A 57,671-nucleotide genomic window follows, 5' to 3' on the forward strand; every position below is an offset into this window, starting at 1 on the left:
CGGCGGTCCAACCTGCAGCTCACTTGGGCTGGGCTGACCGGGCTTGCCCGGGCGGTGCGGGTGGCGCGGGTGGCGCGAAACGCGGAGGTGTACCACCATAGGCGTCATGTGGATGGGAGTCATTGAATTCGACCTGCTGCTGGGGGACGTGCATTCGCTGAAGGGGAAGCGCTCCGTTATCCGCCCGATCATTGCCGAGGTGCGGCGCAAATTCGACGTGTCTGTTGCGGAGACCGGCCAGCCTGACCTGCACCGGCGGGCCGAAATCGGCGTGGGGCTGGTGTCAGCCTCCGGTGCGCACATCACCGAAGTGCTTGACGCCGTCGAACGGCTGGTCGCGGCCCGTCCGGAGATGGAGTTGCTCAGCACCCGCCGCCGGGTTTTCAACGCTGACGACTGGTGATGGCCAGCCGGCCGGCAGCCGGAGAAGAAGGCAGCCCACGGCCACGCCCCAGAGGGTGAGGGAGTCAAAAGCGAGACGTTCGGCCGCGCCGAGGCCCAGAACCGGCTCCTTGCCGCCGCCCACGCCGCTGAGGAAGAGGATGAAACCTCCGACCGAGACCAGCAGGGCAAGTGCCGTGGCCCGACTGACTGCTGCGAGTCTGGATCCCCTGCCCAGCGCGAGGATCAGGACCACCATTCCCGCCCATTGGCAGAACGCCTGCAGGAGGGCGGCAGTCTCGTGGGCGGCCGGGTAGAGGTCCCACGGCAGAAGGCCAACAGCTGACACCAGCAGGCCGCCCACCAGCAGGAGAGCCATGGCCCACTGGCCCTGCCTGCGGTTGGGCCAGGCAGACCACAGGAGTGCCGAACCCGCAGCAAGGAGCAGCCCGTTGGCCACGGTGGAACCGTTCGCCAGCAGGTGCCACGGCGAACAAATCAAACGTTCAACCCCTGTTCCCGGGTTGTACAGGCCGCAGGCGGTGACTCCGAGGTCGCTGATGAGGTTCGAGGACCAGGAGTACTTCTGCGGCCACTGCAGGGCGGCGAGGACCTGCGCCGGAAAAGCCAGGACGCACAGTATCCAGCACCAGGCGGCCCAGCGGATTCTCGTCATGCGCCGAGCCTACGACAAGGTTGGACGGCTGCTTCACATGTGTCCGACAGGCGGGCCGGCGGAGGAAATCCGGCCGGCATCCGCGCGGAACAGGTGTTACCGCAAAACTAGAACTGTGATTCAGCTCATATGCACGCTAGGGTGCACATCACGGCAGGAAACCAGTGATGGTGCCGGCAAGCGTCGGCGCTGAATCCACCGGCACTGAAAGCGCCGGCCCTGAGCACAACGTCACCGGATACACCGTCACTGAGCACCGCAACACGTGAACACGCTGAACCCGCCGAATACAACGCTGAACCGAAGACAACAAGGAGACTTTCAATGGCGAAACCGGTACCTCCCCGCAAATACACGGCCCGGGACACCACGGTGGATTTGCTGGTGATCGGTTCGGGCACAGGCCTGTCCGCAGCACTTGCGGCTGCGGAGCTGGGAACATCAGTTCTGGTGGTGGAGAAAACCGGGTTTGTCGGCGGTTCCACCGCCCGGTCCGGCGGCGCCTTCTGGATCCCCAACAATCCCGTGCTGAAGGAATCAGGTGCCGCTGACACGCCTGCACGGGCGGAGGCGTACCTGGACGCCGTGGTCGGCGGCACCTCGCCGCAGGACCGGTGGCAGACCTTCCTGGCCAATGGAACTGCCACGGTGGAGATGCTGCGGCGCACTACCCCCATGCGTTTCCTCTGGGACAAGGAGTACTCCGACTATCACCCCGAGAAGCCCGGCGGGTCGGCCATGGGCCGCAGTTGCGAATGCCGCCCGTTTGACGCCAATACCCTCGGCGACGAGCGCAGCCGGCTACGGGGCGGAACCATGGAAGCCGGCCTGCCGATGCCCATTACGGGCAAGGACTACCGGTGGCTGAACCTGATGTCCAAGGTGCCGGTCAAGGGGCTGCCCACGGCCGTGAGGCGCCTTGCTCAAGGTGTGGCGGGCCGTGCCCTGGGCCGGGACTACGTCGCCGGCGGACAAGCTCTGGCCGCCGGGCTGTTCGCCGGAGTACTGCGCGCCGGTATCCCGATCTGGACCGAAACTTCGCTGGTGCGGCTCATCACCGAGAGTGGGCGGGTCACCGGAGCGGTGCTGCAGCAGGACGGGCGGGAAGTCACTGTTACTGCCCGGCAGGGTGTGGTGCTGGCAGCCGGCGGCTTTGACCATGACATGGCCATGCGCCACGAGCATCAGTCCCCGGCGCTGGAAGCATGGAGTTTCGGCGCCGAGGGAAACACCGGCGACGCCATCAAGGCTGCAGTCGAAGCAGGAGCCGGCACGGATCTGATGGACCAGTCCTGGTGGTTCCCTGCTGTCGCACCCCTTCCGGGCCGGGCTCCGTCGGTCATGCTGGCCGAGCGCTCCCTGCCGGGATCCTTCATTGTGGACGGCGGCGGGGAACGGTTCGTCAACGAAGCCCAGGACTACATGTCCTTCGGCCAGCGGGTGCTCGAGCGGGAGCGGGATGGCAACCCGGTCGGCAGCATGTGGATGGTCTTTGACCAGGAATACCGCAACAGTTACATTTTGGCCGGCGGCCTCTTTCCGCGGATGCCGCTGCCGGACAAGTGGTACGAGGCCGGTATTGCAGCCAAGGCGGACAGCCTGGGCGAACTTGCGCGCAGCATCGGGGTCCCTGAGGATGCCTTTACAGCTACGGCGGCACGGTCCAACGAATTGGCCGGCGCCGGCGTCGACCAGGATTTCCAGCGCGGTTCCAGTGCCTACGACCGCTACTACGGCGACCCAACCGTGAAGCCGAATCCGAATCTTCGGCCGCTCGGCGGAAAGACGTACTACGCCGTCAAGGTTGTCCTCAGCGATCTGGGTACCTGTGGCGGCGTGACCGCCGATGCCCGGGGCCGGGTGCTGGATGGAAAGGGATCCGCTATCGGAGGGCTGTATGCCATCGGAAACACGGCTGCCAACGTGTTCGGCAAGAGTTATCCCGGTGCCGGCGCCACGATCGGGCAGGGACTGGTCTACGGCTACGTGGTGGCCCACGATGCCGCGGAGCAAACCTCAGAGGCGCCCGGCGCCAGCCAGGACGCCGTCGACGTCTCCTGATTTCACGAACTCCTGCTCCCGGGCCGACCTGCGGCTAGGGAGCAGGGGTCGGTGCCGACTGCTGAAGTTCCCGTGAACGCAGAGCACCCTGGGTGATCAGCAGGGCCGCCGCGGATGCCAGCCCGGTCAGCAGTGCCGCGGGTGCTATGGACGCGAGATTCTGCAGTTGTACGGTCAGCGGTGGCAGGTCAGGTTTGACGGGCATGCCGGTCTCCGGATCCACGTTGGGCGCCCAGCCTGGAACCGGTACGGCCTCGAAGGCTCCGCCCATCCACAGGAGTCCGATTCCGATGAGGATTCCGGTGAGAATCCATGCGGCCCGAAAGGGTTTACGCCGGGGCTGCGGCCGGAGCGGATCGGCCACTCGGGCGTTGTCCTCCAGGGGGCTGCCGGCCTCTCCTCCCGCAGGGTCACGCACTTCGCGGATGTACACGCCGTCGCTCCGCTCCTGCCAGGAGCCGGTTCTTTCACTGTTATCCATGTCGGCACCCTAGCCCGGCGCCCGAATCCAGCGGTACACCGACCCGCCCGGCAGGATGGAAAGCTCCAAGGTCTTGTAATGCCTCTCGATTATCGATAGCTTTCTTCTGTTAATCAATCGAAGGAGGCCCGTCATGGGAAAGTTCACGTCATGGGAAAGCTGACTATTCTGGCGCTGCGCATAGTGCTGGCGGTGGTGCTGGCCGGAACCCTGTTTGTGCAGGCCTTCATGGTGCCGCTGCTGGCACGTGACCTGGCTGAAGCGGGACCGGACGTTGATGCCGTGCGGCTTCCGGTGGTTGTCATTGTCGTCCTCGGGATCATTGCCGTGCAGGTCATTCTTGTCTGTGTTTGGTGCCTGCTCACCATGGCGCGGCGGGGAACTGTCTTTTCACCGGCAGCTTTCCGCTACGTCGACGTCGTGATTGGGGCCGTGGCCGCCGGTGCCCTGCTCCTGTTCGGTCTTGGTGCAGTCCTGGCGCCGGGCGAAGGGGTCGCTCCCGGCGTCGTCCTGCTGATTGGAGGCGTGGGCGTGGCCGTCGCCGGGGTGGCATTGATTGTCCTGGTGCTGAGGGCCCTGCTGGCACAGGCCGTGGCCATCGACGCAGAAGCCACCCACTTGCGCACCGAGCTGAACGAGGTGATCTGATGCCGATTATCGTGGACATCGACGTCATGCTGGCCAAACGCAAGATGCCGGTGGGCGTGCTGGCCGAACGGATCGGGATTACTCCGGCAAACCTGGCCGTCCTGAAGAACGGCCGTGCCAAAGCCGTTCGCTTCACCACGCTGGCTGCCCTTTGCGAGGTCTTGGAGTGCCAGCCGGGAGACTTGCTGCGCTGGGAACCGGGCGACGGCTCCGACACCGATGACGACGGCGGGAGAGTCAGCGGCGGGGAGGTTAGCGGCGGGAGAGTCAGCGGCGGGAGAGCCAGCGGCGGGGTCGACGGCGGGAGAGTCAGCGGCGGGGAGGTTAGCGGCGGGAGAGTCGACGGCGGGAGAGTCAGCGGCGGGGCCGGCGGCGGGAGAGTCAGCGGCAGGATCAGCGACGCCGTGGGTACGTCCGTAGTTGACCGGACCCACGGGCGGTAGGGAACAATGGCCGGGTGAGTCTTCCCCCGGTACAGCCCCCGAAATCAAAGCCCGAGCCCAAGTCTTCCCTGAAAGCCGCCAACCCGGCCACCGACCGCGTCTGCGCTTTGATCGCCGCAGAACTAGGAGTGGCGGCGTGGCAGGTGCGTGCCGCCGTCGACCTGCTGGACGGCGGCGCAACAGTGCCCTTCATTGCCCGCTACCGCAAGGAAGCCACCGGAACCCTCGACGATACGCAGCTGCGTGAGCTCGATGAGCGGCTGCGGTATCTGCGTGAGCTGGAGGACCGCCGGCAGGCGGTCCGGGAAGCCATCGACAGCCAGGGCAAACTGACGCCGCAGCTGAGTGCGGCAATAAACGATGCGGATACCAAGTCCCGGCTCGAGGACATTTACCTGCCGTACAAGACCAAACGCCGGACAAAGGCCCAGATTGCCCGTGAGGCAGGACTGGAACCACTCGCTGACGCGCTGCTGCAGAACCCGCTGCTGGCTCCGGAACAGGCCGCAGCCGGTTACCTGTTCGACGCCGTTCCGGACGCAGCCGAGGCACTCGCCGGAGCGCGGGCAATCCTGATTGAACGGGCGGGACAGGACGCGGACCTGCTCACCGAACAGCGCGAGCGGCTGTGGAAACAAGGGCGGATGCGCTCGCAGGTTAAGGCGGGCATGGAAGCCGAAGGCCAGAAATTTGCCGACTACTTCGACTTTGCCCAGTCACCCTCGGGCATGCCCTCGCACCGGGTTCTGGCACTGCTGCGCGGCGAAAAGGAAGGCATCCTGGACCTGGGCCTGGCGGAGGCCGACCCCGCGGACGCAGCAGCGCTCGACGCCGCCCGCCGGAAGTACGAGCGGGCCGTGGCTGCCAGTCTCGGGGTTGCCGACCGCGGGCGGCCGGCGGACGCGTGGCTGGTCCAGACAGTGCAGTTGGCCTGGCGCCGGATCCTGGCCAAGCTCTCCGTTGACCTGCGCGTACGGCTTTTCGCCTCGGCCGAAGAGGAGGCAGTCCGGGTCTTCGCGGCGAACCTGCGAGATGTCCTGCTGGCCGCTCCGGCGGGAAACCGGGCCACACTGGGGCTGGACCCGGGCCTGCGCACCGGTGTGAAAGTAGCCGTGGTGGACGGTACCGGGCAGGCCGTTGCCACCGACACCGTGTATCCGCATGCGCCGGCCCGCAAATGGGATGACGCGCTGGCCCGCCTGACTAACCTGGTGCAGAAATACGGCGTGGAGCTGGTCGCTATCGGCAACGGCACCGCGTCCCGCGAAACCGACAAGCTGGCCACAGAGCTGATCCGGCTGCTGCCGCAGGCCGGGCTGCAGAAGCTGGTGGTTTCCGAGGCCGGCGCGTCGGTCTATTCGGCGTCGGCCCTGGCCTCGGCAGAGCTGCCGGGGATGGACGTTTCGCTGCGCGGGGCAGTGTCCATTGCGCGCAGGCTGCAAGATCCGCTGGCCGAGCTGGTGAAAATTGATCCGAAGTCGATCGGGGTGGGCCAGTACCAGCACGACGTCGGAGCGGCCAAGCTGGAACGGTCGCTGAACGCGGTGATTGAGGACTGCGTCAATGCCGTCGGCGTCGACGTGAACACGGCGTCGCCGGCCCTGCTGACCCGGGTGGCCGGCGTCGGGCCGCTGCTGAGCGAGAACATTGTGGCTTTCCGCAATGAGAACGGTCCGTTCGCCAGGCGGGCAGATCTGAAAAAGGTGCCGCGGCTGGGCGCAAAGGCGTTTGAGCAGTGCGCCGGCTTCCTGCGCGTGACCGCCGGAACAGAGCCGCTTGACGCCTCGAGCGTTCATCCGGAGTCCTACGGCATTGCGCGCCGGATCCTGGCTGCGGCCGGGACAAAAATGAGTCCGGCCGGTGCGGCCCTGGAAAACCTGGATCCGTCTGCGTTTGTGGACGAGTCCGCGGGACTGCCAACAATCCTGGACATTGTGGCCGAGCTGCGCAAACCCGGCCGCGACCCGCGTCCGGCCTTCCGCACGGCCACCTTCTCCGAAGGAGTCGAAAAGATCACTGACCTCCGGGCCGGCATGGTGCTGGACGGCGTGGTCACCAACGTGGCTGCCTTTGGTGCCTTCGTGGACGTGGGCGTGCACCAGGACGGGCTGGTCCACATTTCCGCCATGTCCAGCACGTTCATCTCCGATCCGCGCGACGTCGTGAAGTCCGGACAGGTGGTCAAGGTGAAGGTGCTGGAGGCTGACCCGGAGCGCAAGCGCATCTCTTTGACGCTTCGTTTGGACGACGACGCCGCCGGTCCGCGGGGTGCGCGGCCGCAGCGGACCGGCCCTGCTGGGGACGCCGGGAATAAGGGCGACAGGAACAGGGACGCCGGGAATAGGGACGCCGGGAACAGGACCGCTGGGAACAGGGGAGCCGCGGGCAGAGATCCGGGACCAAAGGAGACCGCTGCAAAGGACGCGGGCAAGGGTGCAGCGCCCCAGCGCGGCAATAAGGCGGGCACCCCGGCGCGGGGCACCAGCCGCCGTCGTCCGCCTGCTGCCGCTCCGGCTGCTGCCGTTCCTCAGGGGCCGATGGCCGAGGCGCTGCGCCGCGCAGGACTGGCCTAGACAGGACTGGCCTAGATACGACCGGCCACAGGAGGGGCTTGCCTCAGGCAGGTCAGCCGTCGGCGGATTCAGGGTCTTTCAGGGCGTCCTCGGGCGCTGAACCGCTGTCCTCCCCGGGGCCGGAGCCGTCCGAGTCGCCGGAATGACCGGCGGGAACTGTGCCGCCCGGAGCGGTGCCCTGATCGTCACGGATGTTGTCGGCGCTGTGCTCGGAAGAGCCGGGCCGGCGCGGGTCTCCGGTGGGTTCGGGCTGCGGGGCGCTGGGCCCCAGCGGATCCTCGTCATTATTGGCAGGGCCGGTGGGTTCAGTGGTCACGTAGTGTCCTCTCTCTGCGGGAATTGTCGAGACTACCACTGGCATGCACCGTCAGCCCGGCCGCACCGGAGTGGCCGGTTCCGCGGCAGAGGGCATCAGGTTCCAGGTCTGGAGCCTTCCGCACATCCCGTACACGGGCTCCGCGGAGGTGGGCGAGGCGGAACGGACGACGGCGTTGTGCAGGTGGCTGCCGTCGGCGCGGCTTAGCTGCTCCAAGTGCTCCAGACTCTGCCGGGCCTGTGCCAGGGGACCGTTGCGGACAAGGGCGCTCCAGGTGCCGACCTTGTCCTGAACGAGTGCTGCCGCCTGCCGGTAAAGATGCTCCAGCGCCTGCGGTCCCTCGGCCTCCACCCGGGAACGCAGGGCCAGGAAACCTTCCATTGCAAGGTCCCGGCGGGCAACTACTGCGGCTTCCCGGGCTTCCACCGTGCCGTCGCCGGGCAGCGTGGCGGCCAGGCGGTACCTTTCCGGATCGTCAAGGTACGGTTCCGGAAAGGTGAGAACGGCGTCGCCGTTTTCGGGCAGCCCCGAATTGCCCATGACTGCGACGATTTCCAGGGCTCCGTCGTCGTTGACTAACCGGTGCACCGTTCCGGGAGTGAACCACAGAACCGTTCCGGGCGTGAGCGGATGCTCATCGAATCCGGTGGAGCTCAGCGTCTGAACCCGGCCGCGGCCCGCCACCACCACGTAACTTTCTGTGGTGGCGGTATGAAGGTGCGGACTGCCGCCGCACTGGCCGTCCACTGCGTCCCAGGTGTACACGTTGATGCGCGTGACGCCGGTGCCGCCGGGAAAACCTGCCGGTGTACCGCCGGGCGCGGACAGCATCAGCGGCCCGCTGCCGCGGACGAGCCCAGCAGGTGCAGGCTGGCAGCGGCCAATTCCGCCGAGCCCTCCAGACCCCGGTCCTCATCCGCAATGACCACGGCATATTCATAGGACAGGCTGGTGCCCGGTTCGAAAGTCAGCTCCGTGGAGTAATACGGGGAGGGGCTGACGACGGCGAAGATACCGGTGCGGACAAACCACTCCGTGTTCTCCCCGCCGGGATAGGAGTTGTTCGGGGAATCCACGAACACCAGGGTGGAGGCGCCGCCCTCTCCGTCATGCCGGCCGCTGAACGCCATCCAGGGGGAGCGGATTCCATTGAGGTCATCTCCGCCTTCACGCCCGGGCACATAAACGGAGCCGCCCGTGAAGGACCGCGGGCCGCGCCAGAACAGCCCGCCGTAGCCGGCGTTTTCGCGGCCTTTCGTAGTGGGACTCCCCATCACTATCTCCGCCCCGGAGACGTTCGTGAAGCGGGTGGAATAGGTCAGTGTCCAGGCGCCCTGCTCCCCGCTGTCGAGCACCTCGACTCCAAACCGACGCTCTTCACGGACCCACAGTTCTCCGCCCTGGGTGACCCACTCCAGGTTTTCCACTACGGAGATGCGCTCGGGACCCACCTCCAGGGAGGTGAACTCCACGTGGTTGGTGGAGCCGTTGTTTTCCAGCTGCTCGTAACCGCGGCCGCGGTTGTACGTGGGGCCGCCCCAGAAGTTCTCCGTACCGACGTTGGGAAGGGACCACGCCATTCCCTTGTGCCACAGGTGGTCATGGGGACGGTAGGTGCTGACTTCCCTGCCGCCCAGGGTCGTCAGGGGGTGGAAATAGGGGCGGGGGGACTCAAACTGGGGGTCCCACGGGCCGTAGACATACCGGAAGATCTCCGTGCCGTCGAAAGCCACCCGCAGGCTTCGGCCGTGCTCGTGATCCAGGGACAGCCCCGGGCGGCCCGGTTCGGTGAGGGTGGAGTGGGGCTGGGACATTAGTGGCTCTCTTTCACGTCGGCCCACGGCGCGGCATTGCCGTCCATGGTGCCGTAGAAGGGGGAGGTTGAATCTATCTGGCCGCGCACCACGGGTTTGCGCGTGAACGCAGAGGCATAAATGGCAGCCACCAGCTCCATGGTCAGCCGGGAGTCGGTGCTGCTGACCGGAGGCACGCTGCCGGTCTCGAGGGCGTCAAAAATGGCGGCAAACTGCGAGGAATGTCCTGAGGGCCGGCCCGTCAACCCCTCTTTCCACTGGCGTTCCAGGTCTTCGTGGCCGGGGGCCGGGGTGAGAGCCCAGCTGTCATCCGAGTATCCGTACAGGTGCTCGAGCTCAACGGTGGCACCGCTGAAATCGAAGCGCAGGTAGCTGGTTTCGTTCGGGGCCAGGAGGCTGTTGATGACGGTGGCAACGGCGCCGTTCTCGAAGCTGACAATCGCGGCGGAGAAGTCCTCGGTATTGGTGGGAAGTGCCTGGCGGGCAGCGACGGCCGTAACTTCGCTCCAGTTTCCCAAAATTGAAAGCAGGAGATCGAACTGATGGATGCCGTGGCCCATAGTGGGTCCGCCGCCTTCCACCAGCCACTGCCCCCGCCACGGCAGGTCGAAATAGCTGTCGGGCCGGTACCAGAGGGTGTTGCAGATCGCAGCCAGGGGGCGGCCCAGATCCTCCCCGCCCATCAGCCGCTTCAGATTCTCCGCCCCGGATCCAAAGCGGTGCTGGAAGACCGTGGCGAAAAAGGCCTCGGACGCGGACTCGGCCTCAGCGATTTCGTCCATGTCCGCCAGAGTCAGTGCAGGAGGCTTTTCAGACAGTACATTCACGTTGCTGCGGAGCGCTTCAACGGCCTGGCCCTTGTGGAAACCCGGCGGCGTGCACAGATGGACCAGGTCCAGCTCCTCGGCCGCCAGCAGCTCCGTCAGGGAGGAATACCGGTTTGGGATGTCCCACTTATCGCAGAACTCCGCGAGCCTCGCGGGATCGATGTCGACGGCGGCCACCACCTGTGCCCTGTCGCTCAGGGTCGACATGCTCTGGGCATGTGCGTGGGCGATGCCGCCGGTGCCAACGATGGCTGTGCGGAAGAGGGGACGTGTCATGTGCGAAGGCTCCAGGGATAGGCAGAAAACATAGAGGCAACAGACCGCCAAGAAAGGCCTGCCAGGGCCTTGGAAAGCGGCTTCCGATGGGCCTACCCTTGTACAGAATTGTGGTGGTGTCAATCACATGTGAGCAGGCCCTGCGGCACCTGGGGGTCCTGGAAGGGGCCCTTGGGGGTTCAGGAAGGTTAGGGAAAAGGTTAAGGAAAAGGGCCGGAGACACTGTGTGTCCCCGGCCCTGTGCACGGCCTGTGTACGGCACGGCCCCGGCTCTGTGCACGTCCCGGCCCCGGCCCTGTGCACGTCCCGGCCCCGCGACCCTGTGCACGTCCGCTGTTCGTCCGTGAACGGCAGAGGCGCGGCCCTGCCTGCGTGCGATTGCCTAAGCGCGGGCCGCCAGCTTGCCCAGCAGGGAGTCGCCCAGACTTTCGAACAGTTCACGCGGGTTGTTCCAGATCTCTTCGGCACCGGCGTCGCGCAGTTCCGCTTCACTGGTGCCGCCGCAGAGCAGGCCGATGGTGGGGATCTCCAGAGCCGCGGCTGCCTTCACATCCCAGACCGAATCTCCAACAAAAACCGTGTCCGAGGCTGCCAGGCCGGAGGAATCCAGCGCAGACTGCAGAATGTTCGGTGAGGGCTTTGACTCTTCGGCATCGGCTGAGCTGGTGGCGGCGCTGATGGCGGAATCGGCGTCAATCACTGTGCGCAGCACCTTCAGCTCGGCGTCGGACGCAGATGACGCCAGGACCACCGTCAGATCCTTATCGGCACAGATCGACAGGAGCTCACGGGCGCCGTCAAAGGATCGAAGGGACGGCCACCAGGTGGAAAAGATGGCCCCGTGAGTTGAGTCCAGCTGTTCATCCCGGTCCTCGTCGCGGTCACCGAGCAGGTGCTCCACGAGCTTGTCTCCGCCCATACCGATGGCCCGGTGGATGGCCGACATGGGGACGTCGTAGTCAAAGCGGCGGAAGGCCTGCCACCAGGCAACAGCGTGCAGATAGTTTGAATCCACCAAGGTTCCGTCGACGTCGAAAAGCACGCCGCGCTTCACGGTACTGCCGGCCATAATATGTTCCTCCCATTGAGTGCGCTCAGGTTTTGAGTCTATTCCTACCGGGATCCCCGTCGGCGGGCGGCATGCCGTGCTGACGCGGTCCGAGGAAGGCAGTGAGCTGTGCCTCGAGGTCCGCCCGGTCCTTGAGTTCGCATTCCCATACGGTGAGGGACTCCCATCCGGCTGCGGACAGGGACTGGACCGCCGCGGCATCGCGCTGAGCAGTCCGGTTTCGCTTTTCCGACCAGAAAGCGCTGTTGGTCTGCGGGGCGTGCCGGCCCGCAGGACAACTGTGGAGGTGCCAGAAACAGCCGTTGACAAAGATCACCTTCCGCCGCGACGCGAAGACCAGATCGGGCTTCCCGGGCAACAAGGTTCCCCCCGCTGCACCGTGGAGGCGGAAGCGGTACCCGGCGGCATGGAGAAGGCGCCGGACCAGAAGCTCGGGTTTGGTGTTTTTGCTGCGGATCCGGGACATATTCCGGCTGCGCTGTTCAGCACTGACGGTATCGGCCATGGTTCCAGTCTATGCAGGGGCTGTGGCCGGGATGACGGTGGGAGGTGCCGGTACCGCGACTTCCCCTAGGCACCGGCAGGGCAGGCGTCCTACGTTGGCTAGACAGGTTAAACACGTGAAGGGTCAGCCAGTGGCATCGATTCGAATTCTGGGTACCGGGGGCACCATAGCGTCCCGCAGCACGGCGGGAGGCGGGCTGGTGGCCTCGGAACGCGTTGAGGAACTGATCAAAACACTCTCCCGCCGGCACACGGTCAGCGTCCGGGACATCATGGTGAGCGGAAGTTACCGGCTGCAGTTCTCGCATCTGCGGACCATCGCGCAGGCCGCCCGCAACGCCCTGCTGGATTCCACGGTTGACGGCGTCGTCATCACGCACGGGACAGACACCATGGAGGAGACGGCCTTCCTTCTGGATTTGGTGCATGCCTCCCCGAAACCCGTGGTGTTCACCGGCTCAGTGCGGCCCGCGGACAGCGTAGCTCCGGACGGTCCGCTCAACCTTGAGGAAGCTGTGGAGGCTGCCGCGTCACCGGATTTGAGGGGCGCGGGCGTGCTGGTGTCCTTTGCCGGTGTGATTCGCTCGGCCCGGGGTCTTCGCAGCACCAGCACACAGGCAGCCAATCCCTTTGCCGGCGGCACCGAAGTGGCGCACTTTATCGGGGACACCCTGCATGTGACCGCGCGGCCGCTCCGCCCTGCTCCGCTGGCCATGCCCAATGAGGACTTTGACACGACGCGGGTGGAGATCATCGACTGTTCCCCGGGCGCCGGCACCGATCTGTTTTCCTACGCCGTCCGAGCCGGCAGCAATGCCGTGGTGCTGGCCGGAACGGGGCTGGGCAACGCCGGGCCGGGCTTTGCGGAGGCGGTCCAGGATGCCGTGCGCGCCGGGTGCTTCGTTGTCCTCAGTTCCCGGGTTCCGGAGGGGCCGGTCGTTCCCACCTACGGGGACGGGGGAGGGATTGACCTGGTACGTGCCGGAGCGATTCCCTCCGGAGATTTGAAGCCGCCGCAGGCACGCATCCTCGCGGCGCTGCTGACATCGCAGCCGGCCACTCCCGAACAGATCCTGCATGCTCTGACGGCAGCTCCGGGAGGAGCGGCTGCCGGTTCCGCAAGTGCTGCAGACACGGTGTAGGTGTTTTGTGAATCGGAGGGTCCCACTGTCCCTAAGCTGGCTTACTATTAAGGGCACGAGTGGTACCCCTTACAAGGAGGTAAGAGATGTCGGGCTACTTCAAGCTGGTAGACGCACATGACGGCGCGTTCCGGATCAAGCTCATTTCCGGTGACGGCGCGTTGATGGCGGTGTCAGCGATGTTCCCTACAAAGCAGGAGGCAGTTGCGGGTATTGAGCTGCTGCGGGAGATTGCCGGGACGGGGCCGGTGGTTGATCAAAGCTCCGATGCCGACGTGCTCGGCGACGCCAGCCGCAATGAAGGAAGGGCACGGGCCTCCTAGCGGCTTTTACCGAATGAGCGGGTCCATCAATTAGGCCTTGGGTTTCCCACCGGAAACCCAAGGCCTTTGTGCTGCACATATTCAAGTTGCTGCATATTCAGGATCCTGCTGCGGGGCTTACGGTTCCCCGCTATTTCTTCCCGTCCGGGTCATCTCCCTCAGCGGGTTCCTGCGTGTGCCGGCGCTCGGAGTCAGGCGACTGCGAGGTGTCACCTTCCGAGGGGGCCTCGTTGTGGATGCGGTCCTTGTCTTCATTGCCTGCGGGCGTTTCCTTCTCAGTCATGGTCTTCTCCAGTCAAGTCGAGGCGGACACAGGCTCTGCGCAGGATTGGTCCTCTGCGAAGAGCAGCTATAGGCCCAGTCTAGGAAACGTCGTCCCCCCGCAGAAAGGGGCAACCGCCAAGTGGGTGCCGGGAGAGGGAAGACACCCCGGGCGCGTACCGTCATTCCGGTGAGTATCCTCCCTAGCCAGAGGGGAAAGCTGCCGGTAGCGTGAACCGGATGCAGCCAACCAAAGACGCAGACGTCATTGTTGTAGGGGCCGGGCTGGCGGGGCTCGTGGCCACCGCGGAGCTGATTGACGCCGGCCGTTCCGTCATCTTGGTGGAGCAGGAGGGCGAGGGCAGCCTCGGCGGACAGGCCTGGTGGTCCTTCGGCGGGCTGTTCCTGGTGGACAGCCCGGAGCAGCGCAGGCTGCGCATCAAGGACTCCGTCGAGCTGGCGTGGCAGGACTGGCTGGGCACTGCGGGCTTTGACCGGCCCGAGGACTATTGGCCGCGCCGCTGGGCCGAGGCCTACGTCCACTTCGCTGCCGGAGAGAAACGCTCCTGGCTGCACGGTATGGGGCACCGCATCTTTCCCGTTGTCGGCTGGGCCGAGCGCGGCGGCTACGGTGCCACCGGTCCCGGCAACTCGGTGCCGCGCTTCCACATCACCTGGGGCACAGGGCCCGGAGTTACCGCCCCGTTTGAGGCCAAGGTGCGCGACGGCGCCGACCGGGGTGTGGTGCGCCTGGCCTTCCGGCACCGGATGGAGGAGCTGACGGTGGTCAACGGCGTCGTCACCGGAATCCGCGGCGCCGTGCTGGAGCCGACGACGGCGGCCCGCGGCACCGTGACCAGCCGCACCCGGGCGGGCGACTTTGAGTTCTCGGCCGGCGCCGTCGTCGTGACCACCGGAGGTATCGGCGGCGACCATGACCTGGTGCGTGCCGCCTGGCCGGAACGGCTGGGCAGCCCGCCGCACACGATGCTCAGCGGCGTACCCGGACACGTGGACGGCCGCGGCATCACGGCCAGCGCCGCCGCGGGCGGGCGCGTCATCAACCCGGACCGCATGTGGCACTACGTGGAGGGCATCAGGAACTGGAACCCCGTCTGGCCGAACCACGGGATCCGGATCCTGCCCGGGCCGTCCTCGCTGTGGCTGGACGCGGCGGGGAACCGGCTTCCGGTGCCGCTGTTTCCCGGATTCGACACCCTGGGGACCCTCGAGCACCTGCGCACCACGGGGCACGACTACAGCTGGTTCATTTTGAACAAGGCAATTATCCGCAAGGAATTCGCCCTCTCCGGCTCGGAACAGAATCCGGACCTGACAGGAAAATCAGTGCGCGATGTCCTCGGCCGGGCGACGGCAGGCATTCCCGGTCCGGTGCAGCAGTTCCTGGACCACGGCGAGGACTTCATCACGGCCGGTTCCGTGGAGGAGCTGGTTGCCGGGATGAATGCACTGGCGAAGGACTCCACCGATGGACAAGCGCCGGTGCTCTCGGCTGAGGCCGTGCGCGGGGAGCTCGTTGCGCGGGACCGTGAAATAGCGAACCCCTTCAGCAAGGACAGCCAGGTCACGGCCATCCGCGGAGCCCGCAGCTACCTGGGCGACCGGCTGATCCGGACTGCTGCTCCCCGCCCAATTCTGGAACCCAAAGACGGGCCGCTGATCGCGGTCCGGCTTTCGGTGCTGACCCGCAAAACGCTGGGCGGGTTGGAAACGGACCTGGACTCCCGCGTGCTCGGTGCCGCCGGCGAACCGGTCCCGGGACTGTATGCGGCCGGCGAGGCAGCCGGTTTCGGCGGCGGCGGCATGCATGGCTACCGTTCCCTGGAGGGGACGTTCCTGGGCGGGTGCCTGTTCAGCGGCCGGGCGGCCGGCCGGGCGGCCGGCCGCTAAGGATTACCGGTCGGTGCAGGCTCAGTACGCCTGACCGAATTTTTTGGCGTGCCGGTACTGCTTCATGGCCGCGAAATACGCAGGAGCGGGTGTCACATACAAAAGCACGGCGGCTGCCAGGATCAGCACCATTCCTGCGATGCCCAGTGCGGTTGCCGCTGACGGGACCAGCAGGGACAGCAGGGACAGGACGGCGAAGACGGTCAGGACAATGCGGGCCCAGTTGTGGCCCTTGCGGATAAAAATGGCTACCAGGAGGGTGATGGCCACGCTGATGACTGCCGTGATCACCAAAAAGGCGACGGTAGCGGCGATGGCATCATCCACGGTGAGTCCGGCGACGTTTTGCCGCTGCAGCTCGGCTTCGGTCTCCGCCCGGCTTTCGGGGCTGTTGAAGGCCGCAATCGTGAGGGGCACGCTCACCACTGAAATAAGGAGGGAGGCTATGAGCAGCCAAAAGGATATTTCCACCTGCTTGGGCCGTACCGGAGCCGCCGGCGCGTCAGGTGTTTGACCCCCGGCGTAGGCGTTGTAGTTGTAGTTGTTTTCCTGCGGCGTCTGCTCAGACATGCTTTCCCCTATAAGCCGGCTACGTGCAGCAGGTCTGCCGCATCTGCCCTCCAGCGTAGTGGGGGCCCGGCCCGTGCGCCTCAGCACTAAGACTGGCTTTGAAAACTGTTCTTCGGGAAAGGATCTGGTCCTTACGGCTGAACCGGGGCACGCAGAAAGGGCCGGGTCCGGCGGTTAACCGGTCCCGGCCCTCTCGCTGAGAACCTAGGCGCCGAGTCCCAGCAGCGCCGTGTAGGAGGACTGCGCGCCCGGAAGCGTCGCAGCCAGTGCGCCGGCCCGGGCGGCGAACTCGGCGGCGGCCGGCAGGGAATCACCGGCAGCCAGCCGGGCAGCGGTGGCAGCCGTGAAGGCATCGCCGCAGCCGGTCGTATCCACTGCCGTTACCCGGGTTGGGGCCGCGGCAACAATCCGGTCCGCCCCTTCAGCGGTTCCGTCCAGCACGACGGCGCCGTCCCCGCCCAGAGTGATGACGGCCCGGTGAATGCCCAGGCGGGCGAAGGCAGCAATGACGGCTTCCCAGTCCGCGGCCGGGTCGGCCAGCCCGGAAACCTGTGCCGCCTCGTGGGCGTTGACCAGCAGGACGTCCGTCAGCGCCAGCAGCTCGGCGGGAACCTCGCGGTACGGCGAGAGGTTCAGCAGTACGGTGGCACCGGCGTCGTGCCCTGCCTGGGCCGCAGCTGCCACCGCTTCGAGCGGGACTTCCAGGCTCAGGCAGAGGACGGCGGCGTCGTCGAACAGGTCCGCCGGAAGTTCAGCACCGGTGACGGTGCCGTTGGCGCCGGGGGAGACAATGATGGTGTTCTCACCGGCAGCATCCACGACGATCATGGCAGTGCCGGTCGCCGTATCCGTCCGGCGAAGCACCCGTGAGGCATCTACCCCTGCATCAGCTGCTGCCTTCAGCAGGAGATCTCCGTGGCCGTCAGCGCCGACGGCGCCGAAGAGCCGTACATCTGCGCCCAGAATAGCCGCTGCAGCGGCCTGGTTGGCGCTCTTGCCGCCCGGGACAATCACCAGTTCCGAGCCGTTGAGCGTTTCTCCCGGGGAGGGGAAGCGATCGGTGCGGACGGTCAGGTCAGCGTTGAGCGAGCCAACAACTACAACTTTTCCGGCGGTCATGCGGGGATTCTCCTAGGTGGGGATCAGCGGGTGCCGGCGTCGGCTGAAACTTCAGCGTGGACCGGCTTGGGAATCAGGAAGGACGAGGCAAGGGCCAGTCCGAGAATTACCAGACCGGCAATGATACCGCCGTAGTAGCCTTCGGTGCCGGAACCGTCGGCTGCGGTGGTCGCCGTCTTCACGGCGTAAATTACCGCAAAGCTCAGGCCTGCGCCGAGGTTGAAGGCTCCCGCGTTCAGGCCCGGCAAGAAGCCGGGGTTCTCCTTGGGGGAGAGCACGATGCCCAGGCCGTTGAGCATGATGTTGCCAATTCCGGCATAGGTAATACCGATCAGCACCGAAACGCCCAGCAGGCCGAGCTTGGAGTCGCTGCCGACCACCAGGAGCATCAGCGCCAGGGCGATCACGGAACCGATCATGCCGATCCGGAGTACCTTGCCGTAGCCCCAGGTTGCGGCCAGACGGCCGGCAAACGGGCCGATCAGCAGGCCGGCGATGGCATACGGGGTCAGCGTCCACCAGGCGGATTCTTCGGCGCCGAGACCAAAGCCGACGACGCCGTCCTGGGCGAGGGCCGGAATGATGCCGTTCATGACGGCAAAGACACCGGTCATGGTCAGCAGCGTGGTGAGCAGCAGTGACCAGGTGGAACGCTGCTTGAGCAGGTGCGTGGCCACCAGCGGGTGGTCGCTGCGGTTCTCGACCTTCCAGAACACGGCGAAGGCGATGACGGCAATGACGATCAGACCAATGACCAGGGGCCAGTTGGCTGCGGCCAGCTTGCCGGCCTCGTTGAAGGCGGTCAGCAGGGTGCCCACCGAGATGACCAGGGGAACAACGCCCACCCAGTCCATCTTTTCCTTCTTTTCGGCCGTGGACTCCGGAGCCAGGAAGATCAGCAGGGCGGAGGCAATGGCGCCCACGATGGCCATGGCCCAGAAGACCGAAGCGAACCCGTGGTTCTGGGCGAGGTAGCCGCCTGCAATGGCGTCCACGCCGGCGATGCCGCCGTTGACTGCGGTAATGACACCCATCAGGGTGCCGTAAAGCTTCGGCTCGCGGATTTCCACGCGCAGCATGATCAGTGCGAGCGGAACTACGGGGCCGGAGACACCCTGGATGAGGCGGGCGATGAACAGCACCTCGATGCTGGGCGCCAGCGCGGCCACCACGGAGCCGATGGTCAGGACCACGAGCATGCCGCCGAGGACCTTTTTGCGGCCGATGATGTCGCCAAGCCGCGGCAGGAACAGGGAGAAGAGGGCGGCGGACGTGAAGAATGCCGTCTGGCTCAGGCCAACCGCCGCTGAAGTGGTGTTGAGTTCCTCTTCGATGGTGACCAGGGCGGGGGACAGCATGGAGGCGTTCAGCTGGAACGCGACGCAGGCGGCGAGCAGTGCCGTCATCAGGACGGCCACGTTTACGCGGCGCTGGGATGTTTCAGTCACAGGTCCACCTCTCCAATCCGCTCCAGGGCGTCCACGATCAGGTCCCAGAACTTCTGGTGGTCCAGATCGACGGCCACGGAGGTGTTGCAGTCAGCGGGCGCCGGCGCGCGGAAGTCAGCCACCGTCATGCCCAGGGTCAGGGTGCCGGTCAGCTCCACGTCCAGCGGAACCCGCCGGGTGGTCATGACCGAGCGGTCAATGACGTAGGCGACGGCGCACGGGTCGTGCACCGGCGGGAAATCGAAGCCCTGTGCGTCCTTGTACGCGTGGCCGAAGAACTCCAGGAGCTCTCCGACAAACTTTGCGGGCTTGGTGCCGACGGCGGCGATGCGGTCGGCTACCTCGTCCGTGGCCAGCGCCTGATGTGTCAGATCCAGGCCGACCATGGTCAGCGGCCACTTCTCGTTGAAGACGATGTGTGCTGCTTCGGGGTCGATTTTGATGTTGAACTCGGCCACCGCGGACCAGTTGCCTACGTGGTAGCCGCCGCCCATCAGGACAACTTCCTTCACACGTTCGGCGATGCGCGGTTCCTTGCGCACGGCCAGGGCAATGTTGGTCAGCCCACCGGTGGGGACCAGCGTGACCGTTCCGGGCTCATGCGCCATGACGGTTTCGATGATCAGGTCAACGGCGTGACGCGGGTCCAGCTCGATGGCGGGTTCGGGCAGTTCGGGGCCGTCCATGCCGGATTCACCATGGATATCCGGAGCATTTTCGATGGTCCGCACCAGGGGGCGCGGACTGCCCGCAGCGAAGGGAACGTTTGTGATATTTGCAACACGGGCAATTGCCAGCGCATTGCGGGTCACCTTTTCCAGCGTCTGGTTTCCGACGACGGTGGTCACCGCCAGAAGGTCGATCTCCGGGCTGCCGTGTGCCAGCAGCAGGGCGACCGCATCATCATGACCGGGATCACAGTCCAGGATGATTTTGGTGGGCATAACATCTCCGCTTCGTTGAGGTTCTAGCTAAGGGACCCGTAAATCCCGGTGGTGCAGTGCCCTTCCGGTTGTCCGGTCTCGCCGCCGCAGCGGTGCGGGACGGACCGGGCCGCGACCCAGTGCAGCACGCAGCGGAACGGGATCAGGCAGGGGCCGGAAGACGGTTCGAGGGGCGGCACTGGCCCCTGAAGGGGCGGGCACTGCATTAAAGATAGCGACGATTTTCACCCCGCATTTCCCGCTGTTGTTCCCGGGTCCGGTTGCTGCCTGCGCTGATTTGCGTCAGGCCGGGACGGCGCTTAACCTATGCGCTGCGCTCTGCGCAGCAACTGGATCCGCGGCGCCGGATTCCCTCCTGTTGCGGAGCCCCCGCGTGGAGGAATCCCTTTTGACAGGATCGCCTAGGAACGGGCCAGACGGGAAGCCAGCGCGAGCCGGACGGTCGGCCATTCGCTCTTGATGATGGAGAAGACCACGGTGTCCCGCAGCGTTCCGTCCCGCCAAATCTCATGGTTGCGCAGGACGCCGTCCTGCTTGGCGCCCAGCCGGGCGATGGCCGCGCGGGACTGGTGGTTGTGCCAATGGGTGCGGAACTCCACTGCGATGCAGTCCAGATCCTCGAATGCCCGCGTGAGCAGCAGCAGCTTGGCCTCGGTGTTGATCGGCGTCCGCTGGGCACTGGCAGCAAGCCAGGTGGAGCCGATCTCCAGCCTGCGGTTCTCGGTGCGGACATTGAGGTAAGTGGTCATGCCGCAGAGTGCTCCGGTGTCGGTGCGGCGGATGGCCCAGGGGACCACCGAACCCGCGGCCTGCCGTGCCAGCCGTGCCTCGACTTCGTGGGCCATGCCGTCCGGCGACGGGATCCGGGTGTACCAGGTGTTCCAGAGCTCGCCGTCCTTCACCGCTTCGATCAGTCCGGGGACGTGGTCAGGAGACAGCGGTTCGAGTGCCACGTGCGCTCCGGCCAGCGGGACGGGGACAAGGAACGACGGCGGTGCCGGCTTACGCTGCTCAATCATGGGAACAGCGTAAGCCGGGCAGCGTAAGCCGGGGCGCTGGTGAAGCGCTCTGTTACGGCGTAAGCCGCAGTGTCAGCGCAGAACAGGTTCGGCGTCGGCCGCGGCGGGGGTTCCGGGGCGATTTCCTGTTTCCACCTCGGCGGGCTTCGGAATGAGGAAGGACACCGCCAGAGCCAGTCCGAGAATGATCACGCCGGCGATGATGCCGCCGTAGTAACCTTCGGTGCCGGAACCGTCGGCTGCTGTGGTGGCAGTTTTCGCGGCGTAGATCACCGCGAAGCTCAGGCCTGCGCCGAGGTTGAAGGCTCCCGCGTTCAGGCCCGGCAGGAAGCCGGGGTTCTCCTTGGGGGAAAGCATGACGCCCAGGCCGCTGAGCATGACGTTGCCGATGCCGGCATACGTGATGCCGACCAGTACCGAGACGGCCAGCAGGCCGAGCTTGGAGTCGCTGCCGACGACGGGGAGCATCAGCGCCAGGGCGATGACGGAGCCGATGGTGCCGATGCGGAGTACCTTGCCGTAACCCCAGGTGCCTGCGAGGCGGCCGGCGAAGGGGCCAATGATCAGGCCGGCGATGGCGTAGGGAGTAATGGTCCACCAGGCGGATTCTTCGGCCCCCATGCCGAACCCTACGATGCTGTCCTGTGCCAGTGCGGGAAGGATGCCGTTCATGACGGCAAAGACACCGGTCATGGTGAGGACGGTGCTCAGGAGCAGTGCCCAGGTGGAACGCTGCTTGAGCAGGTGCGTGGCCACCAGCGGATGGTCGCTGCGGTTCTCGACCTTCCAGAACACGGCGAAGGCGATGACGGCAATGACGATCAGACCGATGACCAGCGGCCAATTGGCCTCGGCCAATTTGCCGGCCTCGTTGAAGGCGGTCAGCAGGGTGCCCACCGAGATGACCAGGGGAACAACGCCCACCCAGTCCATCTTTTCCTTCTTTTCGGCGGTGGAGTCGGAGGCCATGAGGATCAGCAGGGTGGAGGCGACGGCGCCGACAAGTGCCATAACCCAGAAGACCGAAGCGAACCCGTGATTCTGGGCGAGGTAGCCGCCTGCAATGGCGTCCACGCCGGCGATGCCGCCGTTCACAGCGGCAATCACGCCCATCAGGGTGCCGAGCAACCGGGGCTCATGGATTTCCACGCGCAGCATGATGAGCGACAACGCGACCGTGGGGCCGGAGACTCCCTGGATCAGGCGGGCGATGAACAGCACCTCGATGCTTGGTGCCAAAGCGGCCACCACGGAACCGATGGTGAGGACCACGAGCATGCCGCCGAGGACCTTCTTGCGGCCGATGATGTCACCCAGCCGCGGCAGGAACAGAGAGAAGAGAGCCGCGGACGTGAAGAACGCCGTCTGGGTCAGGGCGACCGCCGCCGACGTCGTATTGAGTTCTTCCTCAATGGTGACCAGGGCCGGGGACAGCATGGAGGCGTTCAGTTGGAACGCCGTGCAGGCAGCCAGCAACGCCGTCATCAGGGCAGCCACGTTTACGCGGCGTTGGGTTGTTTCACTCACAGATCTATCTCACTTCGTTAAGGGCAGGACCCGCCCAGGTCTAGGAATTTCTCATGGTCCGGATTGAGGGACGCGGAGTTGAGGGACACGGGGCCGTTGCAATGTCGGTTTCGCGCAGACGCCGGGAATGCCGTCGGCTATCTCGTCCGTGGGCCTGCGCTGGTTGCGTCAGCTCCAGACCGAACAGGCAACCATGGTCAGCGGCCACTTCCGTTGAAGAGAGGCAGCGGCGCGAAAACCACATTCACCGGCCAGCGGGACGAGGACAGGGAATCATTGCTGTGCCGGCCTGTGCTGGTCAGTCATGGGGATACGAGTCCTCGTCGCGGTCTTGCCGCACAGGGGCGGCCGGGGCAGCCCCAGGCCGCTGCGGCTGGTTGCTGCCAGCGGCGGGGGCACTGACCTGAGATGCGGGCACGACGGGGTTCGGTTGACGCCACCAGAGGAGCAGGACTACGCATGCCCCCGCCAGGCATGCTGCCAGCGGCCACAGCCATGCGTCATCAGGCACGAGTAGGGTGCTGTCCTGCTGCCAGGGCCAGAGTGCGCGAAGGGAACCGAGGATCAGTCCGGTGGCTGCCAAGAGGACAGCCCGGCGCCGTACTCGCAGTAGGTAACCAAGCAAACGGACAAAGGAGACCAAGCCTAGAATGGCGCCGGCAATAAAGAGCGCCAGGTAGCCATAGTCTCTGGTGCTGACAGCCTCAAGCGTTGGCTCGTACATGCCGAAAGTCAGCAGGATGAAGGAACCAGAGAGGCCCGGCAGTGCCAGAGCGCACACGGCAACTGCTCCGCTGAGGATCAGAGCCCACCATGGAGGATCCTGAATCTGCAGTGCCGGTATCCCCAGCAGCATGAACACAGCGGCAGCAACGAGAAGCACCACGGCAACGCCGTTGATCCTTCCGGCACGCGTGGCCGGTCCGGCTTGCCTCACCATGCTGATCGGTACGAGGAGGCTGGCTGCCACCATGCCGAAAAATAACGCGCTTGCGATGGTCGCCTGGTTCTCAACGAAGGAATGCAGTGGCCCCGACAACGTGGCCAGAGCCAGGAACATGCCGGCAACCAGCGGCAACACCAAACTCCATTCGACCGGTGCAAACCGACGCGCAGCCGCGCTTCGGCTCCCTCTGAAGACGAGCTGCGAGAGGCCGCTGATGAGGTGGTTGGCCGAGGCAATTAGCCGATCGAATATTCCGAGGACCAGGGCCACCGTGCCTCCGGAGACTCCCGGTACCAGTTCGACCAGTCCTATGAGGGCTCCCCGGGCGCCGTGGGTGATGGTTGACCGGATGGTTGGCCGCGGAACCGGCGGTGGAATTTCGGGGGAGGGGTGAGGGGAGGCCATTGACTTGAGATTACTAGCAGCGGAAGCAGCCACCAATTTTTGAGATGCCGGGAATATCAGGATGCACCGGAGAGTTTGAGAAACTAGATGCAAACACATGAATTTCAGGAGGTCGCCGCGATGGCGGATCGCAGAATCGTAGTAGTAACAGCAGGCTTGGGTGTTCCTTCGTCAAGCCGGATGCTGGCCGACCAGCTCGGCGCGGAAGCACGCGCAGCCTTTGAAGCCGCCGGCGCCTCTGCAACGGTCAGTACCTTCGAGCTGCGGGAGTATGCCGTGGATATCGCGAACAACATGGTCACGGGCTACGCGGCGCCACATTTGGAGGCGCTGATTTCCGAAGTAGTCGGAGCCGACGCGCTGGTGGCCGTAACCCCGGTGTTCACGGCGTCCATGAGCGGCCTGTTTAAATCCTTCTTTGACGTCATCGACAACACCTCGCTGGATGGCAAACCGGTCATCCTGGGAGCGACCGGCGGCAGTTCCCGGCACTCGATGGTCCTGGACTTCGCCCTTCGGCCCATGTTCAGTTACCTCCGTGCCCGGGTCACCCCCACCGCTGTCTACGCCGCACCGGAGGACTGGGGCACCGGCGAAGCCGGAACGACGCCGCTGGACGGCAGGGTGCGACGTGCGGCCGCAGAGCTTGTGGCCCTGTTGGGGGATCAGCAGCCTGCAGCCCGCACCGGGGCGGCGGCGTCGCTGCCGTTTGAGCAGCTGCTGGCCCAGACCCAGCGGGGCTAACGCTGCCGTCCCTATCCCTGGTTATGGACCGGAACTAGACTCGTTTGGAGCCGGCCGATCACCTTGCCGGCGCCCGTGCGTACCTGATTCCACGGGTAATCCCACAGCCCGCAGGAGCCGTTCATGGCCAAGCACGCTGACCCTTTCAATCCCACTCCGCAGGGCACATCCGGGCCCGGGCCCGCCGTTCCGTCCATCGCACTTCTTCCGTCCCCCAGCGACGAACTGGCAGCTGCTGTCAGGGCGGGAGGCGGCGTCGTCGAGCCGCTGTCCGACACCACGGTTGGACTGGTCCTGACGGACGTCGTCAGCGCCTCCGCGGTGGGCAAAGTCTTGACGGAGCATCCCGGCATTGGCTGGATCCAGCTTTACCTCGCCGGGGTGGACCAGTATGACAGCCTCATGCGGGCCAACCGCGCCCGGGAGTGGACCAGCGGCAAAGGTGCCTTCGGGCAGCCTGTGGGGGAATTTGCCCTCACCTTGACTCTGGCGATCATGCGCGGAATTCCCGCGTTTGCCAGGGCCCGGGAATGGGGACCGCCTCGCGGTGTGTCTCTCCAGGGGCGGAATGTGGTTCTTGTTGGCGCCGGAGGTGTCGGCTCGGAAATCCTGCGGCTGCTGAAGGTCTTTACAGACCACATCACCGTGGTGCGTGCGCACAACGTGCCGGTCCCCGGTGCTGAACGAACAGTGACGGATGCCGGGCTGGACGAGGCACTGGCGACTGCCGACGTCGTGATCCTTGCCGCAGCGCTCACGGCCGGCACCGAACATCTCATGGATGCGCGCCGGCTGGCACTGCTGAAGCCGGACGCCTTTCTCGTGAATATCAGCCGGGGACCCACCGTGGATACTGATGCCCTGGTCGGGGCGCTCGCCGGCGGCAAACTGGCCGGGGCAGCACTGGACGTGACCGATCCCCAGCCGCTGCCGGACGGACATCCTCTCTGGAGCGAGCCGCGCGCGCTGATCACTCCGCACACTGCCGAAACACCGGAAATGGTGGCTCCGCTGCTTGCCGCCCGCGTGCGTGAGAATGTCCGGAGGCTTGCTGCCGGCAAGCCCCTGGAAGGGGTCGTGAATGTGGATGAGGGCTACTGAGCGCCGGCTGAGCCGGCGATCCGGCGCCTCCTGAGAGTCGCCGGACCACCGGTTCAGGTCCTTAGCGGGCCCTGCCTACTGGGCCAGGACCTGTCGGATAAACTGCTCCGTCCGGAACTGGAGTCCGTCAATCCGTTTCTTGATGACAGCCTCGGGATCAGGATGGATGGGCGTGGGATCCACAGCCGCGCGGACATTGCGGGAGCAGGTGAACTCCGAGTGGATGAGCGTTCCCACGGAGTTTCCGTTCCTGCCGGAGGCCCCGGCGCGGCGGGCCACGTAGAGGAACACCTCTTCCTCGGAAAAGATGTCCTCGCACAGGGCACAAAGCACCCGCCGGTTTTTGGGGGCCGCGGTGTCCGGTGCCCGCAGCAGGACGCCGACCAACGATCCTTCGAAGGGCGCCAGCAGGTACCCGCGCTTGGGCATCTTGTGGTCCCGCCAGCCGAGTTGGTCGAGCTGGTCCCAGTCGATGGTTTCGAAGTTCTGCGGCAGGTTCATGGCCGCTGTCTCGGAGCGGCTTGCATTGATGAAGGAACGACGGATTGCTGATTCTGTCAGGGGTTGCATAAAAATATTGCCTTCGGATGAGCAGGAATGAGGACAGGGAAGGTCCGCTCGCCCGTGTGCAGGCACGACGGATAAACGCACCTGAACAAGGCGCGTCCAACACGAAAGGCTGCGGGAAGGGCTAGGCGAGCGGTGGCAGAACAGTTGCTCTGCAGGCCTGCCGGCCCACCATCCCTTCCAGAGCGGACCTGTGGCCGCTCATGATGCTCGGGAATGACATGCGGCAATTGTAACAAGGGGGAGCGGGCGCCAAGGCGAGCTGCTTTGCCAGGGTGAACTGCTTTGCCAAGGAAAACTGCTGCGCCAAGGAAACCCGCTGCTCAGGGCGAGCGGTTTTAGGGCGAGGCGAGGTCCTAGGGTGAAACCGGTTTGTCCTGGGTTTCATCCCATCCCAAATTGGTCGCCATTCGCTGCAGCACGGCTACGAGAGCCGTGTACTCGTCATCCGAAACATTCTCAGTGAGCTGTTCACGGATCCGCTCGACGGCGCCGCGGAGGTTTTCCAAGCTCCGGCGGCCTAAGTCCGTGAGCAGGTACTGGTCCTCGTCCAGCGCGACCCAGCCGCTTTCCCGCAGTTCTTCAATCAGTTCCACCGAGGTGCCGGGCTCCACGACAGGGAAGAAGGGCTTTAGTCCGTCTGTCAGCTGCTTCTCAGAAGCTGGACCGTCAGTCAGCAGATTCATCATCTGCCACTGCCTCCGGGTAACGCCGTGTTCTTCAAAACTGGCTCCAAACTGGTCGTCAACCAGTTGGTCCACAAGTTTGAGCCAGAATCCGATGGGGCGTTCGTCAGTAGCCATCACCCCACTGTACAAATCAAACCGTCATCGCGGAATGGCTCGTCAGGCTCCAGAGAGGACTAGAACCTGGCCTGCGTGCCGCAGCGCGGGCAGGGCCCGGACCGGGCCAAATCAAGGCACACAATGCAGACCGGCAATTGGCCGTTGTCCTCGCGCAGCGGACGGTTGGGCATTGTCTTCCCGCAGTAAGGCATCGGGCGCTGTGCGTGGTGCATCGCCCGGCGCTTGCAGGGTGTGCAGAACACATGCACGAGATCGTCTTCATCCTTCGTGTTCACGTCCTGTGGACGGACGAGGGTTGAATCCTGGGTGTACATAATCCTTTCCCGATAACAGCCATCTCGGCCATTCCCGCGCACTGCGTGGACACGGCCCAAGGAGTGGGCAAAGCGCTGACCCTTCCCAGATTAGTAGCTGTGCCAGCCGGCCTGGTGGAGTGGGGAAACCGATTATGACCTGCAACGGTGCGGAATTTGGGGTGTCAGGAGCACGCTATGTGTGCAGAAATTCATACCATGGTTTATTGCTGGTTGCTGGTTGCTGGTTGCTGGACTGGACTGGCTCAGCCGAGCGGGGCCCCGGCGCAGCAACCCCAGTATCCCGGCGCAGCTACCTCAGTATCCCGGCGCAGCAACCCCAGTTGCTCAGTTGCTCGCTTGCTCAGTTGCTTGCTTGCTTAGATACTCAGTCCAGCAGCGCCCGGATATCATCTGCCGTCAGCGCGGAACTGAACACGGCGTCGTCGTCCATCACGGAGCTGAAGAGCTTGGCCTTTTGCTCCTTGAGGGCCATAACCTTCTCTTCGATGGTTCCCCGCGCCACCATCCGGTAAACCATGACGTTGCGGGTCTGCCCGATGCGGTGCGTACGGTCCACCGCCTGCGACTCGGCTGCCGGATTCCACCAAGGGTCCAGGAGGAACACGTAGTCGGCCTCCGTCAGGTTCAGGCCAAAGCCACCGGCCTTGAGGCTGATGAGGAACACCGGCGCCTCGCCGTCCTTGAAGGAATTGATCACCGCACCGCGGTCCTTCGTGGAGCCGTCCAAATAGGCGTAGGGGACACCGGCCGCGTCCAGCCGTTCGGCAGCCTTCTTGAGGAACGAAGTGAACTGACTGAAGATCAGTGCGCGGTGGCCTTCGGCAGTGACATCTTCGAGCTGCTCAAAGAGAGCATCGAGCTTGGCCGAGGGGACACCGGTGTAGTCCTCATCCACCAGAGAAGCATCCAGGCTCAGCATCCGCAGCAGGGTCAGGGACCGGAACACGATCATCCGGTTCCGGTCGAGATCCTTGATCAGGCCCATCAGCTTCTGGCGTTCGCGCTGCAGGTGCATTTCGTAAATCTTGCGGTGCTTCGGGCTTAGATCCACTTCAAGGATTTGTTCCTGCTTTTCCGGCAGATCCTTGGCCACGGCTTCCTTGGTGCGGCGCATCAGGAGCGGCCGGATCCGGCGGCGCATCCGGGCCAGCAGCTTGGCGTCTTCACCACGCTCGATGGGGCGCTGATATTCCTCAATGAACTTTCGGGCCGAAGGAAACAGCCCGGGTGCCACGATGGCGAACAAACTCCACAGCTCCAGCAGGTTGTTTTCCATCGGGGTGCCGGTAATCGCCAGCTTGAACGGGGCAACGAGGTCACGGGCACACTGGTGCGCGCGTGTGGTGCGGTTCTTCACGAACTGCGCCTCATCCAGAATCAGCCCGTCCCACTCCAACGCCCGGTAGGCGGCAAAGTCCAACCGGAAAACGGCGTAGGAAGTGACCACGATGTCGGCGTCTGCAGTCAGGTCCGCCAGCGGGACCTTGGATTTGGCACTGGTATCCGGAACGGCAACAGTTCGCAGGCCCGGGGTGAAGCGGGCGGCTTCAGAGAGCCAATTGGGCACCACGGAGGTGGGAGCAACCACGAGGAACGGTCGGCGGGGAGTGGGGGACCCGCCGTCGTCGGGCGCTGCTGGAGGCTGAGCGGCAGCAACGTCGCGGGCATGGGCCAGCAGTGCGAGCGTCTGCAGTGTTTTGCCGAGCCCCATGTCATCCGCCAGGATCCCGCCGAGCCCGTGCTGCCAGAGAAAGGCGAGCCAGTTGAACCCCTCAGCCTGGTAGGGGCGCAGCTCGGCCTTGAGCCCCGCGGGCAGCGGGACCGGTTCCACGGAATCCAGTTCCAGCAACCCGGTGACCGAAGCGCGCCAGGCCGCCGCCTGCTCGGTTTCCTCAGCAAGTTCCTCCAGCTCGGACCACAGGCCGGCCTGGTACCGGCTGATGGTCATTTCGCCGGTCTCCCATTCCTGCAGCCCTTCGGCTTCTTCCAACAGGGCGTGGAGTTGGGCGAATTCGGGCCGGTCCAGGGACAGATAGGTGCGGTCCGGGAGCAGGAGCTTGGTCTTGCCCAGGGACAGGGCCTTGAAGACATCGGCAAAGGGCACCAGCCGCCCGTCCACGGTGATCATGATGCCAAGGTCAAACCAGTCGCGGCGCTCCGTCTCCACCGTGGTGATTCGAAGCTCCGGAACACTGGTCAGCTCGCGGTAGTCGGGGCGCTCGCCGATCACGTCCACCCGTACGCCGTCGACCTTTTCGACTTTGGGCAGCAGGTACTCGGTAAACTCGGCGGTGTCGATGCCGTGGTACGAGCGGCTGCGGGGCACCCCTCCGAGGACCTTGCCGACGGCAGTGAGCAGATCTGCTTCAGCCACCACGTCGCGGTAGCCGGCAGCCGGATCCGCCCGGGTGCCCAGTGCAATGCGGGTAATGTCCTCGCCCTGCCGGTACTCCCATTCCCAATCGAGGAACAGTGCATCGTCGGGCTGGAACGATGCCGTCAGAACCAGCAGGGGCGGGGAAATCTCGGGAAACTCCACTGAGTTGTCGCTGCTGGTTACGGGAAGCACCTGGCGGAGCTTGGGGTAGAACTTTTCCAGGAACACCGGAGCGTCCTCTTCCGGAATCATCACCGGTGCGCCCTTGAGCAGCAGGCCCTTGTCCTGATCGGTGAGGGGCCGGGCGGTGGGCGCCAGGGTAATGACGTTTTCCGGACTGCGGACATAGATGCCGTGTCCGGAAATGAGCCCGGCGGCGTCGGTGGGCAACGGCTGCCCGTCGATCTCCAGCACCGGGAGCAGTTGCAGCGGAGCGGATGCGCCCGGCTCCGATGCCCTGACATCGAGGGACAGTGCCGCCCGCTTTCCAACCTGGACACTGACGTCCTTCTTGGTGCCGACAAACTCCACGCCGATCCGCCGCGCATCTTCCAGCAGCTGCCACAGGAGCGGGTTTGCGAAATCATCCAGGTACAGCCAGGAATCGTTCTGCCCGAAATAGCTCACGCCGTTGGAGCGGTGAAGAGCCGGGAACTGCGAAAACCAGCGGTGCTGCTCCGGGTCCAGTTTCATGCCGTACGTCTGGTAGGCGATGTTGCTCCAGGCCAGATTGTTCTTGACCCAGTTGCCCTTGGTATTTCGAACCACGGGCCGGACTCCGAGCCGGAAGGAAGTGGCGCGGTGAGAGCTGCGGGGAGCCGGGGCACCCCAGCGGGCACTCATGCCGGCGTCTGAAGTCCGCACTTCAAACTGCAGCGCCAGCGGCGTGGCCGCGGCGGGTGTGCTCCCGGTCAGGGCATCGAGGTCAGCATCGATGAGGGTTTGCAGCGACTCCTGCCAGGCGGGCACGGCCGGCTTTTCCGACGGGCCGGGGCGGATAAATTCCTGCCGGGCCAATAAATGATCTGTATTGCTTTGGAGCGCGACGGCGGCCACATGCTTGCAGTCGAACCCCACCGGGCAGCTGCAGTGGTTGTCCAGCAGCCGGTAGTCGCCCTGCCGTTTCTCGCCCAGCTGCAGCATGATTCGGTACGGTACCGAGGAATGACCGCGAACCTTGGCCCTCAGCACTTCTGCCTGCGGATCCCACTCCATAGCGTCCACGGCACCGCCTTTGGCGTACGTCTGGCCGCGCTGGAATGCGGCGCCGCCGACAACGCGAATGATGTCAGTGACATCGATCAGAGGCGGTGAGGAAGGCATGTTTTTATCGTCTCATGCACTCCTGACACTTCCGCGACGGGGTTCTTGAACCAGTCGCACCGCACCTTCGAGCGTGCCGATTCTGCAAAGCGACGGGAATCTCGCTAGCATCTTAGGCAACGCAGATCACAATGGCGTGGTCTGCGTCTCCTCCCCATGGCGCTGTCTCTTTCCAGGGCAACGGTCAGCAGCACGCTGGCGGTCCCCGGGTGGCTCGACGGATTGCCTTGATCGATGTAATAGCTAGATGGTTCGACGCTTGGACCGTTTAGACGGACTGCCTAGATCGACGCATTGGCTCGATCTCGTATTGCCTAGAAGGGTGGCGGGTCGTCTCCGTAGTCGTCCGGGTCGCCGTAGTCGCCGCGGTCTCCGGCACCCGGCTGACCCGTGCCTGATTGTCCGGCAGCCGCAACACTCGCGGCACTCGCCGGACCCACCGGTCCAAGGGCTGGTGCTGTCCGCCGGGCCGCTGCTGCAGGGCCCAGGGCTGGCGGGGCTGGTGCTGTGTCCAGGGCCAGGGTCAGGCGTGGTTCGGTACGGTACTTTCGTCCTCCCGGTGAGGTCCACTCAATGATTCCGGGACTGGGCTGGCAGGCTTTCCAGAATCCTTTGGTTTTGAACATGTGGTGCCGCCGGCATAAATGTTCCAGGTTGTCGTGATCGGTGGCGCCGCCCTGCGCCCAGGGTTTGGTGTGGTCGATTTCGGAGATCACCGCGTTGGTCCGGCAGCCCGGGAACCGGCACATCCCGTCCCGGACCCGCAGCAGCTGCTTCAACCCGTCCGGTACTTTCCGTCGCTTTCCGACCCGCAGGACTTCCTCGGTGTCCGGGTTCCGTTCCACGGGTGTCCACTTCGCCGCTTCGCGGGCCATCCGCCGTGCCGTTTCGGGGCTGATGGGTCCGTAGCCGTGCAGTTCCGCGGGCTGGTCATCGGCGCCCAGGAGGGTTTCGGCGCTGATCAGGACCAGGATCTCGGTCCGGGCCCGGGAACTGTGGCCGCCGCATCCGGTGCCGGTCTTCGAACCACCGCTTCTGCCCGCCCCGGAACGCTTACCCCCGGAACGCTTACCGGCTCCAGCACCCTTACCCCCGTCACGCTTAACAGCACCGGAATTAGCGCCGGCACCAGAATCGGGACGACTACCAGAATCGCGGCCGGGGCCGGTTCCCGTACCGGCATCGTTGGCGAGGCCGGTGTCGGTGCAGTTGCACGCGTCGTGGTTTTCGCCGTCGAGGAGGTCGGTGAGGATGTCCGTGCGGAGCTGGTCCACGGTGCGCGGGTCGCCGTGGGCCTGCTCGCCGCGGGCTGCAATGCTGAGCCGGGTGAAGAATGCCTGGGCTTTCTCGGCCGGGAGCAGGGCCGAGAGCCAGGACATTCCGTCGCAGTCAGGCTGCAGGGCCACCCGCCGCTGCTCGAACGCGCTGCGCTGACGCACGGTGATGGTTTCCGGGTAGGTGTTCTCCCGCAGCCGCCGGGCCCGGACCCGGAACTGGGTGTGGGTTTGTTCGGGTGCCAGGTCCAGCAGTTGTGTTTGGAAAGAGGGCAGTTCCTTCGCGGGGATGTTCTGGCATTGATCGACGACGGTCTGCGCGTGGCCGTAGCTGATGTTTCCGGTTTCCAGGGCGTGGAGGGTGGGGGTGTGGGTGGTGCACAGGGTGCCGGCTTCACTCATCAGCATCATGGCGGTGTTCGCGGGGACGTGCAGGATCGCAGCTGCTTCCTCGGCGGCGAGGCTGAAGGCCATCGCGGGGTCCAGGGTGGCGGTGTCCTGGTGGTATTCGGTGCGGAACTGGGTGTGGATGCGGGTGAGGGTTTTGGCTTGCTGGGCCTGGGCCCATCGGATGAGGTGATCGAGGCGGGAGAGGACGGTGGCGGCTTCGTCCTGGTTCAGGGACTGCAGGTTTTGCAGGGCCAGGGACCCGGTGAGCCCGTCCTGGACGACACCGGCAGCGGCCTCGGACCCGGCGCCCGGTGCGGCAGCGTAAACCGACAGGCCGCGCTCCGCAGCGTTGCCGTTGCCGTCAGCCTCCACGGGGAAAGATCCGTTCTGATCCATGCCTTCAGGCTTTCACCCGCCACTGACATTTCCGGCCCCGAAAGAGCCCCAAAAAGGCCCCCCAGGAGCCCTTTTCAGGTACTCCAAATACCCGACTTTTTCATCCGACTACCTAGGCCCCAATCAACGATGCCTTTAATGCCTGTTTCGGATTTCGCAGACTGCTTACGCCGGTTGGCCCACAACCAGCCCCGCTCGGTACGTCGGTACATCAGCCTGCACCTGACAGATATCGCCGCGCGGACAGCAGCATCCCATCACTGGGAACCGCGGCGAAGAAGGAAGGTCCGACGGACGCAACTCATTTCTCAGCACGCGGGCCCTCGGCGGCGTAGCAGGCCCATTCGGTGAGGGCAGCTTGGATGACAACGTACCGGTCGTCGAACGTGTCAGCGCGGTAATCGTCTGACAGATTGTGTTCGCGGGCCAGACCGAAAGCCGCCGCGTAGTCGGCGGTTGGGTCGATTACAAAGCTGCGGTCGGGGCCGTACCGGACGACTGACCAGCGGGTGTCCGGCGCAGCAGCGGCAGCAGTGGCAGTGTCGTAGTAGTCCACGGCCAGACCGAAGTGCCCGTCCCACTCCACCCCGTCCAGCGACACTTCGCCCGGTGGCTGTTCACCTTCTGCAGCAGGTTGCCAGTCCACCACGCTGCGCTCCTCATCGAGGACCAGAGTGAGGCGGGGGCGGGCAGGGAGATTGGAACTGAGAGGCACCGCGAGGGCGAGGGCACGGGGACGGATATTGTCCGGTTCAGTGCGAAACGTGCCGGCGGCAGTGTGCAGGATGTAGGTAGTTGCGCCGTGCTCCGAAGGCTCACCGTAGTCGATTCGGCGCAGCGTGGTGGTGAGGTTCAACGGCTCCTTACCTTCGTGCGAGGCCCCGGCAGAGCGGGGACGGAGTGGGTTTTGGTTCAGGGTAGTAGGGCAGGAAACACCAGAAGATCGCCATCCGAATCCGGCCGGTGGCATCTCGAGGCGGTCGTTGCATTCCCTGTAATTAACTTTACGAGTCCGTGCGGGCGGACTGACAGAAGATGTTAATCACACGGTGGGACGGCCGTTTTGCTCGTACGGCGAACGGCGAACGGCGAACGGCGGACGACGGACGGCGGACGGCGGCAGGCGGCGGACAGAGGCCGTGCCGGAACCGGAGCGCTCAGCCCTTGGGCTTGACGACGGGGAACTGGCCGCTGGGCTCTTCGCCTTCCTCGAAATGGCTCGCGGCCGGACCCACGATCAACGAATCCGGAGCACGCGCCACTGAAGTGTCCTTGTTGGGATAGTCGACGGAGTGCAGGACCTGGCGCATGGCTTCAAGCCGGGCGCGCTTCTTGTCATTCGACTTCACCACCGTCCAGGGAGCATCGCCGGTATCGGTGTAGAAGAACATGGCTTCCTTGGCCTCGGTGTAGTCATCCCATTTATCGAGGCTGGCCAGGTCGGTTGGGGAGAGCTTCCACTGTTTCACCGGATCCGTCTCGCGGGCAGCGAACCGGGCCACCTGCTCCGCCCGCCCCACGGAGAACCAGAGCTTGCTGAGCAGCACCCCCGAGTTCACCAGCATCCGTTCAAGCTCCGGCACCTCCCGCATGAACTCCAGATACTGGGCCGGAGTGCAGTATCCCATCACGCGTTCCACCCCCGCCCGGTTGTACCAGGACCGGTCCATCATGACGATTTCACCTCCGCTGGGAAGCTTCGCCACGTAGCGCTGAAAGTACCACTGGGTGCGCTCTCCGTCGGTGGGCTTTTCCAGGGCCACAATGCGGGCACCGCGGGGGTTGAGGTGCTCGTTGAAACGCTTGATGGCGCCGCCCTTGCCTGCGGCATCACGGCCTTCGAAGATGATCAGCATCTTCTGTCCGGAATCCTTGACCCAGAGCTGCATTTTGAGGAGCTCAATCTGCAGGGCGCGCTTCTGTTTTTCATAGCTGCGCCGGGAGAGTTTCGTGTCGTAGGGGTAGTTGTGCCGCCAGGCGTCGTCGTCGGCTTTTTCCTTGATTTTTTTGGTCTTGATCTTCAGCTCGCGCAGTTCATCCAGCTCGTTCGTGTAGTCCGTCACCACGGCCACCTGGCCGGAGCCGTCAGAGGACTGGACCAACCCGTTGCTTTCCGGCGCGGCCGGCTGTGCAGTCGGTTTCTTGTCGGCTTTGGCAGCCGTGGACTTGTTCGTAACCATTGCATCTCCCTGCGCGGACGGTAATTAACGAATCTACGTCCGACCGGCGGAGCAGGGAAGAGCTGTCGAAGCCTGCCCCGCCGGTGCTACTGCCCGAACTTGTCGTCGAACCTCTTCATGAAGGCAGCCATCGCGTCACGGGCCACCGGGCTGACAGGGTGATAGGCCCCGTCATCCCATCCGGTGGTTATGCCCGACGACGCCAGCCAGGAGATTTCCTTGTGGAACTGGCTGTCGGTCGCAACATCGGGGAACACCGGGTTCGGGGGAGCGGTGTATTCGGGGGAGCCCGCATACCGGTACATGAAGGCCGCCATGGCGTCGCGGTTGACCGGCGTCGTCGGCCGGTAGGTGGAGGTTCCGTTCGCCTCGCGCCAACCGGTGGCGATTCCCCGGCTGTTGAGCCAGGCGATTTCCTTGTAGAAGGGGTTACTGACGGACACGTCCGCAAAGGGCGATTTTTTCGGCGGGACGAAGGCGGGGCTCCCCTCCAACCGGTACATGAAGGCGGCCATGGCGTCACGGTTCACCGCCTGGAACGGGCGGTACGTTGTGGTCCCGTTTGCCTCGGCCCAGCCCGTGGAAATCCCTTCGGCGGCCATCCAGAGCATCTCGTCATAGAACTGAAGGCCGAAGGGTACGTCGGCAAAGGGCGGCACCCCGTTGGCCATGGCGGCTCCGGCATCCAGAAGGCCGGGACCGCAGTGCGGCGCACAGCTGCCCGGCAGCGGACGGGCGGTTTTCTTCAGCACCACTTCAACCTGGCCGGGAGTCAGGGCGGGATTGGCGGCCAGCAGCAGGGCCGCGGTGCCGGCCACATGCGGAGCCGCCATCGAGGTTCCCTGATAGTAGTTGTAACTTTCGGCGGCGGGCCGGGAAGTTCCGCTGTTCAGCGTGGACATGATCCCGCCCGTCACGTCACCGGTGGTGGTTCCGCCCGGCGCCAGGATGTCCACCAGGGAGCCGAAGTTCGAGTATCGGGCCCTCGACCCGTCCCGGTCACCTGCACCCACCACAACCACGTTGGCGCAGTTGGCCGGCTGTGTCCGGCTCGCGGAAATAGCGTCGTTGCCTGCCGCCGCAACGACGACGGCACCGCGGCCGACGGCGTAGTCCACCGCGTCCTGCATGAAGAGCGAGCAGGTGCTTACCCCGCCCAGGCTCAGATTGATGACCCGCGCAGGCGTCGGGTTGAGCGGAAGGCCGGGCACGCTGCCTCCGGCGGCCCAGATGATCCCGTCGGCGATGTCCGACATGTACCCGCCGCAGGTTCCCATGGCACGAACCGGAAGGATCCTGGCTCCGGGGGCTACCCCGCTGATCCCGACGCCGTTGCCGGTGCTGGCGGCGACGATGCCGGCAACGTGGGTGCCGTGCCACGTGGACGATGCACCGACCGTCCTGCCGCAGGAACCGGCGTCGTACCAATCTCCTTCATCCCGGGGATCGGCGTCACGGCCGTCACCGTCGCCTGCCATGTCGGGAACGGATATCACGTCATAACCCGGCAGGACCTTGGCGTTGAGGTCCGTGTGGTCAGTGATGCCGGTGTCGACGACGGCGACCACTTGGCCTTCGCCGGTACCGGCGTTCCAGGCGGCAACCGCATTGGCTCCGCCGCCGGCCGCACGCAAATTCCACTGCACGGGATACAACGGGTCATTGGGCTCGGCAGCGGACGGGAACAGCACGACGTCCGGCTCCACGGAGGCGACATCCGGATCGGCTTCGAGTGTGTCGACGACGGCGGCTGTTTCTTCCGCGGTGAGGTCCTTGTCCACCGCCACCACCAGTGAGCCCGTGGCGGTTTCATGCAGCTCGGTGACGGAGGTGCCGAGGGGAGCGGCTGCCTGGGAATAGGATTCAACCCGGTCCGGGCCCGAGACCGCCTGGTCCGCGAACTTCACGATAAAGCGATGGCCAGCTGCGGGTGCGGGTGCGGGCTCAGGTACAGGAACGGGCGCAAGCGCAGGTGCGGACGAGGTCGCGGGCTCAGGTACAGGCGCAATGACAGGCGCCGGCACCGGCTCGGTTACCGCGAGGGCCGGCGCTGCCAGGATGGTGCTGCCGACAGCTAGGACTGCAGCCGCTGCCACGGCACGGAGCCGGATTCGGGGACAAAGAATCTTCGCCAAGGGTGTTCCTGTTCAAACGGAGATCGGCCGGTGTTGTGCTGCCGACCGGATACACGGGTGCGGGACGGCTTGTGCCGCGCACGCTGACTCTACCGTGCGGGTTCTCCGGGGAACTTCCCGGCCGCGGGCAGCGACGGGAACCCGAAGGGATAAACAGAGGGATAAACAGTGGGAAAGCAGTGCGAAACAGCGGGAAACAGCGACGGGAAAAACAATGCCGCGTCATCGCCCATAATTAATAGCGATGACTTCTCTGCGCTCCAAATTTCTGTCCCTGATAGCCCTGCCCGCAATTCTGTTAGGTTCCGCGGCCTGTACTCCCCTGACGGACGTCGGCGCGGATGCGGGCGCCGGCGCCGGAGGGGGCTCCGGTGCAGGGACGGGCACCGCCACCGCCCAAGAGGCAGCAGCCGGCTCTGCCGCGGAGCAGCTGGAAACTCTTCCCATCAAGGGCAGGGCGCCGAAAACCGGCTATGACCGGGACCAGTTTGGGCCGTCATGGGCCGACGTCGACCACAACGGCTGCGATACCCGCAACGACATTCTGGCCCGCGACCTCACCAACGTTGTGTACAAGGACGGAACGAAGGAATGCGTGGTCGCGTCGGGCACCTTCGCAGATCCCTACACCGGTACGACCATCTCCTTTGTCCGCGGCAACGAGACCAGCACCGCAGTCCAGATCGACCACATCGTGGCTCTCTCGGACGCCTGGCAGAAGGGCGCCCAGCAGCTGTCCGCCGAGGAACGCCGCCAGTTCGCCAACGACCCGCTGAACCTGATGGCGGCCGACGGGCCCGCCAACGGTGCCAAATCAGATTCCGACGCCGCCACCTGGCTGCCGTCCAACAAGGCCTTCCGCTGTGAATACGTAGCCCGGCAGATTGCCGTCAAAGCTGAATACAGGCTTTGGATGACACAGGCGGAACATGATGCATCGGCAAGCGTCCTCGCTTCCTGCCCGGACCAGCCCGTCCCGTCGGACGGCCCCGCGGAAAGCGTCCCCCTCGACACGGCACCGGGCACGGGAGCGGTCCCCGCCGTGCCTGAAAGCCAGCCGGTCTACGCGAACTGCGCGGCGGTCAAGGCCGCCGGCGCTGCCCCGATCAGGGCAGGCGACGCGGGCTGGGACCCGAAGTTCGACGGCGACGGCGACGGCGAGGGCTGCACCTCCTAGGCCCGCCGGGGACCGGGCATTTACTCCTCCCGCGCGTCGTGCACCGTGATCGCAGCGGTGATGAGCGCAAGATGCGAGAGCCCCTGCGGAAAGTTCCCCAGGAAGGAGAAGTCCTCCTCGGCGATCATCTCGGTATACAGACCGACGTCATTAGCCAGCGGAACCAGCTGATCCATCAAGTCCACCGCCTCTTCCCGGCGTCCAACATGGGTCAGCGCCGACACCAGCCAAAACGCACACGCAACAAAGGTCCCTTCCTCCTTCTCGGCGCCGCTGTAGCGATAGAGCAGCGGCCCGCGTCCGAGTTCTTCGCGCAGTGCGTTGAGAGTTGAGCTCATGCGCTCACCGCGGTCAAAACCGCTGATCGCATGCAGCAGGATGGAGGCATCGAGCTTGTCCGAACCCGGATACCAGACATAACTGCCGCGCTCTTCAGACCAGCAGTTCTCCCGAACCCATTCGGCAATCCGCTCTTTTTCAGCACGCCAGCGGTCGCCGGGACCGGGGATCTGCCCCAGATCAGCGAGGTGCGAGGCGCAGCTGAGCGCATGCCAGCAGCCGAGCTTGGAGGTGGTGTAGTGGCGCTCGTCCGTGAGCTCCCACATCCCGGCGTCGCGCTTTTGCCAGGTGTCGCACGCCAGATCGGCCAGGTCCGCCAGCAGCCGTCCAGTGCCGGTATCCAGAACGTGCCCGGCGTCGACATAGAGCTGGACAATATTGAACAGGTCGCCGAAAACACCCATCTGCAGCTGGCGGGCTGCGTTGTTGCCGCGCACCACGGGGCCGATGCCGCGCCACCCCGGAAGGTCCAGCTCCTGCGCATCCATCGCCCGGTCCCCGTTCAGGGCGGTAAACACCTGCAGTTCCGATCCCTGGCTGCGGATGCTCTTCAGCATGCCCGCGACGGCGGCGTGAACCTCTTCCCGGAGCCCGAACCGAACCAGGGCATTGAGGGTGTAGGCGGTGTCGCGGACCCAGGCGTAGCGGTAATCCCAGTTTTTGCCGCCGGCCAGGCTTTCGGGAAGGGAGGTCGTGGCTGCTGCTGCCACTGCACCCGATGGGCTGTGGATCAGCAGCTTCAAGGCCAGGGCGCTGCGCTCGACCGCCTCGGACCACGGGCCGTCATACGAGAATTCCTTCAGCCAGTTCTGCCAGTTGGCGATGGTGCGCTCGACGCCGGCATCCACCGTTTCGGGGTCCGGCAGCGCCAGTGGTTCGTTGTGGGTGGAAACGACTGCCACCAGGTGCCTGGAGCCCTGGGACGCGGTGAAGGAGCCGGCGATGCCTTGATCCGAGACCTCTTCACTGCCGTGGCGGATGCCGCGGACCGCGATGGTGGTCTGCTGGGCGTGGAGCACGGGGCCGTGAGCGCTGTCCTCCACCCAGGGGGAGGCGGTGCCGAAGCAGTTGCCGGGGGACACCGCCCACCGCATCCCCACGCTGCCTTCGAGTCCTTCGATCCGGCGGGCCAGCTCACCCCAGGGCAGGCGTCCAGCGACGCCGGTATTGAGGGAGTCGGTGACCCGGACCCTGCCGGAGGCAGTGGTGAACGTGGTGGCCAGGACGTTGGTGCCGTCAACATAGGTGCGTTCCACAGTGAAATCGTCCACCGGCTGCAGCTCAATCCGCCCGCCGTTTTCGGCGTCCAGCAAGGCTGCGAAGGACGGCACGGAGTCGAGGTCCGGCGTCGGATACCAGTCCACCGACCCGTCCCTGGCCACGAGGGCGACAGTGCGTCCGTCTCCGATGGCCGCATAGGAACGCAACGGGGCGTAGCCGTCCAGGCGTCCGTCCACATTCTGTTCTGCGGAGTTCTGGTCTGAAACGTTCTGCTCTGAAGGGTTTTGGTCTGGAGAGTTCTGATCGGACGAGTTCTGCGTGGAGGCGTCCGCTGTCATGGAGGTCCTTCCGTCGGGAAACCGGTTCGGTCCCACCATCGTAGAACTCCGACCTGCTTCATGCTGAGGCTCAGCGTCATGCTTAGGCTCAGGTCCCCGCCGCCCCTAGGATGGGCCTACGGTCTCCCGGTGAGCCGTGATGATGCTGCTTATTCCATTGGAAACATCCGTTTTCCGTCTCGAAATGTCCGGCTGTCAGGATGGGTATATGTCTTCTTTAACAATTGGTTACGCGGCAATGCTGGAGCAATTCCATCCCACTGAAGCGGTGGCGCTCTCTGAATATGCCGAAAGTAAAGGTTTTTCCGGAGTTATGGCGGCGGACCATTTCCAGCCGTGGGTTCCGGCGCAGGGTCAGTCAGCCTTTGTCTGGAATGTTTTGTCCGCACTGGGTGAACGCACCAAGGGCGATATTGGACCCGGTGTTACCGCTCCCACCTTCCGGTGGCATCCGGCGATGGTTGCGCAGGCGTCGGCGACGCTGGCAGCGATGTATCCGGGCCGGCACTGGCTGGGGCTGGGATCCGGAGAGGCGCTCAACGAACACATTACGGCGCAGTACTGGCCGGAGGCGCCCGAGCGCATCAACCGGATGTTCGAAGCCATCGACATCATCACCAAGCTCTTCACCAATTCGCTGGCCGGCAAGGACGTCCGGCACAAGGGTGAGTACTACAAGATGGAATCCACCCGGCTGTGGACCATGCCGGAGGTAGCCCCCGAGATTCTGGTGGCCACCGCGGGGCCGGTCACCGCCAAACGGGCGGGCCGGCATGCGGACGGGCTCATTACGGTGGGCGCACCGCTGGAGAAGATCGGAATGCTCTTTGACCGGTTCGACGCCGGAGCGCGTGAAGCCGGCAAGGATCCGGACACCATGCCGAAGGTGCTCCAGCTGCACATGAGCTGGGCTGAGACGGACGAGGAAGCGCTGACCAATGCCATGGTGGAGTGGCCCAACGGCGGCATGAAGTTCCCCAAGGGGGACATCCGCTCGCCGTTCGAACTGGAGCAGATGGCGAAACTGGTTCGGCCGGAGGACTTCGAGGGACGGCTCGTGATCTCCAGCGACCCGGACGTGCACCGCGCCTATATCCAGAAGTTCGTGGACCTGGGCTTCGACCGCATCTACCTGCACAACGTGGGCCGGAACCAGCGCGAGTGGATCGACGTCTTCTCCCGCAGCGTGCTGCCTGCGCTCAAGCGCTGACCCGATGGGCAGCATCACGCTGTTTACCCTTCCCGGCATCGGAGAGATAACTCCGGGGACGGATCTGGCGGCGGTGATCCTCTCCGCCGCGGCGGCAGCCCCGGACTGCACCCTGCAGCCCGGGGACATCCTGGCGGTCACGTCCAAGGTCGTGTCCAAGGCCGAGGGCCGCCAGGTGCCCGCGGCGGACCGGGAACAGGCCATCACGGACGAAACCGTTCGGGTTGTCGCGAGCAGGACCCACCCCGGCGGAGTGACCCGGATTGTCGAAAACAAGCTCGGTATCGTCGCCGCCGCTGCCGGCGTGGATAACAGCAACACTCCCGCCGGGACGGTGCTGCTGCTGCCCGTTGACCCGGACGCCTCGGCGCGGGCGCTGTGCGCCGCCCTGCGCCGGGCACTGGGCTTCGACGTCGGAGTCCTCATCACCGACACCATGGGGCGGGCCTGGCGCGAAGGGCAGACCGACGCCGCCATTGGAGCCGCCGGCGTGGACGTCATCACCGATCTGCGCGGCAGCGTGGACACCTTCGGCCAGCTGATGAAGGCGACCATGACCGCTGTCGCGGACGAGATCGCGGCAGCCGCAGACCTCATCAAGGGCAAGACGAGCCAAAACCCGGTGGCGGTGGTGCGCGGCCTGCCCGAGCTGGTCAGGCCCTCCGGCACGGGCTCACGGAACGAAGGGTCCCGCTCGCTGGTGCGCCCGGCGGAACAGGACATGTTCCGGTTGGGCTCCGACGAAGCCTGGCGTGAAGGCTATGCCGCGGCGTGCCGGGATGCCGGGCTGCCGGTTCCGGATTTCGGGCAGGCATGATCTACGGCAGCGACAGGGCTATCAGCGGGCGGCCGGTCGCCGGATGCTCGAGCACGTGGGCGTGCACGCCGTAGACGGTATGGATCAGGTCGGCAGTCAGCACCGCACGGGGGTCACCGGCGGCCACCACTGTGCCTGCGGAGAGGACAATCACGTGGTCGCAGTGGGCGGCGGCGTGCGTCAGGTCATGCAGGGCGGCGACGACGGCGATGCCCTGCCCTGCCAGCCTCCGCATCAGGTGCAGCGTGGTCAGCTGCGCGTACGGATCCAGATGGTTTGTCGGCTCGTCCAGCAGCAGCAGCTGCGGTTTTTGCGCCAGCGCCCGGGCCAGCTGGACCCGCTGGCGCTGTCCGCCGGACAGCTCGCCGAACAGCCGGTCCGCCAGATCCGCCACACCGGCTGACTCCAGGGCGTCCACCACCTCGGCGTCGTCTTCGCTGCCGCCGAAGCCCAGCAGCGGACGGTGCGGCATGGTTCCCAGGGCCACGACGTCCCGCACGGTCAGCGGCGTATCGGTGCCGGATTCCTGCTCTGCAAGGGCCGCGATGCGGGCACGTTCCCGGCGGGGCAGCCGCAGCAGGTCCCGGCCCTGCCACAGGACGGTGCCGCGGCGGACGGGAACGACGCCGGCCAGGGCCCGCAGCAGTGTGGACTTGCCGGCGCCGTTGGGCCCCACCAGCGCCGACAGGGCGCCGGCCGGAACGGTGCAGTCCACGCCGTCCACCACGAGTTTGCCGCCCAGGGACACATCCAGCGCGGCTGCCTGAAGAGTTGCAGCGCTCATGCCCCGCCCTTCCGCCGGGCCAGCACGTACGCGAACACCGGCGCACCGATCACCGCGGTCACCACGCCCACGGGCAGTTCGCGGGGCTCAAAGACAAAGCGGGCCCCGGTATCGGCCCAGATCAGGAAGATGGCACCGAGCAGGGCGGACAGCGGCAGCAGCGAACGATGCCCGGGGCCGGCGATCAGCCGGACCACATGCGGAAACACCAGCCCGATGAAGCCGATGGCTCCGCTGACGGAGACCATGGCGCCGGTCAGCAGGGCGGTTCCGGCCAGCATGGACCACCGCACGGCCGGAACATTGATGCCCAGGGCCGAGGCGGCGTCGTCACCGAAGGCGAAACCGTCCAGGAGGCGGGAGGCAGCCAGCAGCGGCACCCCGACCACCAGCAGGGCAGCGGCGGAGATCGCCGCACTGGACCACTGCGCGCCGCTCAGCGAACCGAGCAGCCAGCCCAGGATATTGCGGTACGAATCACCGGTGGCGGTCCAGAAAATCACCAGGCTGGTGAGGGCGCTGCCCAGGGAGGAAACGGCCACTCCCGCCAGCACGGTGCGCGACGGCGTGAGTCCGCCGGCCAGCCGGGCCAGCAGCAGGGTTGCCGCCAGCGCCGCCAGGGCGCCGATGAAGGCAGCCAGCGGCAGCAGCAGCTGCAGGCCCAGCAGCACCACGCAGACAGCGCCCAGCGAGGCTCCCGAGGACAGGCCCAGCAGATACGGGTCGGCCAGGGCGTTGCGGGTCAGCGCCTGCATGACTGCACCGCTGATGGCCAGGCCGGCGCCCACTGCAGCGGCCGTCAGGACCCGGGGCAGGCGCAGCTCCCAGATGATTCCGTCGTGCAGGGGGGACAGCGGGCTGGTGCCCAGCCCGAGATGGGCGGCTATGGTGCCGAAGGCGTCCGCGACGCTGATGTCCGCCGGTCCCACCGCCGTCGCCGCCGCAACGGAAAAGACGAGCACTGCGGCGAGGACCGCCGTCGCCGGCCCCGTGCGGAACCGTCGGCGCGGTGTGCGCGCCGCTGGCCCCCGCGCTGGCCCGGCCGTTGACCCGGCCGTTGATCCCGCCGCGGACCCCGCCGCTGATCCGGCCGCAGCCGGCCGGCGCGGAACCGGCTCCTGCACCGTGCCGGCGTTCACGGCCGGCGCGGGCGGCGGCGTTTTCGCTGCGGTCCGGCTGCTGCGGATGGAGGTCACGGCAGGTTGGACAGCTGATCGGCGAGGTCCGCCACGGCCTCGGCGTTGCGGACGCCGGCCTCACCGGCGGCGAAAGGCAGGACCAGATAGCGCTCGTTAATCACCGCGTCCATCCCGGCAGTGGCGGGCATGGACGCCAGCAGCTCCTTCTTGGACTCGGCGGTGTTCCGGTCTGCGTCCACGAGGACTATGACATCGGGGTTGGCAGCAACAACCGTTTCCCAGCTCAGCGACGCCCAGGAATCGTCAACGTCCGCAGCAATGTTCACCAGGCCGAGCGCGTCCATCATCATTTGCGGAGCACCCAGCCCGGCCCCCGCATACGGGGTGTCCCGTCCCGAGGAGAACCAAAAGGCGGTTTGATCCTCGCCGGCCGGCGTTACGCCGTCGAGCACGCTGCGCTGTTCAGCGATCAGCTCCGCCGCTGCTTCCGGGGCGCCGAAGAGGGCTCCGGCTTCCGTAATGTTCGCGAAGACATCCTCGAAATCCAGCTTTCCGGGGGCGCCTTCTTCCCGGCAGGCCGCCGGAGAGACATAGCTGCCGATTCCCAGCGACGCGAGGAAATCGCGTTCACCGGCGGTGTCGGAGCTCAGGTTCGACTCCCAGCCGGCGTAAATGAAGTCCGGTTCGAGTTCCAATACGGCTTCCTGGGTGGGCGCCGCCTCGGACAGGACCGGCACCGATGCTGCGTCGGCAGCCAGGGTTTCGGGGACCGGCCCGTCGGAGAAGGCCGAGCCAACCATTTTGCTGCCCAGGCCCAGGGCGAGAAGGGTCTCCAAGGCCGTGGACTTTATCGTCACAATACGTTCGGGCTGGGACTCAAGGGTCACTTCCGTGCCGCAGTTGGTCACTGTCACCGGGTACGACGCCGAAGCATCGGGCGTGCCTGAGGCGGCGGTTCCGGTGGGGTCCTGTGCAGCGGGCTTTGACGGTTCGGTTGTCCCTGAACATCCGGTAAGGCCGGCCAGCGCGGCCGCCAGGAGCAGGGAAAGGGCAGGGGTAAGGGATCGGTTCATAGTTCCTCGCAGGTGGAAAGGAAATCGGAGGGATCTATGGTCCAAATCCAGACCAGCTCTACCGGCCATTTCCGGCCGGTGATCTATCGAGGAGGTTAGCACCCCATTGTTTCGGGTGTGTGCCGCGACGGCCATTATCCGCTTCCGGGGGTTGCCAAACAACAGGTGAAAAACCCTTGCGGGTTCCGGCGGGAGCGTCAAGGATGAACAGACGCCGCGGCAAGTTAGTTCAACCTTTTTACGCGGTGGAAATGTTGGGGAAATGTTCAGGACAGAGACTGATTAAGGCCCTTCAACCGGCCAATCAGGACCGCGGCACCTATGCCGCTACTTAGGAGGCACAATGACAATCATCCGTACAGCCTTGACCCAGACGACCTGGACCGGGGATGAAGAGTCCATGGTTGCCAAGCACGAGGAATTTGTCCGCAAGGCAGCTGCCGAGGGCGCACAGATCATTTGTTTCCAGGAATTGTTTCACGGCCCGTATTTCGGGATTGTGCAGGACAACAAGTACTACGACTACGCGCAGAAGGTTCCCGGACCCCTGACCGAGCGGTTCTCGAAGCTCGCCGCGGAGCACAATATGGTGATTATCCTTCCGATTTACGAAGAGGATCAGCCCGGAGTCCTCTACAACACCGCTGCGGTGATCGACTCCGACGGAACCTATCTCGGCAAATACCGGAAGAACCACATTCCCCACGTCGAGAAGTTCTGGGAAAAGTTCTACTTCCGGCCGGGAAACATGGGCTGGCCGGTGTTTGAAACCGCTGTCGGCACAGTGGGCCTGACCATTTGCTACGACCGCCACTTCCCTGAAGGCTGGCGGGTGCTGGGCCTGAACGGCGCACAGATTGTCTTCAACCCGAACGCCTCCAAGCCGGGACTGTCCAACCGGCTCTGGGAACTGGAGCAGCCCACCGCCGCAGCGGCCAACGGCTACTACGTGGTGGTTCCCAACCGGGTGGGAGCCGAAACCAACGAGTTCGGCGATGAAGCCGTGGATTTCTACGGCACGTCCTACATGGTGGACCCGCAGGGTAACTACGTGGGCGACATTGGCGCCCGCGACGGCGACGAGCTGATGATCCGGGACCTGGACATGGACCTGGTCCGGACGGCGCGCAACAACTGGCAGTTCTACCGCGACCGCCGCCCGGATGCCTACGCGCCGATCACGGCCCCGTAGCCTCCGGACAGACGCGCCAGACGGCCTGAAAGGGCCGGGCCTTTTATACAGACAAGGATGTCGTTTTGAGTACAACACTGATTACCGGAGGCACAGTCGTCACCTCCACCGGCCGCAGCGAGGCGGACGTTCTCATTGACGGGGAGAAAATCGCGGCGGTGCTTGCACCGGGGTCCACGCTGTTGGGGCACGACCTTGCCGGTTCCGTCGACACGGTGCTCGACGCCGCCGGCAAGTACGTGATTCCGGGCGGAATTGACGCCCACACCCACATGCAGATGCCGTTTGGCGGCACCGAGGCCTCCGATACTTTCGAGACCGGGACCCGTGCCGCAGCCTGGGGAGGCACGACGACGATTGTCGACTTCGCGATCCAGCGCTACGGCGAGCGCGTGATGGACGGGCTGGCCGCCTGGCACGAGAAGGCGGCCGGGGAATGCGCCATCGACTACGGGTTCCACCAGATCGTCGGGGACGTCAATGACGATTCCCTGAAGGCCATGGCCGGTCTCATCGACGAAGGGGTCTCCAGCTACAAACTCTTCATGGCCTACCCGGGAGTTTTTTACAGCGACGACGCCCAGATCTACAAGGCCATGCGCGTTGGTGCCGACACCGGACTGATGACCATGATGCACGCCGAGAACGGCCCGGCCATTGACGCCATGGTCAGCGAACTGCTGGCACAGGGCAAAACCGATCCCTATTACCACGGGGTGGCGCGTGCCTGGCAGATGGAGGAGGAAGCCACCCACCGGGCCATCATGCTGGCCAACCTCACCGGAGCGCCCCTGTATGTGGTGCATGTTTCCGCGAAGCAGGCCGTTGAGCAGCTGGCCGCGGCACGCGACAACGGACAGAACGTCTTCGGCGAGACCTGCCCGCAGTACCTCTACATGAGCCTGGAGGACCAGCTCGGCGCCGAAGGCTTTGAGGGCGCCAAATATGTCTGTTCCACACCGCTGCGCTCCAAGCATGAACATCACCAGGACCACATGTGGCAGTCGCTGCGCACCAACGACATCCAGATGGTGGCCACCGACCACTGCCCGTTCTGCATGAAGGGGCAGAAGGACCTGGGGGTGGGCGACTTCTCCAAGATTCCCAACGGCATTGGATCGGTGGAGCACCGGCTGGACCTGATGTACCAGGGCGTGGTGGACGGGAAGATCACCCTTGAGCGCTGGGTGGAAATCACCAGCACGACGCCGGCACGCATGTTCGGCATGTACGGCACCAAGGGCGTGATCGCCCCGGGAGCCGACGCCGACGTCGTCATCTACGACCCCGCGGGCCACACCTCCATCGGGCTGGACAAGACCCACCACATGAACATGGACTACTCGGCCTGGGAGGGCTACGAGATCGACGGGCACGTCGACACCGTGCTCTCGCGGGGCCGGATCCTCATCAACGACAACGAATATCTGGGCACCAAGGGCCACGGCCGCTACATCCGCCGTGCCCCGAGCCAGTATCTGATCTAGGAGCGGAAAAGCATGGAATTTGGAGCAGTTCTGCAATGCAATCCGCCCGTCGCACGAACGGTGGCGCTCGCCAAGAGGGCCGAGGAATTTGGGTTCGACTACGTCTGGACCTTTGACTCCCACATCCTATGGCAGGAACCGTACGTCATCTACAGCCAGATCCTGGCGGAAACCCAGAACATCAAGGTGGGGCCCATGGTCACCAACCCGGCCACCCGGGACTGGACCGTCACGGCGTCCACCTACGCCACGCTGAACTCGATGTACGGCAACCGGACGGTGTGCGGGATCGGCCGCGGCGACTCGGCGCTGCGCGTGAGCAACGGCAAACCCACCACCCTGAAAACGCTGCGCGAATCGATCCACGTCATCCGCGAGCTGGCGAACTCCCGCTCAGTGGAATACAACGGCGCCACCCTCCAGTTCCCGTGGAGCAAGGGCTCGGAGCTGGAAATGTGGGTGGCCGCCTACGGCCCGCTCGCGCTGAAGCTGACCGGCGAGGTTGGCGACGGCTTCATCCTGCAGCTGGCGGACGTCGACATCGCCGAATGGATGATCGGGGCTGTGCGGTCCGCCGCGGCAGCCGCCGGGCGCGACCCCATGTCCATCAAATTCTGCGTGGCTGCGCCCATGTATATAGGGGAGGACTGGGAGCACATGCGGGAGCAGTGCCGCTGGTTCGGGGGCATGGTGGGCAACCACATCGCCGACATCGTGGCCAAGTACGGGGCGGACTCGGCCGTGCCGCAGGCACTCACCGACTACATTGCCGGCCGGGAGGGCTACGACTACAACGAGCACGGCCGGGCGGGAAACACGCACGCCGCCTTTGTGCCGGACGAGATTGTGGACCGCTTCTGCCTGATGGGCACGGCAGAGCAGCACATTGAAAAGCTCGAAAAGCTCAAGGCCCTGGGCGTCACCCAGTTCGCCGGGTACCTCCAGCATGACAACAAGGAGGAAACCCTGCGGATCTACGGCGAGAGCGTCATCCCGGCACTGCGCGAGACCGTGAGCGCAACGGCATGACCGGCACCGGAACCAGGACGCCGCCGGGAGCTCGGATCGGCTGGGCCGCCGGCGGAGTGCTGGTTCCGGTGTTGCTCTGGGAAGGATACAAACTCGCCGGACCCGCCGCCGGCGTGAGCCTGGGCGGCTTCCCACTCCTGCCGCGGACCACCGACCTGGCCATGCCGCACGTCTGGACCATGCTGGCCCGGCTGGCGGAACCGGCTACCTCGGCTGCCGGGGCGCCGCCTCTCTGGACCGCAGTCCTTGAAGCCGCAGCTTTTACCCTGGGGATCGCCGCGCTGGGCTGGCTGCTGGGAGTACTGGTCGGGATGGGGCTTGCCATGGTCATGCAGCGCTTCCGCTCCGCGGGGTCCGCGCTCCTGCCGTGGATCATCCTGAGTCAGACCGTTCCGCTGATCGCCATTGCTCCGCTGGTCCGGCGGTGGGGATCCCAGCTCGAGATCGGCTCCTTCGCCTGGGAGAACTGGATGTCGGTGGCCGTGATTGCTTCCTATCTGGCCTTCTTCCCCGTGGCAGTCGGTGCCCTGCGGGGATTCGCCTCCCCCCAGGCCAGCCACGTGGACCTCATGCACAGCTACTCGGTGGGCTGGTGGCGCAGCTTCCTGTTCCTCCGCCTGCCCGCCAGCATCCCGTTCCTGCTGCCGGCCCTGAGGCTGGCGGCGGCAAACGCCGCAATCGGCGCCGTCGTCGCCGAAGTATCAATCGGGCTGAAGGGCGGGATCGGCCGAATGATCGTGGAGTACGCGGCCGCTGCCGGGGGAGACCCCGGCAAACCCTGGGCACCCATTTTCGGCGCCGTCCTGCTGGGACTGGCGGCAGTGGCCGCCACCTCCGTCCTGGGACTGTTCCTGCACCGCTACCGCAGAGGAGAACAAACAGCATGAATGGATCACCAGAAGCGGCGGTCCCGGCGGTGCCGGAACCGCCGGTGGAAGTTCGGGATGTCCACCGGGTTTTCCCCACCGGCCGCGGCTCCGTCACTGCCCTGGAGGCAGCCAGCCTGACCGTGGCACCGGGCGAATTCGTGTCGCTGATCGGACCCTCGGGCTGCGGCAAGAGCACCCTGCTGCGATTGATTGCGGACCTGGACGAACCGAGCAGCGGAACCATCAGCGTCTTCGGGCGGACCGCCCGGCAGGCACGCAAAGAGCAGGCCTACGGCATAGCGTTCCAGCAGGCGGGCCTGCTGCCCTGGCGAACAGTCCGCGCCAATATCGAGCTCCCGCTTCAGTTGCACGGAACCGCGGCAAAGGTCCGCCGGGGCCGCGCCGAGGAACTCTTGGCGATGGTGGGGCTTACCGAATTCGCCGACTCCTTTCCGGACCAGCTTTCCGGCGGCATGCAGCAGCGGGTTGCCATCGCCCGGTCGCTGGCCGAAAGTCCGCGGCTGCTGCTGATGGATGAGCCGTTCGGTGCCCTCGATGAGATGACCCGGGAACGGATGCAGAACGAGCTGGTGCGGATCTGCGCGGAAACGGGAGCCGCCGTCGTTTTTGTCACGCACTCCATTCCGGAAGCAGTGTTCCTCTCCGACCGGGTGTTCGTGATGTCGGCCCGGCCCGGACGGATCAAGGCAGTGCTGCCCATGCGGCTCGGCACCGCCGGGGAGCGCGGCGAGAACCTGCGCGAAGACACTGCCTTTTACGCCGCCATCACGGCCGTCCGGGAATCGCTGCACGGCACCGCGGCACCGGCCCTGCGCGGGGTGGAGACGCGGTGACCGCGCTGGAGCCCTCCACGCTGAAAACGGCGCCGGCGGCTGAGGCGGTCACCTCGCCCGCACTGTTGGGGCGTGCCCTCGACGGCGGCCGGCAGGCACTGCTGCCGGTGTTGCTGGGACTCGCGGCGCTGCTCCTCTGGCAGGGGGCTGTGAGCCTGTTCTCTGTTCCTGCGTTCGTGCTGCCCGGGCCGTTCGACATCGCCGCGGCGTTTGCCGGCAACCTGGGCAACATTGTCTCGGCCTCGCTCGTGACCGGAGGCAACGCTGCGGCGGGACTGGTGGCCGGCGGCCTGCTGGGCGTGGCGGCCGCCGTCGTCGCGGCCCTTCTTCCCGTTTTCGACCGGCTGGCCGGGCCGCTGGTGGCCGCGCTTTCCGTAGTGCCGATCGTCGCCGTCGCGCCGGTGCTCTATACGATGTTCGGCGCCGGCGAGGAGGCGCCGCGGCAAATCGTGGCGGGAATTGCCGTGTTCATTCCCGTCTACGTGAACTCGCTGCGCGGGTTCCGGCAGGTCCTGCCCGTGCACCGTGACCTGATGCGCTCCTACAGCGCCGGCCGCTGGCAGGTGGCCCGCACCGTCACGCTTCCCAGCGCCGTCCCCTATATGTTCACCGGGCTGCGGATCGCTTCCTCGCTGGCCGTGATCTCGGCGCTGATAGCCGAGTACTTTGGCGGCCCGGTGGGCGGACTGGGTAAATCCATCACCTCCGCAGCCTCCGCCAGCAACTACACGCTGGCCTGGGCCTACGTCCTGGGCGCCGTCGTCGTCGGCCTCGTCTTCTTCTGTGCCACCGCCGCATTGGAGAAATACAGCTCCCGGCACTAACCGCCGGTTCACTTCCGTCCCGTTCGGGCGGTTCTGCTCACAGCTATTGCTTACACCTATTTGGAGGCAACGAAATGGCACGTGGAAATGGAAAACGCATCCGCACCGCCGCCGCGGCAGGGACTGCGGCAGCACTGGTCTTGGCAGGCTGCGCTTCGGGCAGCGGAGCGGACGAGGGGGAAGCGGCCGAAGGGCTGACGCCGGTAAAACTCCAGCTGCAGTGGTTCTCGCAGGCACAGTTTGCCGGCTACTACGCGGCGCTGGACCAGGGATTTTTTGAGGACGAAGGACTGGACGTGGAAATCGTCGAGGGCGGGGCAGATATCGTGCCGCAGGACGTGCTCGCCTCCGGGGACGTGGACTATGCGATCTCCTGGGTGCCCAAGGTCCTGGGATCCATTGAGCAGGGAGCCAACATCACCAATGTGGCGCAGATCTTTGAGCGCAGCGCCACGCTGCAGGTGGCGATGGCCGATTCCGGCATCGACGGCCCGGAGGATCTGGCGGGGAAGAAGGTGGGCTCGTGGGGATATGGCAATGAATGGGAGCTCTTCGCGGGCCTGCAGAACGCGGGCGTGGCGGCAGATGACATTGAACTGATCCAGCAGGCCTTCGATATGAACGGGTTCCTCTCCGGAGACATCGATGCGGCCCAGGCGATGACGTACAACGAGTACGCGCAGGTGCTGGAGACGGTGAACCCGGAGACGGGGGAGCTGTATCAGCCCGAGGACCTGACGGTAATCGACTGGAACGAAGAGGGTTCCGCCATGCTGCAGGACGCCATCTGGGCGGACGCGTCACGGCTGGGCGACGACGCCGAGTACCAGGACACCACCACCGCCTTCATCAAGGCAGCCATCAAAGGCTGGATCTACGCCAAGGACAATCCGGAGGAAGCGGCCACGATCGTGACCGAATCCGGGTCCACCCTGGGGCAGAGCCACCAGCTGTGGATGACGAATGAAACCAACAAGCTCATCTTTCCCTCCACCAACGGCGTGGGCATGATCGATGAAGGGGCCTGGAAGCAAACCGTGGATATCGCCATGGATACGAAGAACGAAACCGGAACAACCATCCTGACCACTGAACCGCCGGAAACCGCCTACACGAATGAGTATGTGGAGAAGGCGCTGGCCGAGCTGGAAGAAGAAGGCGTGGACACCAAGGGCACGGACTACGAGCCGATTGACGTCACGCTGGCCGAGGGCGGCAACTAACCGGGCTGCTCATCCGACCGGCCCGGCCGGCTGCTCACCGGTCAGCTCATCCGACCGGCCCGGCCGGCTGCTCACCGGTCAGCTCATCCGACCGGCCCGGCCGGCTGCTCACCGGTCAGCTCATCCGGCTGCTCATCCAGCTGCTTAACCGGCCGGCCCGGCTGGCAACCCGCAGATAGCCGCGATCGGATAGTCACGGCACGAGACCAGCAGCTGCCGGCCGCCGCTGCGTGGGCGCATGTTGTCGGCGGATGTTGTGCGGTCCGGATGTCGTCCGGGCCTCTGCCCGGAGACGGTGTTCCCGGGGTTGGGTTCTCCCCGAGCGTGTCAGGGGCCCGTTCGGGGCCTGTTTGGGGCCTGTCCGGGGGCTTCCGGGAGCCGAGTTGCGGCGGGGTCCAAACCTGTGTAAAGTCTTCTAAGTCGCCGCGGCCGGGAGTTGAAAAACTTACCGAGCAGGGCGGCCAAACCCCACCAAAAACATCCTGGTGATCCATCCTGCCCCACGGGCCGGGAACGGAAAGCCGGGGCTTTTGTGCGGGCTCCTCCGGAGGAAAAAGACGCGGTTTCGGGAATTATCCCGAATTGCTAAAACAGTCCGGATGAAATAGAATAAAGAAACACTGCAGCGAAGAGAAAAGAAAAACAAACCATTGTTTTTCCGAGTATTTCGGATGCATCTGTTGTTTGAGAACTCAATAGTGTGCCAAGTTTATTGATACCAATTTATTTTAATTGGTTGAACTGGTTCTTCCGCCCACCCCGTGGGCGCGGAGGACTTTTTTAGCTGGTTTCGAATTTAGTGCAGGACCGTGCAGCCAATTTTCCTTGGCTCCGGCCCTGTGTCTGTAACACATTTACGGAGAGTTTGATCCTGGCTCAGGATGAACGCTGGCGGCGTGCTTAACACATGCAAGTCGAACGATGACTTTTGTGCTTGCACAAAATGATTAGTGGCGAACGGGTGAGTAACACGTGAGTAACCTGCCCTTAACTTCGGGATAAGCCTGGGAAACCGGGTCTAATACCGGATACGACGGACCACCGCATGGCGGTCCGTGGAAAGCTTGATGCGGTTTTGGATGGACTCGCGGCCTATCAGCTAGTTGGTTGGGGTAATGGCCCACCAAGGCGACGACGGGTAGCCGGCCTGAGAGGGTGACCGGCCACACTGGGACTGAGACACGGCCCAGACTCCTACGGGAGGCAGCAGTGGGGAATATTGCACAATGGGCGAAAGCCTGATGCAGCGACGCCGCGTGAGGGACGAAGGCCTTCGGGTTGTAAACCTCTTTCAGCAGGGAAGAAGCGAAAGTGACGGTACCTGCAGAAGAAGCGCCGGCTAACTACGTGCCAGCAGCCGCGGTAATACGTAGGGCGCAAGCGTTATCCGGAATTATTGGGCGTAAAGAGCTCGTAGGCGGTTTGTCGCGTCTGCTGTGAAAGCCCGGGGCTCAACCCCGGGTCTGCAGTGGGTACGGGCAGACTAGAGTGCAGTAGGGGAGACTGGAATTCCTGGTGTAGCGGTGAAATGCGCAGATATCAGGAGGAACACCGATGGCGAAGGCAGGTCTCTGGGCTGTAACTGACGCTGAGGAGCGAAAGCATGGGGAGCGAACAGGATTAGATACCCTGGTAGTCCATGCCGTAAACGTTGGGCACTAGGTGTGGGGGACATTCCACGTTTTCCGCGCCGTAGCTAACGCATTAAGTGCCCCGCCTGGGGAGTACGGCCGCAAGGCTAAAACTCAAAGGAATTGACGGGGGCCCGCACAAGCGGCGGAGCATGCGGATTAATTCGATGCAACGCGAAGAACCTTACCAAGGCTTGACATGAACCGGAAAGGCCTGGAAACAGGTCCCCCACTTGTGGCCGGTTTACAGGTGGTGCATGGTTGTCGTCAGCTCGTGTCGTGAGATGTTGGGTTAAGTCCCGCAACGAGCGCAACCCTCGTTCTATGTTGCCAGCGCGTTATGGCGGGGACTCATAGGAGACTGCCGGGGTCAACTCGGAGGAAGGTGGGGACGACGTCAAATCATCATGCCCCTTATGTCTTGGGCTTCACGCATGCTACAATGGCCGGTACAAAGGGTTGCGATACTGTGAGGTGGAGCTAATCCCAAAAAGCCGGTCTCAGTTCGGATTGAGGTCTGCAACTCGACCTCATGAAGTTGGAGTCGCTAGTAATCGCAGATCAGCAACGCTGCGGTGAATACGTTCCCGGGCCTTGTACACACCGCCCGTCAAGTCACGAAAGTTGGTAACACCCGAAGCCGGTGGCCTAACCCCCTTGTGGGGAGGGAGCCGTCGAAGGTGGGACCGGCGATTGGGACTAAGTCGTAACAAGGTAGCCGTACCGGAAGGTGCGGCTGGATCACCTCCTTTCTAAGGAGCACCTCAAGGTTGCGTGTCCTTCCACAGTGTGGGATGCGTGCTTTGCAGGAGATGCCCATATCGAAGGCGTTTGTTCTTCGGTGGGTGCTCAAGGGTGGAATATCAATAGGCAGGTGCCCGGCGTTGAGCCCGGCAGCATGAGTACGCCGTTTCTTCCCCGCTTGCGGGGGTGGACCGGTTGGAAAGGGTTGCCGGTGTTTCGAGTACCGGGTTTTACCGTTTGGCACACTGTTGGGTCCTGAGACAACAGGACCGTATGAACTGACAATCGTTATGGTTGGAAGTGGCACGGGTTCGTGTTGTTTCTGGTTGTTCCTGCGCAGACCTAAGGCTTTCACGGTGAATACGTGGGGGGTGCGGGGTGTGACGGGGTTGTTGTTTGAGAACTACATAGTGGACGCGAGCATCTTAAAATTATTAAGTGCAATTTCAGATAAACCTGGTGGATCCGGGTGCTCTTCGGGGTGCCTGGTGAGATCGTGGTTTTCTCGATAGCGATAATATTTATTGATCTTTGTGGTCAAGTTTTTAAGGGCACACGGTGGATGCCTTGGCATCAGGAGCCGAAGAAGGACGTAGGAATCTGCGATAAGCCTGGGGGAGTTGATAACCGAGCGTTGATCCCAGGATGTCCGAATGGGGAAACCCCGCCCGGCGCGCGAGTGACCGGGTGACCCGCATCTGAACACATAGGGTGCGTGGAGGGAACGTGGGGAAGTGAAACATCTCAGTACCCACAGGAAGAGAAAACAACAGTGATTCCGTTAGTAGTGGCGAGCGAACGCGGAAGAGGCTAAACCAGTGGTGTGTGATAGCCGGCGGGCGTTGCATCACTGGGGTTGCGGGACTTTCCGTACCAGTTCTGCCGGATTGGTGAAGTGAGTGCAGGTGCATAGGTGAACCGGTTTGAAAGCCGGGCCGTAGAGGGTGTTAGCCCCGTAACCGGAATGTATGCTGCCGCTTGGAGAGGATCCCAAGTAGCACGGGGCCCGAGAAATCCCGTGCGAATCTGCCAGGACCACCTGGTAAGCCTAAATACTCCCTGATGACCGATAGCGGACAAGTACCGTGAGGGAAAGGTGAAAAGTACCCCGGGAGGGGAGTGAAACAGTACCTGAAACCGTGTGCCTACAATCCGTTGGAGCAGGGCGATGCCACTTGTGGTGTTGTGCTTGTGACAGCGTGCCTTTTGAAGAATGAGCCTGCGAGTTAGTGTTACGTCGCGAGGTTAACCCGTGAGGGGAAGCCGTAGCGAAAGCGAGTCTGAACAGGGCGATGCAGTGGCGTGATCTAGACCCGAAGCGGAGTGATCTACCCATGGCCAGGTTGAAGCGCGTGTAAGAGCGCGTGGAGGACCGAACCCACTTCAGTTGAAAATGGAGGGGATGAGCTGTGGGTAGGGGTGAAAGGCCAATCAAACTCCGTGATAGCTGGTTCTCCCCGAAATGCATTTAGGTGCAGCGTTGCGTGTTTCTTACCGGAGGTAGAGCTACTGGATGGCTAATGGGCCCTACAAGGTTACTGACGTCAGCCAAACTCCGAATGCCGGTAAGTGAGAGCGCAGCAGTGAGACTGTGGGGGATAAGCTTCATAGTCGAGAGGGAAACAGCCCAGACCACCAACTAAGGCCCCTAAGCGTGTGCTAAGTGGGAAAGGATGTGGAGTTGCGAAGACAACCAGGAGGTTGGCTTAGAAGCAGCCATCCTTGAAAGAGTGCGTAATAGCTCACTGGTCAAGTGATTCCGCGCCGACAATGTAGCGGGGCTCAAGTACACCGCCGAAGTTGTGGCATTCAAATATTAGCCAAGCGGATGGTTTATCCATTTTCGTTCAAGCGTTTGGATGGGTAGGGGAGCGTCGTGTGGGCAGTGAAGTCGCGGTGTAAACCAGCGGTGGAGCCTACACGAGTGAGAATGCAGGCATGAGTAGCGAAAGACGGGTGAGAAACCCGTCCGCCGAATGATCAAGGGTTCCAGGGTCAAGCTAATCTGCCCTGGGTAAGTCGGGACCTAAGGCGAGGCCGACAGGCGTAGTCGATGGACAACGGGTTGATATTCCCGTACCGGCGAAAAACCGCCAATACTGAACGGGGGACACTAACCGCCCGATACCTGACCGGCCGCCCTTGTGGCGACCCGGTTTTTGGTGGAGCGCGGGACCTGATCCCGGGAGGTAAGCGTATTAACAGGTGTGACGCAGGAAGGTAGCCGGGCCGGGCGATGGTTGTCCTGGTCTAAGGATGTAGGGTCAGCGATAGGTAAATCCGTTGCTGTGTCTTTGATGACGATCCTGAGATCTGACGGGACCCACTTTGGTGGGAATCCGGTGATCCTATGCTGCCTAGAAAAGCATCGGCGCGAGGTTTTAGCCGCCCGTACCCCAAACCGACACAGGTGATCAGGTAGAGAA

Annotated in this window: 46 protein-coding genes, 2 rRNA genes and 1 pseudogene (1 of these 49 running past the window's edge); 22 read left to right on the top strand and 27 right to left on the bottom strand. The window is 64.6% G+C overall.

Annotated features, from left to right (window positions below; translation table 11 throughout):
- Positions 1-106: 106 nt before the first annotated feature.
- Positions 107-403, top strand: a complete 297-nt coding sequence (locus M1D40_RS02705; RefSeq protein ID WP_461170109.1) for a DUF503 domain-containing protein — start codon at positions 107-109, stop codon at positions 401-403.
- Here M1D40_RS02705 and M1D40_RS02710 read toward each other — a convergent pair.
- Positions 284-1,057, bottom strand: a complete 774-nt coding sequence (locus M1D40_RS02710) for a DUF998 domain-containing protein (RefSeq protein WP_461170110.1) — start codon at positions 1,055-1,057, stop codon at positions 284-286. The two genes, M1D40_RS02705 and M1D40_RS02710, sit on opposite strands and share 120 nt — an antisense overlap.
- A 324-nt stretch (positions 1,058-1,381) precedes the next feature.
- Here M1D40_RS02710 and M1D40_RS02715 point away from each other — a divergent pair, with 324 nt between their 5' ends.
- A complete protein-coding gene (locus M1D40_RS02715; protein WP_461170111.1) occupies positions 1,382-3,118 on the top strand; it encodes a 3-ketosteroid-delta-1-dehydrogenase in 1,737 nt (578 codons plus the stop codon).
- 34 nt (positions 3,119-3,152) lie between these two features.
- Here M1D40_RS02715 and M1D40_RS02720 read toward each other — a convergent pair whose 3' ends face one another.
- Positions 3,153-3,599: a hypothetical protein gene (locus M1D40_RS02720; protein WP_461170112.1), complete on the bottom strand. Its 447-nt coding sequence runs from the start codon at positions 3,597-3,599 to the stop codon at positions 3,153-3,155.
- A 150-nt stretch (positions 3,600-3,749) separates the two neighbouring features.
- On the opposite strand from M1D40_RS02720, the gene M1D40_RS02725 reads away from it, so the two are divergent.
- From M1D40_RS02725 to M1D40_RS02735, 3 genes and pseudogenes are all read left to right on the top strand, one after another.
- A complete protein-coding gene (locus M1D40_RS02725) occupies positions 3,750-4,247 on the top strand; it encodes a DUF2975 domain-containing protein (RefSeq protein WP_461170113.1) in 498 nt (165 codons plus the stop codon).
- Positions 4,247-4,465: pseudogene (locus M1D40_RS02730) on the top strand (helix-turn-helix domain-containing protein); the annotation flags it as partial. The gene M1D40_RS02725 and the pseudogene M1D40_RS02730, both read left to right, overlap by 1 nt.
- A gap of 293 nt (positions 4,466-4,758) precedes the next feature.
- A complete protein-coding gene (locus M1D40_RS02735; RefSeq protein WP_461170987.1) occupies positions 4,759-7,263 on the top strand; it encodes a Tex family protein in 2,505 nt (834 codons plus the stop codon).
- Positions 7,264-7,315: 52 nt separating this feature from the next.
- On the opposite strand, the gene M1D40_RS02740 is transcribed toward M1D40_RS02735, so the two are convergent.
- The 6 genes from M1D40_RS02740 to M1D40_RS02765 all read right to left on the bottom strand — a co-directional run bounded on the left by M1D40_RS02740 (position 7,316) and on the right by M1D40_RS02765 (position 12,070).
- Positions 7,316-7,579, bottom strand: a complete 264-nt coding sequence (locus M1D40_RS02740) for a hypothetical protein (protein ID WP_341395631.1) — start codon at positions 7,577-7,579, stop codon at positions 7,316-7,318.
- 51 nt (positions 7,580-7,630) lie between these two features.
- A complete protein-coding gene (locus M1D40_RS02745; protein ID WP_461170114.1) occupies positions 7,631-8,410 on the bottom strand; it encodes a cupin domain-containing protein in 780 nt (259 codons plus the stop codon).
- Positions 8,410-9,393, bottom strand: coding sequence for a DUF6807 domain-containing protein (locus M1D40_RS02750; protein WP_461170115.1), 984 nt, complete (start codon positions 9,391-9,393; stop codon positions 8,410-8,412). The genes M1D40_RS02745 and M1D40_RS02750 overlap by 1 nt, the downstream gene beginning before the upstream one ends.
- Positions 9,393-10,496: a Gfo/Idh/MocA family protein gene (locus M1D40_RS02755; protein ID WP_461170116.1), complete on the bottom strand. Its 1,104-nt coding sequence runs from the start codon at positions 10,494-10,496 to the stop codon at positions 9,393-9,395. Before M1D40_RS02755 ends, M1D40_RS02750 begins: the two co-directional genes overlap by 1 nt.
- Positions 10,497-10,878: 382 nt before the next feature.
- Complete coding sequence (locus tag M1D40_RS02760) at positions 10,879-11,565, bottom strand: HAD family hydrolase (protein WP_461170117.1); 687 nt, start codon at positions 11,563-11,565, stop codon at positions 10,879-10,881.
- A 25-nt stretch (positions 11,566-11,590) separates the two neighbouring features.
- Positions 11,591-12,070: a very short patch repair endonuclease gene (locus M1D40_RS02765; RefSeq protein WP_341395626.1), complete on the bottom strand. Its 480-nt coding sequence runs from the start codon at positions 12,068-12,070 to the stop codon at positions 11,591-11,593.
- Positions 12,071-12,200: 130 nt separating this feature from the next.
- Between M1D40_RS02765 and M1D40_RS02770 the strand changes: the two genes are divergently transcribed.
- Positions 12,201-13,211, top strand: coding sequence for an asparaginase (locus M1D40_RS02770; RefSeq protein WP_461170118.1), 1,011 nt, complete (start codon positions 12,201-12,203; stop codon positions 13,209-13,211).
- Between the two features lie 86 nt (positions 13,212-13,297).
- Positions 13,298-13,534: a YegP family protein gene (locus M1D40_RS02775; protein WP_341395624.1), complete on the top strand. Its 237-nt coding sequence runs from the start codon at positions 13,298-13,300 to the stop codon at positions 13,532-13,534.
- A gap of 130 nt (positions 13,535-13,664) precedes the next feature.
- Here the strand turns inward: M1D40_RS02775 and M1D40_RS02780 are convergent, their stop codons facing one another.
- On the bottom strand, positions 13,665-13,817 hold the full coding sequence (locus M1D40_RS02780; RefSeq protein WP_341395623.1) for a hypothetical protein: 153 nt from the start codon (positions 13,815-13,817) through the stop codon (positions 13,665-13,667).
- 218 nt (positions 13,818-14,035) lie between these two features.
- On the opposite strand from M1D40_RS02780, the gene M1D40_RS02785 reads away from it, so the two are divergent.
- The gene (locus tag M1D40_RS02785; protein WP_461170119.1) at positions 14,036-15,706 is read left to right on the top strand and encodes an FAD-binding dehydrogenase; all 1,671 of its coding nucleotides are present in this window, start codon (positions 14,036-14,038) and stop codon (positions 15,704-15,706) included.
- 21 nt (positions 15,707-15,727) lie between these two features.
- On the opposite strand, the gene M1D40_RS02790 is transcribed toward M1D40_RS02785, so the two are convergent.
- From M1D40_RS02790 to M1D40_RS02820, 7 genes are all read right to left on the bottom strand, one after another.
- A complete protein-coding gene (locus M1D40_RS02790; RefSeq protein WP_461170120.1) occupies positions 15,728-16,276 on the bottom strand; it encodes a hypothetical protein in 549 nt (182 codons plus the stop codon).
- A gap of 204 nt (positions 16,277-16,480) precedes the next feature.
- A complete protein-coding gene (locus M1D40_RS02795) occupies positions 16,481-17,395 on the bottom strand; it encodes a ribokinase (protein WP_341395620.1) in 915 nt (304 codons plus the stop codon).
- Between the two features lie 23 nt (positions 17,396-17,418).
- The gene (uriT, locus tag M1D40_RS02800) at positions 17,419-18,843 is read right to left on the bottom strand and encodes a uridine transporter UriT (protein ID WP_341395619.1); all 1,425 of its coding nucleotides are present in this window, start codon (positions 18,841-18,843) and stop codon (positions 17,419-17,421) included.
- Entirely contained in the window at positions 18,840-19,787 is a 948-nt protein-coding gene (uriH, locus tag M1D40_RS02805; protein WP_341395618.1) for a uridine-preferring nucleoside hydrolase UriH, read from the bottom strand. Before uriH ends, uriT (M1D40_RS02800) begins: the two co-directional genes overlap by 4 nt.
- A 401-nt stretch (positions 19,788-20,188) precedes the next feature.
- The gene (locus M1D40_RS02810; protein WP_461170121.1) at positions 20,189-20,806 is read right to left on the bottom strand and encodes a GNAT family N-acetyltransferase; all 618 of its coding nucleotides are present in this window, start codon (positions 20,804-20,806) and stop codon (positions 20,189-20,191) included.
- Between the two features lie 72 nt (positions 20,807-20,878).
- Positions 20,879-22,333 (bottom strand): uridine transporter UriT, encoded by a 1,455-nt coding sequence (gene uriT / locus M1D40_RS02815; RefSeq protein WP_461170122.1) that lies wholly within the window; start codon positions 22,331-22,333, stop codon positions 20,879-20,881.
- Between the two features lie 298 nt (positions 22,334-22,631).
- Positions 22,632-23,684, bottom strand: a complete 1,053-nt coding sequence (locus tag M1D40_RS02820) for a DUF368 domain-containing protein (RefSeq protein WP_461170123.1) — start codon at positions 23,682-23,684, stop codon at positions 22,632-22,634.
- A 120-nt stretch (positions 23,685-23,804) separates the two neighbouring features.
- Here M1D40_RS02820 and M1D40_RS02825 point away from each other — a divergent pair, with 120 nt between their 5' ends.
- Both M1D40_RS02825 and M1D40_RS02830 read left to right on the top strand, forming a co-directional pair.
- The gene (locus M1D40_RS02825) at positions 23,805-24,428 is read left to right on the top strand and encodes a CE1759 family FMN reductase (protein WP_341395614.1); all 624 of its coding nucleotides are present in this window, start codon (positions 23,805-23,807) and stop codon (positions 24,426-24,428) included.
- A 123-nt stretch (positions 24,429-24,551) separates the two neighbouring features.
- Complete coding sequence (locus M1D40_RS02830) at positions 24,552-25,529, top strand: NAD(P)-dependent oxidoreductase (RefSeq protein ID WP_461170124.1); 978 nt, start codon at positions 24,552-24,554, stop codon at positions 25,527-25,529.
- Between the two features lie 75 nt (positions 25,530-25,604).
- Here M1D40_RS02830 and M1D40_RS02835 read toward each other — a convergent pair whose 3' ends face one another.
- The 7 genes from M1D40_RS02835 to M1D40_RS02865 form a co-directional block, all read right to left on the bottom strand.
- Positions 25,605-26,099 carry an FBP domain-containing protein gene (locus M1D40_RS02835; protein ID WP_341395612.1) on the bottom strand — a complete coding sequence of 165 codons (495 nt, stop codon included), beginning with the start codon at positions 26,097-26,099 and terminating at the stop codon, positions 25,605-25,607.
- Positions 26,100-26,452: 353 nt separating this feature from the next.
- Complete coding sequence (locus tag M1D40_RS02840; protein WP_341395611.1) at positions 26,453-26,899, bottom strand: MarR family winged helix-turn-helix transcriptional regulator; 447 nt, start codon at positions 26,897-26,899, stop codon at positions 26,453-26,455.
- Between the two features lie 684 nt (positions 26,900-27,583).
- Positions 27,584-30,919 (bottom strand): DEAD/DEAH box helicase, encoded by a 3,336-nt coding sequence (locus M1D40_RS02845; protein ID WP_461170125.1) that lies wholly within the window; start codon positions 30,917-30,919, stop codon positions 27,584-27,586.
- 314 nt (positions 30,920-31,233) lie between these two features.
- Positions 31,234-32,979 carry an HNH endonuclease signature motif containing protein gene (locus tag M1D40_RS02850; protein WP_461170126.1) on the bottom strand — a complete coding sequence of 582 codons (1,746 nt, stop codon included), beginning with the start codon at positions 32,977-32,979 and terminating at the stop codon, positions 31,234-31,236.
- 301 nt (positions 32,980-33,280) lie between these two features.
- Complete coding sequence (locus tag M1D40_RS02855) at positions 33,281-33,835, bottom strand: hypothetical protein (protein WP_461170127.1); 555 nt, start codon at positions 33,833-33,835, stop codon at positions 33,281-33,283.
- Positions 33,836-34,136: 301 nt separating this feature from the next.
- Entirely contained in the window at positions 34,137-35,159 is a 1,023-nt protein-coding gene (gene ppk2, locus M1D40_RS02860; protein ID WP_461170128.1) for a polyphosphate kinase 2, read from the bottom strand.
- Between the two features lie 86 nt (positions 35,160-35,245).
- Positions 35,246-37,066: a S8 family serine peptidase gene (locus M1D40_RS02865; protein ID WP_461170129.1), complete on the bottom strand. Its 1,821-nt coding sequence runs from the start codon at positions 37,064-37,066 to the stop codon at positions 35,246-35,248.
- Positions 37,067-37,538: 472 nt separating this feature from the next.
- Here M1D40_RS02865 and M1D40_RS02870 point away from each other — a divergent pair, with 472 nt between their 5' ends.
- Positions 37,539-38,471, top strand: coding sequence for a GmrSD restriction endonuclease domain-containing protein (locus tag M1D40_RS02870; RefSeq protein ID WP_461170130.1), 933 nt, complete (start codon positions 37,539-37,541; stop codon positions 38,469-38,471).
- A gap of 20 nt (positions 38,472-38,491) precedes the next feature.
- Here M1D40_RS02870 and M1D40_RS02875 read toward each other — a convergent pair whose 3' ends face one another.
- A complete protein-coding gene (locus tag M1D40_RS02875; protein ID WP_461170131.1) occupies positions 38,492-40,369 on the bottom strand; it encodes a glycoside hydrolase family 15 protein in 1,878 nt (625 codons plus the stop codon).
- 208 nt (positions 40,370-40,577) lie between these two features.
- Between M1D40_RS02875 and M1D40_RS02880 the strand changes: the two genes are divergently transcribed.
- Positions 40,578-41,579 (top strand): TIGR03557 family F420-dependent LLM class oxidoreductase, encoded by a 1,002-nt coding sequence (locus tag M1D40_RS02880; protein WP_341395939.1) that lies wholly within the window; start codon positions 40,578-40,580, stop codon positions 41,577-41,579.
- A gap of 4 nt (positions 41,580-41,583) precedes the next feature.
- Positions 41,584-42,396, top strand: a complete 813-nt coding sequence (cofE, locus tag M1D40_RS02885; RefSeq protein ID WP_461170132.1) for a coenzyme F420-0:L-glutamate ligase — start codon at positions 41,584-41,586, stop codon at positions 42,394-42,396.
- A 1-nt stretch (position 42,397) separates the two neighbouring features.
- Here the strand turns inward: cofE and M1D40_RS02890 are convergent, their stop codons facing one another.
- The 3 genes from M1D40_RS02890 to M1D40_RS02900 form a co-directional block, all read right to left on the bottom strand.
- A complete protein-coding gene (locus M1D40_RS02890) occupies positions 42,398-43,180 on the bottom strand; it encodes an ABC transporter ATP-binding protein (RefSeq protein ID WP_461170133.1) in 783 nt (260 codons plus the stop codon).
- A complete protein-coding gene (locus tag M1D40_RS02895) occupies positions 43,177-44,142 on the bottom strand; it encodes a putative F420-0 ABC transporter permease subunit (RefSeq protein ID WP_461170134.1) in 966 nt (321 codons plus the stop codon). Before M1D40_RS02895 ends, M1D40_RS02890 begins: the two co-directional genes overlap by 4 nt.
- Before the next feature lie 230 nt (positions 44,143-44,372).
- The gene (locus tag M1D40_RS02900; RefSeq protein ID WP_461170135.1) at positions 44,373-45,392 is read right to left on the bottom strand and encodes a putative F420-0 ABC transporter substrate-binding protein; all 1,020 of its coding nucleotides are present in this window, start codon (positions 45,390-45,392) and stop codon (positions 44,373-44,375) included.
- Positions 45,393-45,735: 343 nt separating this feature from the next.
- On the opposite strand from M1D40_RS02900, the gene M1D40_RS02905 reads away from it, so the two are divergent.
- The 9 genes from M1D40_RS02905 to M1D40_RS02945 all read left to right on the top strand — a co-directional run.
- Complete coding sequence (locus M1D40_RS02905; protein WP_461170136.1) at positions 45,736-46,584, top strand: nitrilase-related carbon-nitrogen hydrolase; 849 nt, start codon at positions 45,736-45,738, stop codon at positions 46,582-46,584.
- Between the two features lie 65 nt (positions 46,585-46,649).
- A complete protein-coding gene (hydA, locus tag M1D40_RS02910; protein WP_341395945.1) occupies positions 46,650-48,071 on the top strand; it encodes a dihydropyrimidinase in 1,422 nt (473 codons plus the stop codon).
- A 12-nt stretch (positions 48,072-48,083) separates the two neighbouring features.
- Positions 48,084-49,100, top strand: coding sequence for a TIGR03842 family LLM class F420-dependent oxidoreductase (locus M1D40_RS02915; protein ID WP_461170137.1), 1,017 nt, complete (start codon positions 48,084-48,086; stop codon positions 49,098-49,100).
- On the top strand, positions 49,097-49,987 hold the full coding sequence (locus M1D40_RS02920; RefSeq protein ID WP_461170138.1) for an ABC transporter permease: 891 nt from the start codon (positions 49,097-49,099) through the stop codon (positions 49,985-49,987). Before M1D40_RS02915 ends, M1D40_RS02920 begins: the two co-directional genes overlap by 4 nt.
- Complete coding sequence (locus M1D40_RS02925; RefSeq protein WP_461170139.1) at positions 49,984-50,823, top strand: ABC transporter ATP-binding protein; 840 nt, start codon at positions 49,984-49,986, stop codon at positions 50,821-50,823. The genes M1D40_RS02920 and M1D40_RS02925 overlap by 4 nt, the downstream gene beginning before the upstream one ends.
- Complete coding sequence (locus M1D40_RS02930; RefSeq protein ID WP_341395949.1) at positions 50,820-51,647, top strand: ABC transporter permease; 828 nt, start codon at positions 50,820-50,822, stop codon at positions 51,645-51,647. Before M1D40_RS02925 ends, M1D40_RS02930 begins: the two co-directional genes overlap by 4 nt.
- Before the next feature lie 74 nt (positions 51,648-51,721).
- Entirely contained in the window at positions 51,722-52,870 is a 1,149-nt protein-coding gene (locus M1D40_RS02935) for an ABC transporter substrate-binding protein (protein WP_461170140.1), read from the top strand.
- 853 nt (positions 52,871-53,723) lie between these two features.
- Positions 53,724-55,253: ribosomal RNA gene (locus M1D40_RS02940) — 16S ribosomal RNA — on the top strand.
- A gap of 527 nt (positions 55,254-55,780) precedes the next feature.
- Positions 55,781-57,671 (top strand): 23S ribosomal RNA (locus M1D40_RS02945) (it continues 1,275 nt past the right edge of the window).
- The 16S and 23S rRNA genes sit together here, the layout of an rRNA operon.

The sequence above is a fragment of the Arthrobacter sp. Z1-15 genome, assembly GCF_054792395.1.

Bases quoted from the DNA above. Each gene is read 5' to 3' on its own strand.
- M1D40_RS02705 (WP_461170109.1), top strand. From the start codon at position 107: ATGTGGATGGGAGTCATTGAATTCGACCTGCTGCTGGGGGACGTGCAT.
- M1D40_RS02710 (WP_461170110.1), bottom strand. From the start codon at position 1,057: ATGACGAGAATCCGCTGGGCCGCCTGGTGCTGGATACTGTGCGTCCTG.
- M1D40_RS02715 (WP_461170111.1), top strand. From the start codon at position 1,382: ATGGCGAAACCGGTACCTCCCCGCAAATACACGGCCCGGGACACCACG.
- M1D40_RS02720 (WP_461170112.1), bottom strand. From the start codon at position 3,599: ATGGATAACAGTGAAAGAACCGGCTCCTGGCAGGAGCGGAGCGACGGC.
- M1D40_RS02725 (WP_461170113.1), top strand. From the start codon at position 3,750: ATGGGAAAGCTGACTATTCTGGCGCTGCGCATAGTGCTGGCGGTGGTG.
- M1D40_RS02745 (WP_461170114.1), bottom strand. From the start codon at position 8,410: ATGCTGTCCGCGCCCGGCGGTACACCGGCAGGTTTTCCCGGCGGCACC.
- M1D40_RS02750 (WP_461170115.1), bottom strand. From the start codon at position 9,393: ATGTCCCAGCCCCACTCCACCCTCACCGAACCGGGCCGCCCGGGGCTG.
- M1D40_RS02755 (WP_461170116.1), bottom strand. From the start codon at position 10,496: ATGACACGTCCCCTCTTCCGCACAGCCATCGTTGGCACCGGCGGCATC.
- M1D40_RS02760 (WP_461170117.1), bottom strand. From the start codon at position 11,565: ATGGCCGGCAGTACCGTGAAGCGCGGCGTGCTTTTCGACGTCGACGGA.
- M1D40_RS02765 (WP_341395626.1), bottom strand. From the start codon at position 12,070: ATGGCCGATACCGTCAGTGCTGAACAGCGCAGCCGGAATATGTCCCGG.
- M1D40_RS02775 (WP_341395624.1), top strand. From the start codon at position 13,298: ATGTCGGGCTACTTCAAGCTGGTAGACGCACATGACGGCGCGTTCCGG.
- M1D40_RS02780 (WP_341395623.1), bottom strand. From the start codon at position 13,817: ATGACTGAGAAGGAAACGCCCGCAGGCAATGAAGACAAGGACCGCATC.
- M1D40_RS02785 (WP_461170119.1), top strand. From the start codon at position 14,036: ATGCAGCCAACCAAAGACGCAGACGTCATTGTTGTAGGGGCCGGGCTG.
- M1D40_RS02790 (WP_461170120.1), bottom strand. From the start codon at position 16,276: ATGTCTGAGCAGACGCCGCAGGAAAACAACTACAACTACAACGCCTAC.
- M1D40_RS02795 (WP_341395620.1), bottom strand. From the start codon at position 17,395: ATGACCGCCGGAAAAGTTGTAGTTGTTGGCTCGCTCAACGCTGACCTG.
- uriH (WP_341395618.1), bottom strand. From the start codon at position 19,787: ATGCCCACCAAAATCATCCTGGACTGTGATCCCGGTCATGATGATGCG.
- M1D40_RS02810 (WP_461170121.1), bottom strand. From the start codon at position 20,806: ATGATTGAGCAGCGTAAGCCGGCACCGCCGTCGTTCCTTGTCCCCGTC.
- M1D40_RS02820 (WP_461170123.1), bottom strand. From the start codon at position 23,684: ATGGCCTCCCCTCACCCCTCCCCCGAAATTCCACCGCCGGTTCCGCGG.
- M1D40_RS02825 (WP_341395614.1), top strand. From the start codon at position 23,805: ATGGCGGATCGCAGAATCGTAGTAGTAACAGCAGGCTTGGGTGTTCCT.
- M1D40_RS02830 (WP_461170124.1), top strand. From the start codon at position 24,552: ATGGCCAAGCACGCTGACCCTTTCAATCCCACTCCGCAGGGCACATCC.
- M1D40_RS02835 (WP_341395612.1), bottom strand. From the start codon at position 26,099: ATGCAACCCCTGACAGAATCAGCAATCCGTCGTTCCTTCATCAATGCA.
- M1D40_RS02840 (WP_341395611.1), bottom strand. From the start codon at position 26,899: ATGGCTACTGACGAACGCCCCATCGGATTCTGGCTCAAACTTGTGGAC.
- M1D40_RS02845 (WP_461170125.1), bottom strand. From the start codon at position 30,919: ATGCCTTCCTCACCGCCTCTGATCGATGTCACTGACATCATTCGCGTT.
- M1D40_RS02850 (WP_461170126.1), bottom strand. From the start codon at position 32,979: ATGGATCAGAACGGATCTTTCCCCGTGGAGGCTGACGGCAACGGCAAC.
- ppk2 (WP_461170128.1), bottom strand. From the start codon at position 35,159: ATGGTTACGAACAAGTCCACGGCTGCCAAAGCCGACAAGAAACCGACT.
- M1D40_RS02870 (WP_461170130.1), top strand. From the start codon at position 37,539: ATGACTTCTCTGCGCTCCAAATTTCTGTCCCTGATAGCCCTGCCCGCA.
- M1D40_RS02875 (WP_461170131.1), bottom strand. From the start codon at position 40,369: ATGACAGCGGACGCCTCCACGCAGAACTCGTCCGATCAGAACTCTCCA.
- M1D40_RS02880 (WP_341395939.1), top strand. From the start codon at position 40,578: ATGTCTTCTTTAACAATTGGTTACGCGGCAATGCTGGAGCAATTCCAT.
- cofE (WP_461170132.1), top strand. From the start codon at position 41,584: ATGGGCAGCATCACGCTGTTTACCCTTCCCGGCATCGGAGAGATAACT.
- M1D40_RS02890 (WP_461170133.1), bottom strand. From the start codon at position 43,180: ATGAGCGCTGCAACTCTTCAGGCAGCCGCGCTGGATGTGTCCCTGGGC.
- M1D40_RS02900 (WP_461170135.1), bottom strand. From the start codon at position 45,392: ATGAACCGATCCCTTACCCCTGCCCTTTCCCTGCTCCTGGCGGCCGCG.
- M1D40_RS02905 (WP_461170136.1), top strand. From the start codon at position 45,736: ATGACAATCATCCGTACAGCCTTGACCCAGACGACCTGGACCGGGGAT.
- M1D40_RS02915 (WP_461170137.1), top strand. From the start codon at position 48,084: ATGGAATTTGGAGCAGTTCTGCAATGCAATCCGCCCGTCGCACGAACG.
- M1D40_RS02920 (WP_461170138.1), top strand. From the start codon at position 49,097: ATGACCGGCACCGGAACCAGGACGCCGCCGGGAGCTCGGATCGGCTGG.
- M1D40_RS02925 (WP_461170139.1), top strand. From the start codon at position 49,984: ATGAATGGATCACCAGAAGCGGCGGTCCCGGCGGTGCCGGAACCGCCG.
- M1D40_RS02935 (WP_461170140.1), top strand. From the start codon at position 51,722: ATGGCACGTGGAAATGGAAAACGCATCCGCACCGCCGCCGCGGCAGGG.